The 57,671-nt window shown below is 70.2% G+C and carries 42 protein-coding genes, 1 tRNA gene and 3 pseudogenes (1 of these 46 running past the window's edge); 27 read left to right on the plus strand and 19 right to left on the minus strand.

Features of this window, described 5'->3' with window-relative positions; all coding sequences use genetic code 11:
• Positions 1-112: 112 nt before the first annotated feature.
• Positions 113-520 carry an IS200/IS605 family transposase gene (gene tnpA / locus AB0G14_RS22625; RefSeq protein ID WP_357700488.1) on the plus strand — a complete coding sequence of 136 codons (408 nt, stop codon included), beginning with the start codon at positions 113-115 and terminating at the stop codon, positions 518-520.
• Between the two features lie 98 nt (positions 521-618).
• Here the strand turns inward: tnpA and AB0G14_RS22630 are convergent, their stop codons facing one another.
• Complete coding sequence (locus AB0G14_RS22630; RefSeq protein WP_357700393.1) at positions 619-1,497, minus strand: low temperature requirement protein A; 879 nt, start codon at positions 1,495-1,497, stop codon at positions 619-621.
• A gap of 148 nt (positions 1,498-1,645) precedes the next feature.
• On the opposite strand from AB0G14_RS22630, the gene AB0G14_RS22635 reads away from it, so the two are divergent.
• The 4 genes and pseudogenes from AB0G14_RS22635 to AB0G14_RS22650 form a co-directional block, all read left to right on the plus strand.
• Entirely contained in the window at positions 1,646-2,620 is a 975-nt protein-coding gene (locus tag AB0G14_RS22635) for an LLM class F420-dependent oxidoreductase (RefSeq protein WP_357700490.1), read from the plus strand.
• On the plus strand, positions 2,617-3,408 hold the full coding sequence (locus AB0G14_RS22640) for an SDR family oxidoreductase (RefSeq protein ID WP_357700396.1): 792 nt from the start codon (positions 2,617-2,619) through the stop codon (positions 3,406-3,408). The genes AB0G14_RS22635 and AB0G14_RS22640 overlap by 4 nt, the downstream gene beginning before the upstream one ends.
• 324 nt (positions 3,409-3,732) lie before the next feature.
• Entirely contained in the window at positions 3,733-4,260 is a 528-nt protein-coding gene (locus AB0G14_RS22645; protein WP_357700398.1) for a hypothetical protein, read from the plus strand.
• Between the two features lie 111 nt (positions 4,261-4,371).
• Positions 4,372-4,749, plus strand: a pseudogene (locus AB0G14_RS22650) (transposase); the annotation flags it as partial.
• 64 nt (positions 4,750-4,813) lie between these two features.
• Here AB0G14_RS22650 and AB0G14_RS22655 read toward each other — a convergent pair.
• Both AB0G14_RS22655 and AB0G14_RS22660 read right to left on the minus strand, forming a co-directional pair.
• Positions 4,814-6,385 (minus strand): ISL3 family transposase, encoded by a 1,572-nt coding sequence (locus tag AB0G14_RS22655; protein ID WP_357700400.1) that lies wholly within the window; start codon positions 6,383-6,385, stop codon positions 4,814-4,816.
• A gap of 212 nt (positions 6,386-6,597) precedes the next feature.
• Entirely contained in the window at positions 6,598-7,779 is a 1,182-nt protein-coding gene (locus tag AB0G14_RS22660) for an MFS transporter (RefSeq protein WP_357700403.1), read from the minus strand.
• Between the two features lie 119 nt (positions 7,780-7,898).
• Between AB0G14_RS22660 and AB0G14_RS22665 the strand changes: the two genes are divergently transcribed.
• On the plus strand, positions 7,899-8,348 hold the full coding sequence (locus tag AB0G14_RS22665; RefSeq protein WP_357700405.1) for a helix-turn-helix domain-containing protein: 450 nt from the start codon (positions 7,899-7,901) through the stop codon (positions 8,346-8,348).
• A 250-nt stretch (positions 8,349-8,598) separates the two neighbouring features.
• Here the strand turns inward: AB0G14_RS22665 and AB0G14_RS22670 are convergent, their stop codons facing one another.
• Positions 8,599-9,834 carry a LuxR C-terminal-related transcriptional regulator gene (locus AB0G14_RS22670; RefSeq protein ID WP_357700408.1) on the minus strand — a complete coding sequence of 412 codons (1,236 nt, stop codon included), beginning with the start codon at positions 9,832-9,834 and terminating at the stop codon, positions 8,599-8,601.
• A 117-nt stretch (positions 9,835-9,951) separates the two neighbouring features.
• Between AB0G14_RS22670 and AB0G14_RS22675 the strand changes: the two genes are divergently transcribed.
• Both AB0G14_RS22675 and AB0G14_RS22680 read left to right on the plus strand, forming a co-directional pair.
• Positions 9,952-11,037, plus strand: a complete 1,086-nt coding sequence (locus AB0G14_RS22675) for an S-(hydroxymethyl)mycothiol dehydrogenase (RefSeq protein WP_357700492.1) — start codon at positions 9,952-9,954, stop codon at positions 11,035-11,037.
• Positions 11,034-11,666, plus strand: a complete 633-nt coding sequence (locus AB0G14_RS22680) for an MBL fold metallo-hydrolase (protein ID WP_357700410.1) — start codon at positions 11,034-11,036, stop codon at positions 11,664-11,666. Before AB0G14_RS22675 ends, AB0G14_RS22680 begins: the two co-directional genes overlap by 4 nt.
• A gap of 25 nt (positions 11,667-11,691) precedes the next feature.
• Here the strand turns inward: AB0G14_RS22680 and AB0G14_RS22685 are convergent, their stop codons facing one another.
• Positions 11,692-11,838 carry a hypothetical protein gene (locus AB0G14_RS22685; protein WP_357700413.1) on the minus strand — a complete coding sequence of 49 codons (147 nt, stop codon included), beginning with the start codon at positions 11,836-11,838 and terminating at the stop codon, positions 11,692-11,694.
• A 334-nt stretch (positions 11,839-12,172) separates the two neighbouring features.
• Between AB0G14_RS22685 and AB0G14_RS22690 the strand changes: the two genes are divergently transcribed.
• The 4 genes from AB0G14_RS22690 to AB0G14_RS22705 all read left to right on the plus strand — a co-directional run bounded on the left by AB0G14_RS22690 (position 12,173) and on the right by AB0G14_RS22705 (position 14,633).
• Positions 12,173-12,718 carry a hypothetical protein gene (locus AB0G14_RS22690; RefSeq protein WP_357700416.1) on the plus strand — a complete coding sequence of 182 codons (546 nt, stop codon included), beginning with the start codon at positions 12,173-12,175 and terminating at the stop codon, positions 12,716-12,718.
• Entirely contained in the window at positions 12,691-13,044 is a 354-nt protein-coding gene (locus tag AB0G14_RS22695; RefSeq protein ID WP_357700419.1) for a hypothetical protein, read from the plus strand. The genes AB0G14_RS22690 and AB0G14_RS22695 overlap by 28 nt, the downstream gene beginning before the upstream one ends.
• Before the next feature lie 482 nt (positions 13,045-13,526).
• Positions 13,527-13,649 carry a hypothetical protein gene (locus AB0G14_RS22700; protein WP_357700422.1) on the plus strand — a complete coding sequence of 41 codons (123 nt, stop codon included), beginning with the start codon at positions 13,527-13,529 and terminating at the stop codon, positions 13,647-13,649.
• A 90-nt stretch (positions 13,650-13,739) separates the two neighbouring features.
• Positions 13,740-14,633 (plus strand): T6SS immunity protein Tdi1 domain-containing protein, encoded by an 894-nt coding sequence (locus AB0G14_RS22705; protein WP_357700424.1) that lies wholly within the window; start codon positions 13,740-13,742, stop codon positions 14,631-14,633.
• Positions 14,634-14,781: 148 nt separating this feature from the next.
• On the opposite strand, the gene AB0G14_RS22710 is transcribed toward AB0G14_RS22705, so the two are convergent.
• Entirely contained in the window at positions 14,782-15,183 is a 402-nt protein-coding gene (locus AB0G14_RS22710; protein ID WP_357700426.1) for a hypothetical protein, read from the minus strand.
• Between AB0G14_RS22710 and AB0G14_RS22715 the strand changes: the two genes are divergently transcribed.
• Complete coding sequence (locus tag AB0G14_RS22715; RefSeq protein ID WP_357700428.1) at positions 15,153-15,497, plus strand: hypothetical protein; 345 nt, start codon at positions 15,153-15,155, stop codon at positions 15,495-15,497. The genes AB0G14_RS22710 and AB0G14_RS22715 overlap by 31 nt on opposite strands.
• A gap of 80 nt (positions 15,498-15,577) precedes the next feature.
• On the opposite strand, the gene AB0G14_RS22720 is transcribed toward AB0G14_RS22715, so the two are convergent.
• The 5 genes from AB0G14_RS22720 to AB0G14_RS22740 form a co-directional block, all read right to left on the minus strand.
• Positions 15,578-17,935, minus strand: coding sequence for a transglutaminaseTgpA domain-containing protein (locus AB0G14_RS22720; protein ID WP_357700494.1), 2,358 nt, complete (start codon positions 17,933-17,935; stop codon positions 15,578-15,580).
• Between the two features lie 146 nt (positions 17,936-18,081).
• A complete protein-coding gene (locus AB0G14_RS22725) occupies positions 18,082-19,254 on the minus strand; it encodes a DUF58 domain-containing protein (RefSeq protein WP_357700430.1) in 1,173 nt (390 codons plus the stop codon).
• 12 nt (positions 19,255-19,266) lie between these two features.
• The gene (locus tag AB0G14_RS22730; protein WP_357700432.1) at positions 19,267-20,262 is read right to left on the minus strand and encodes a MoxR family ATPase; all 996 of its coding nucleotides are present in this window, start codon (positions 20,260-20,262) and stop codon (positions 19,267-19,269) included.
• 24 nt (positions 20,263-20,286) lie between these two features.
• Positions 20,287-22,854, minus strand: a complete 2,568-nt coding sequence (locus AB0G14_RS22735; protein ID WP_357700496.1) for a fibronectin type III domain-containing protein — start codon at positions 22,852-22,854, stop codon at positions 20,287-20,289.
• A 212-nt stretch (positions 22,855-23,066) separates the two neighbouring features.
• Entirely contained in the window at positions 23,067-26,021 is a 2,955-nt protein-coding gene (locus tag AB0G14_RS22740; RefSeq protein ID WP_357700434.1) for a tetratricopeptide repeat protein, read from the minus strand.
• Between the two features lie 222 nt (positions 26,022-26,243).
• On the opposite strand from AB0G14_RS22740, the gene AB0G14_RS22745 reads away from it, so the two are divergent.
• Positions 26,244-26,327 (plus strand) — tRNA-Leu (locus tag AB0G14_RS22745).
• A gap of 2 nt (positions 26,328-26,329) precedes the next feature.
• Here AB0G14_RS22745 and AB0G14_RS22750 read toward each other — a convergent pair.
• Positions 26,330-27,847, minus strand: a complete 1,518-nt coding sequence (locus AB0G14_RS22750) for a recombinase family protein (protein ID WP_357700436.1) — start codon at positions 27,845-27,847, stop codon at positions 26,330-26,332.
• A gap of 230 nt (positions 27,848-28,077) precedes the next feature.
• Between AB0G14_RS22750 and AB0G14_RS22755 the strand changes: the two genes are divergently transcribed.
• From AB0G14_RS22755 to AB0G14_RS22775, 5 genes are all read left to right on the plus strand, one after another.
• Positions 28,078-28,758 carry a hypothetical protein gene (locus tag AB0G14_RS22755; protein WP_357700438.1) on the plus strand — a complete coding sequence of 227 codons (681 nt, stop codon included), beginning with the start codon at positions 28,078-28,080 and terminating at the stop codon, positions 28,756-28,758.
• On the plus strand, positions 28,758-30,836 hold the full coding sequence (locus tag AB0G14_RS22760; RefSeq protein ID WP_357700440.1) for a DEAD/DEAH box helicase family protein: 2,079 nt from the start codon (positions 28,758-28,760) through the stop codon (positions 30,834-30,836). The genes AB0G14_RS22755 and AB0G14_RS22760 overlap by 1 nt, the downstream gene beginning before the upstream one ends.
• Positions 30,829-33,411 carry a DUF2510 domain-containing protein gene (locus tag AB0G14_RS22765; protein ID WP_357700442.1) on the plus strand — a complete coding sequence of 861 codons (2,583 nt, stop codon included), beginning with the start codon at positions 30,829-30,831 and terminating at the stop codon, positions 33,409-33,411. The genes AB0G14_RS22760 and AB0G14_RS22765 overlap by 8 nt, the downstream gene beginning before the upstream one ends.
• A 163-nt stretch (positions 33,412-33,574) precedes the next feature.
• Complete coding sequence (locus tag AB0G14_RS22770) at positions 33,575-36,004, plus strand: hypothetical protein (protein WP_357700444.1); 2,430 nt, start codon at positions 33,575-33,577, stop codon at positions 36,002-36,004.
• Positions 36,005-36,271: 267 nt separating this feature from the next.
• Positions 36,272-37,450 (plus strand): hypothetical protein, encoded by a 1,179-nt coding sequence (locus AB0G14_RS22775; RefSeq protein WP_357700446.1) that lies wholly within the window; start codon positions 36,272-36,274, stop codon positions 37,448-37,450.
• A gap of 497 nt (positions 37,451-37,947) precedes the next feature.
• Here AB0G14_RS22775 and AB0G14_RS22780 read toward each other — a convergent pair whose 3' ends face one another.
• From AB0G14_RS22780 to AB0G14_RS22805, 6 genes are all read right to left on the minus strand, one after another.
• Positions 37,948-38,295: a hypothetical protein gene (locus AB0G14_RS22780; RefSeq protein ID WP_357700448.1), complete on the minus strand. Its 348-nt coding sequence runs from the start codon at positions 38,293-38,295 to the stop codon at positions 37,948-37,950.
• Positions 38,292-38,567, minus strand: coding sequence for a hypothetical protein (locus AB0G14_RS22785; RefSeq protein ID WP_357700450.1), 276 nt, complete (start codon positions 38,565-38,567; stop codon positions 38,292-38,294). Before AB0G14_RS22785 ends, AB0G14_RS22780 begins: the two co-directional genes overlap by 4 nt.
• Positions 38,568-38,926: 359 nt before the next feature.
• Positions 38,927-40,105 (minus strand): TIGR02679 family protein, encoded by a 1,179-nt coding sequence (locus tag AB0G14_RS22790; protein ID WP_357700452.1) that lies wholly within the window; start codon positions 40,103-40,105, stop codon positions 38,927-38,929.
• Between the two features lie 74 nt (positions 40,106-40,179).
• Positions 40,180-44,277 carry a TIGR02680 family protein gene (locus AB0G14_RS22795; protein ID WP_357700454.1) on the minus strand — a complete coding sequence of 1,366 codons (4,098 nt, stop codon included), beginning with the start codon at positions 44,275-44,277 and terminating at the stop codon, positions 40,180-40,182.
• Positions 44,274-45,494, minus strand: a complete 1,221-nt coding sequence (locus AB0G14_RS22800) for a TIGR02678 family protein (protein ID WP_357700456.1) — start codon at positions 45,492-45,494, stop codon at positions 44,274-44,276. The genes AB0G14_RS22795 and AB0G14_RS22800 overlap by 4 nt, the downstream gene beginning before the upstream one ends.
• Entirely contained in the window at positions 45,487-46,989 is a 1,503-nt protein-coding gene (locus tag AB0G14_RS22805; protein ID WP_357700458.1) for a TIGR02677 family protein, read from the minus strand. The genes AB0G14_RS22800 and AB0G14_RS22805 overlap by 8 nt, the downstream gene beginning before the upstream one ends.
• A gap of 733 nt (positions 46,990-47,722) precedes the next feature.
• Here AB0G14_RS22805 and AB0G14_RS22810 point away from each other — a divergent pair.
• The 8 genes and pseudogenes from AB0G14_RS22810 to AB0G14_RS22845 form a co-directional block, all read left to right on the plus strand.
• Complete coding sequence (locus AB0G14_RS22810; RefSeq protein WP_357700460.1) at positions 47,723-50,860, plus strand: DEAD/DEAH box helicase family protein; 3,138 nt, start codon at positions 47,723-47,725, stop codon at positions 50,858-50,860.
• Positions 50,861-50,877: 17 nt separating this feature from the next.
• Positions 50,878-51,333: pseudogene (locus AB0G14_RS22815) on the plus strand (transposase family protein); the annotation flags it as partial.
• Between the two features lie 713 nt (positions 51,334-52,046).
• Positions 52,047-52,748 (plus strand): Crp/Fnr family transcriptional regulator, encoded by a 702-nt coding sequence (locus tag AB0G14_RS22820; RefSeq protein WP_357700462.1) that lies wholly within the window; start codon positions 52,047-52,049, stop codon positions 52,746-52,748.
• A 35-nt stretch (positions 52,749-52,783) separates the two neighbouring features.
• A complete protein-coding gene (locus AB0G14_RS22825; RefSeq protein ID WP_357700464.1) occupies positions 52,784-53,569 on the plus strand; it encodes a hypothetical protein in 786 nt (261 codons plus the stop codon).
• Positions 53,566-55,599, plus strand: coding sequence for a hypothetical protein (locus AB0G14_RS22830; RefSeq protein WP_357700466.1), 2,034 nt, complete (start codon positions 53,566-53,568; stop codon positions 55,597-55,599). The genes AB0G14_RS22825 and AB0G14_RS22830 overlap by 4 nt, the downstream gene beginning before the upstream one ends.
• Positions 55,596-56,270: a hypothetical protein gene (locus tag AB0G14_RS22835; RefSeq protein WP_357700468.1), complete on the plus strand. Its 675-nt coding sequence runs from the start codon at positions 55,596-55,598 to the stop codon at positions 56,268-56,270. The genes AB0G14_RS22830 and AB0G14_RS22835 overlap by 4 nt, the downstream gene beginning before the upstream one ends.
• Positions 56,267-56,725 carry a Pycsar system effector family protein gene (locus AB0G14_RS22840; RefSeq protein WP_357700470.1) on the plus strand — a complete coding sequence of 153 codons (459 nt, stop codon included), beginning with the start codon at positions 56,267-56,269 and terminating at the stop codon, positions 56,723-56,725. The genes AB0G14_RS22835 and AB0G14_RS22840 overlap by 4 nt, the downstream gene beginning before the upstream one ends.
• A gap of 168 nt (positions 56,726-56,893) precedes the next feature.
• Positions 56,894-56,995 (plus strand): annotated as a pseudogene (locus AB0G14_RS22845) (IS481 family transposase); the annotation flags it as partial.
• Between the two features lie 71 nt (positions 56,996-57,066).
• Here the strand turns inward: AB0G14_RS22845 and AB0G14_RS22850 are convergent.
• Positions 57,067-57,671 carry the 3' portion of a hypothetical protein gene (locus AB0G14_RS22850; RefSeq protein WP_357700472.1) on the minus strand. 523 nt of this gene lie beyond the right edge of the window, so 605 of the gene's 1,128 nt are visible here — the last part of the coding sequence; its start codon lies beyond the right edge, outside the window; it ends in the stop codon at positions 57,067-57,069.

Genomic DNA, 57,671 nt, shown 5'->3' on the forward strand with positions numbered 1-57,671 from the left:
CTCACAAACACATGATCGACAGGCGGCTGCGTCCACGTTGCACACCCCCACCGCATCCCACCAGGTCAGACGGCCAATGGCGGCTGCCGTACTAGCGTTGACCTACGACGATATCGGCAGCGTTCGCACTGGCAGACACAGCGCTTTCGCCCTGCACACCCACTTGGTCTTCGTAACCAAACTCCGACACAAGGTATTCACCGACCGACACCTGACCCGCATGGAAGAGATCACGCGGGGTGTCTGCGCCGACTTCGAATGCGAGCCGGTCGAGTTCAACGGTGAGGCCGAACATGTGCACCTGCTGGTCAACGTCCCGCCCAAGATCGCCCTCACCCGGCTGGTCAACAGCCTCAAGGGCGTATCCTCCCGCCGGATGCGTCAAGAGTTCCCCGACCTTGCCCGCCACTACTACCGAGCCAACAAGCTCTGGTCAGCCTCGTGCTTCGCGGGCTCCATCGGCGGCGCACCCCAGACAGCCCTTCGCCAATACATCGAGCAGCAGAACAGGCCGGGCTAGAAACGCTCGTGCCTAGCCGACCCTCCCACGCGGGCCTCCACCCCCGCCCAAAAGGGCGGAGCACTGGCCCGCATCTTGGTAGCCGATCGCGGTGGCGGTCAGCCCGACCACCATGACCAGGTGGGTGTCGGCCGCGGACCGGCCGATGCTGGCCGGGTGACGGCCTCGGCGAGGATCTGCCCGGCCCGTTGCACGTAGATCCGCCACAGCACGATCGAGGTGGCCAGTGCCAGGGCGAAGGCGATCGTGTGCCCGCCGCCGTACGGGCCCTCGCTGTAGGCGAGGCCGGCGACCAGGATCGTCTCGCCGAGCGCGACGAGGAAGAACTGCTGGTACCGCTCGGCGAGGTGCTCACCAGCGATGTCCCACCGGGAGACGGTCGAGCGGCCCAGCCCCGGCACCGGCCAGCCGAACCGGGCGGCCAGGTACTCGGCGGCGAGCGCGGTGGTCCACAGCAGCACCCGCGGATTGGTCGGCACGAACGCGCCGATGATCCAGAGCGTGCCGGTCGCGCTGTAGACGAGCAACATCCGCAGGTTCAGCCGTCGGTACGGGTGCGAGCTCAGGGCGAGCAGCAGGATCAGCGGGCGGGAGAGCTGCGCGGCCACGTACGCCACGGCGAACATCAGCCCGGTCACGGTGAACGCCCGGGTGATCGCCACCCCCATCACCATGCTGGCCACCAGGGCGGTGATGACGACAGCCTGCAACCAGGCGTGGTGCGGGTCGTACCGGCTGGTCGTCCACGAGGTGCCCTGCCACACCGCCCAGAGCGCGAGGAGGAGCAGCAGCGTCTTGGCGCCGCCGGTGACCGCGCCCCAGCCCCGGGCGCCCCCGGTCTCCAGCGCCAGGTCCTCGAACGAGCGGACCGAGATGCGGGTGAGCGCGAAGACGTACACCAGGTCGAAGAAGAGTTCGAGGAACGTCGGACGGTCGCCGGCCGGGGGCAGCCGGCGTCCCGCCTCGTGGGTGGCCACGGTCAGCTCGCCCCGCCGTCATGCGCGCCCATCCCGCAGTCGTAACACCGCCGACCGCCCGCCCGCCCGGCTACCGGGAAACCGGGGCGGGATCTTGATCCGGCCGGCCGCCGGCGGGCACGATCGACCGATGACGACCCGATGGGGCATGACGGTGCCGCTGGACGGCATCCCGCTCGCCGACCACGCCGCGGTCTACGCGGCCCTCGACCGGGCCGGTTACACCGACGTGTGGTCCTCCGAGGTCGCCGGGGCGGACGCGTTCACCCCGCTGGCGCTCGCCGCCGCCTGGCAGCCGCGGCTGCGCCTGGGCACCGCGATCACGCCGGTCTTCACCCGGGGGCCCGGCCTGCTGGCGATGAGCGCCGCCGCGCTCGCCGAGGCCGCGCCCGGCCGGTTCGCGCTCGGCATCGGCGCGTCCTCGCCGGTCATCGTGCGGAACTGGAACGCCGTGCCGTTCGACGAGCCGTTCCGGCGCACCCGGGACGTGCTGCGCTTCCTGCGCGCGGCGCTGTCCGGCGCGACCGTCGACGAGGCGTACGACACCTTCGCCGTGCGCCGGTTCCGCCTGGAACGGCCGCCGGCCGTGCCGCCGCCGCTGCTGCTCGCCGCGCTGCGCCCGGGAATGCTGAGACTGGCCGGCGCGGAGGCCGACGGCGTCATCCTGAACTGGCTCGCCGCCGGTGACGTGCCACGGGCGCTCGCCGAGGTGGGCGAGCGGCACCCGGGATTCGAGGTGGTCGCCCGGATCTTCGTCTGCCCCACCGAGGATGCCGCGCACGCCCGCGCCCTGGGCCGCCGGCTGATCACCAGCTACCTGACCGTTCCCGCGTACGCCGAGTTCCACCGCTGGCTGGGCCGGGAGGAGGCGCTCGGGCCGATGTGGCGGGCCTGGGCCGCCGGGGACCGGCGCGGCGCCGGCGCGGCCGTGCCCGACGAGGTGGTCGACGCCCTGGTGCTGCACGGCTCGCCGGAACACTGCCGCGAGCAGGTCCGCCGCTACGCCGACGCCGGGATCGACGTGCCGGTGCTGGCCCTGCTGCCCACCCCCGAGGTGGCCGCCGGTGGCACGGCGGCGCTGGCTGAGCTGATCACGCGGCTGGGTCGGGGTGAGCCGCGATGAACCTCACCGACCGGGTGGTAGTGATCACCGGCGGGGCCGGCGGCATCGGCTCCGCCCTGGCGCGACGGTTCGCCACCGAGGGCGCCGCCGCCGTGGTGGTGGCCGACCTCGACGCCGACGCGGCCCGCGCGGTCGCCGACGGCGTCGGCCCGGTCGCCCACGCCGCCGCCCTGGACGTCACCGACGAGGAGCAGGTCCGCGCGCTGGTCGCCGACACCGAGCGGCGGTATGGGCGGATCGACCTGTTCTGCGCGAACGCGGGCGTGACCACGAGCGGGGGAGTGGAGGTCGACGACGCCGGCTGGGACCACGCGTGGCGGGTGAACGTGCTCTCCCACGTCTACGCGGCCCGGGCGGTGCTCCCGGCGATGCTGACCCGGGGCGGCGGCTACCTGCTGCACACCTGCTCGGCGGCGGGCGTGCTGACCGCGGTCGGCGACGCGGCGTACACGACGACGAAGCACGCCGCCGTCGGCTTCGCCGAGTGGCTCTCCGTCACCTACCGGGACCAGGGCCTGCGGGTCAGCGCGCTGTGCCCGCAGGGCGTGGACACGCCGATGCTGGCCGAGGGGCTGGCCGCCGGGCACCTCGGGGCCCGGGTCATCGCCGCCTCCGGCGCGGTGCTCAGCCCGGACCAGGTCGCCGACTCGGTGATCGCCGGCCTCGCCGAGGAGCGCTTCCTCATCCTGCCGCACCCGGAGGTCGCCGCGTACGCCCTCCGCCGTGCGGAGGACCCGGACGGCTGGCAGGCCGGCCTGCGCAAACTCGTCCGCCGCCTCCGGGCGTAGTGAGTCATGGTGGGTAGCCGCGTCGGCGGTAGAGGCTGGTGCGGGCTTGGTGTCGGCGTCGGCGGCGCCAACGCGGCAACCGATCCGACTCCGCCACCCACGCATCGGCCTCCGGCACGGTGGCGGCGGGCGTCGCGCATTACAGGCATCCACAACTGCCGTTGCGGCATCAACCCGTCACCGACCCGGACGGGGTCCGTCTCCGGGGAGACGAGGTGCGGTCCGAAGAGGAGCTTCTGCCCGTAGCGCTTCGTTAGGCTAACGACCAGGGGATTAGCTGGATCCGTGTGTCCGTCACACCCCGCCGGGGAGTCAGGTGAACTGGTGAGTCTGCGCGAGCTGGAGGAAGCCCTCCCAGCATTGCTGGGCATCCGGTCGGCCGGGCGTCGACTCATCGACTGGGAGTTCATCCGGCGCGAGACGGGTGTCGTGCTGCCCTCGGACTTCGTTGCCCTCGCGGAGGCCTACCCGCCGTTCACGGTGGACGACTTCCTGGGTCTGCACATCCCGTCGGCCGGAGAGGAGCAGTACTTCGTCCGTGGCCTACAGGAGGGCCTGCGTAACCTGTCGGAGTTGCGTGACGCCGGGATGTCACACGGTCATGCCCCATACCCTGAGCCTGGCGGGCTTCTCCCCTGGGGCGATTCCGCCGAAGGTGACGTCTTCTACTGGCGCACAGCAGGCGCGGAAGCAGAGTCGTGGACCGTGCTGGTCGCCGGCCATAACGATGACTGGTGTGAGTACGACGGGAGTTTGACCTCCTATCTGGCCGCGAAGGTGCGCGGAACGGGTCCCCCAGACGGTCTGCCGCCGGATTTCCCGAGCCCGACGCCGGTCGTCGAGGTTGGCTGATACGTCGCCCCGTCTGGCACGGTGGCCAAAGTGGATCAAGACTGTAGATGATCAAGCGTCGTGGGGCGCGGAGACCTGACGGATCACCAGTGGGCGCGGCCGGAGCCGCTGCTGTCTATCGGCCGGGTCCTGGCCGGCGCGAACCGCCACGACTCACCACTGCTGGCACCCACCCTCGACCGGCTCGACGACCTGGGCCCACTGCCCGAGACCATCACCGTGCACCTCGACGCCGGATACGACTCCGCGGGCACCCGCACGCTGCTGGCCGAACGCGGCCTGACCGGCAAGATCGCCCACAAGGGCGACAAGGCACCCTCCAAGCCAGCCGACGGTGGCACGTCGAGCGCACCAACGCCTGGCACAACGCGTTCAACCGGCTCCAACGCTCTCTTCGACCTCGCCGACACGGTCATCACCGTCCGCAGCCTCATACGCCGTGCGTGGACCCTCTACTGGTGGGACAGCCGTCCCACCAGTCGCCCATAACCGCTGTCAACGCCGCCTGAATCCTGGCTCTGGCACACATTCTGTGATTGATCTTGGTGGCGGCTCACGGGTTGGTCAGGACGCGTTTGCGTAAGAGGTCGAGGTTCGCGCGGCCATACATCTGTCGCTTGATCGTCTTGATGCGGTTGACGTGGCCCTCGACCGGGCCTGAGCTCCAGGGCTGAGCGAGGCCGGCGACGACGGCATCGCGGTCGCTGACCAGACCGGCGGCGAAGCCGCGAATTTCGGAGTATCCGGCGTTGCGGGCGCGGTCGATCCAGGCGTCGAGGTGCTGTCCGGTGCCCTGGTGGCGGACCAGGGCGGCGAACCCGCGGGCGAGATCGGCAACGGTGTCGAGGTCGGGGCAGCGGCTGCGGGCGTCGGCGAGGTCGGTGCGGTCGTCGTCGGTGAGTTTGTGGCCGGGTCGCATGATCCAGGCGGTGATCCGCCGGGCCGACGGCACCCGGACTGCGGTCGCAGGGGTGGGTCGGGTGCGGTTCGTGGCGAGCCAGTCCCGCAGCACGCGCAGGCTGCCTTGGTAGCCGCGGGCCAAGATCTCGGCGTGCAGGTCCGCTGTCTGGTGGATGCCGTCGGTCAGTCGCTGACGCAGGTGGGTGTGAAACGGTGCGAGGACGCTGGGCCGGCTGCTGGCGTTCGGGCCGATCAACGCCTCGGCGGTCGCGGCGTGAGCGTATTTGCGGGCGGTTCTGACGTTCATGTCGAGGCGGCGGGCGGTCGCGCTGATCGACAGTCCTTCGGCCCGCAGGGCGTGCACGGCCGCGTGGCGTTGGCGGGTGTTCGCCGCCCGGCGGCCCGTCCTGACCGGCTCGTCCATGATCGGCCCAGCCAGGGCGGGCGTCGGTTCGGTGTGTTCCCGTAGGCATCGGCGGTGCCCACGGACGACTTTTTCGACGGCATCGCTGAGGTTCTTGAGCAGGTGCCACCGGTCGGCGACTTGAATCGCGTCAGGTGCTCCCTTGCGGGCGCCGTCGGCATAGCTGCCACCGCGGTCCCGGCAGATGATCTGGACGCCAGGATGGTCGCGCAGCCATGCGGCGAGGGTGTCGGCGGTGCGGTCGGGCAGGACGTCGATCGGCCGGCGGGTGTGCATGTCGAGCAGCACGGTGGCGTATCGGTGCCCCCGCCGTCGGGCGAAGTCGTCCACGCCCAGCACTGTCGGCGTCACCGGCGGCGGGTCAGGCATCCGCCGGATCATCCGGATCAACGTCATCCGGGACACCGACACCGCCAACCGATGCGCCAACCTGCTGCCCGATCGACCGCCCAAGGCCACCGCGACCGCTTCCAGGTCACCCGCCGCCAGGACCGTGTGGCGGGCATGCCTACGGGTCAGCCCAGGAACCTGCTCGACGAACGTCCGCCGCCGGCACCCGACGTTCCAGCAGGCGAATCGGCGGACCGTCAACGCGACCAGCACCTCATGGCCACCCAACCTGACATCAGCCAACCGCCGCACATAGCGACCATGCACCGTGGTTGACCAGGTGCCGCAAGCGCCGCACGGCGCCCGCACCGTCTGTGTCGCCGCGTCGATCCTGACCCCGACGCCGCGGACCACCACCGCGTCCAACCGCAGACCAACCAGATGAGGCAGCAACGCCGAAATGATCTCCACTCCGGCACCCAACCCGAACCTTCAGCGAGCACGACTCACAGAATGTGTGCCAGAGCCAGTTTTCAGGCGGAGCCGACAACCGCCCATCCCGCGCGAGCCCTTATCTACCGACCCACCGCCAAAGATCCACGAGACACGCCCTAAACGGGCACGGGAAACGACTGCAAGGCCGGCCAAGGGTGCTCAGCGCTATGCGCTCGCGTCATCGAGGGTCAGCGGGACGTAGCCGATACGGACGCACTTGGTTGTTGCGCTATCGGTAGGGCGGCGAAACGTCGGGTCGACGTGGCGACGAGAAGTCCGAGTGCGGCGTAGGCCGCGCCGAGCAGGCTGACGGCCGACCATCCCGTGGCGCTGTAGGCCCAGGTGGTGGTGATGGCACCGAGCGCGGAGCCGAGGGAGTAGAAGGCCATGTAGGCGCCGATAACGCTGCTGCTCTGGTCGGGACGGGCGGTGGTGAGCAGGTGCTGGCTGCTGACGTGAACGGCTTGCACTGCGAAATCCAGGACGATGACACCGACGATCAACAGCCACAGCGATGACCCCGCTTGAGCGATCAGCAGCCACGAGGCTGTGAGCAGGGCCAGCGACCAGCCGGTGACCGAGGGCGCCAGGCCCTGGTCGGCCCATCGGCCGGCCCGGGCCGCGCCCAGCGCCCCGGTGAGACCGGCGAGTCCGAACAATCCGATCTCGGTAGTGCCGAAGTGCCACGGCGCGTCACCGAGTGGGAGCGCCAGTCCGCTCCACAGCGTGCCGAAGGAGGCGAACAGGAAGAACGCGACCAGTCCGCGACTGAGGAAGAGTCGGTCGCCGACGACCAGACGACCCAGCGATGACAGCAACTGCCCGTACCGGGCTCGGGGGCGGCGGATGTCGACCTCAAGGGTGAGCCGGGTGGCGAGGGCCAGCATCGCGCACAGCCCGGCGAGTACGAGGTAGACCATGCGCCAGTCAGTCAGCTCGCCCAGCGTGCCCGCGACCACCCGCACCCCGAGGATCCCGATGACCACGCCCGAGGTGACCGCTGCGATGTTGCGGCCGCGCTCGCCGGTCGGTGAGACGACAGCGACGTAGGCCACCGTGATCTGGACAACCACGGCGAACAGTCCGGCCAGAGCCAGGCCCGCGATCGCGATGCCACCGCTGGGTGCGGCGGCGGTCACCCCCGCACCTACTGCTGTGAGCAGCAAGAGCACCGTGATGAGTCTGCGGCGATCGAACAGGTCACCCAGCGGGACCAACATCAGCAGCCCCGCGAGATAGCCGATCTGGCCGGCGGCGACCAGCCACCCCAGGACTCCTTCCCCCAGGCCGAGATCCTCGCCCGCGGCCCCGAGGACCGGCTGGATGCCGTAGATGGTCGACACCGCCACCGCGCACACCAGCGCGAGCACGGCCCGCTGCCTCCCGGTCAATCCTGACGACATGTCACCCTCCAGTAAGTTGCATAATGCAACTCATTTGAGGCTAGGGCATACTGGTTTCAGAATGCAACTCATCACGGAGGGGGCCAGTGGACGTCAAACTCGCTGCGGGAACGGCTTGGACCGACCCGACCTGCCCGGTCGCACGGACCGTCGACCTGATAGGCGACCGGTGGAGCCTGCTGATCATCCGCGACGCGATAGACGGGGCGACGACCTTTACTGAGTTCCATCAGCGGCTGGGGATCGCCCGCAACATCCTCACCGACCGGCTCCGCAAACTCGTCGAGCACGGCATCCTTGACAAGAGCGCCACCGACGGCAGACGACACACGTACCGGCTCACCGAAGCCGGGCAGGACCTCTTCACGGCCGTCGTCGCCCTCCGCCAATGGGGTGAGCGCCACGCCTTCGCCCCAGGCGAGCCGCACTCCAATCTCGTTGACGGCCAAGGGCGAGAGCTTGGCGAACTCCACCCGCTCGACCAGGACGGCGCGCCGCTTTCCGCCGAGGCGTCGCACGTTCGAAAAACCGGCTGAGAGCCGCGCAAGAACCCGTCCCATCGGGCCCTGCAATCGATGCCCCTCTACCAGCCTCGAGCCTGCGGCCGACTCGCCCACCGGAAACTGCAATGCGTCGCTCCGGACCTACTCAAGGACCAACGCCTTGCGGCCGAAAGCAGGTCCTCAAAGCCTTCACGATCCCAACGCGATCCCGCCCAACCGCGACCGAGAGGCGCGGCCATCACCGACAGCGACGATCAACTTGCTGAGAATGACTTGGTGATCACTAGATGCCCGCGTCGAGCGCCAGCGCCGTCGCCTCGCCGCGGGAGCTGACTTCCAACTTCTTCAGCAGACCGGCGACGTGGAACTTCACGGTGCTTTCGGTGATGCCGAGTTCGATGCCGATGGCCTTGTTGCGCTTTCCTTGGGTGACAAGGCGAAGTACCTCGAGTTCCCGCCGGTTCAGGCTGCTCAGCTTGCTTCCGTCGGAACGATCGGGAGCTGGAGCGAGTGGAAGGCTGATGGTGGCGCGGCTGCCCCAGTCGGGCACGGCGTCGAGCTCGACGGTGGCGCCTAGCGTACGGGCACGGCCGTCGAGCTCGCGGCGCAGGGCGTGGGTGTCAAGGCGGCCGGCGCCCTGGTCGCGCACATCGACCCGCAGCGACGTGCCGTCGCAGTCCCAGGCGACACGCAACCGTGCGAGTCCCGGCTGGGCGGTGAAGGCCAGCACGACCGTACGGGTCATGGCGTGCGCCGCGCGGGCGATCTCGCCGGGCACTGGGCGTACGTCCTTGGGCGGTGGCACGAAATCCAACTGCGCGTCGTGGTGGCGCAGCACCTGGCGGATCTCCTTGCGCAGCTTGGCGAACACGGCCGGCGCTGGTTCCTCGGACGAGGCCAGGTCGGACTCCTGAGCGGTGCGCAACGCCACGAGTGCGGCGGACGCCGAGTCGGTGGCGGCGAGACGGGCGCGGCGATCGTCGAGGCCGGTGGAACGCAGCGTCGTGAGAATGGTGACGAGCGCGGTCTCGTGGGCCGCGGCCATCTCCGCGATCGTGCGTGCCCGCTCGGTCGACGCCGCGCGCGATTCAGCGAGGTAGTCCGGACTGGCCTGGGCAACCTGCTGCCGGATCGACGTCGCGACGATACCGAAAACCTCCGCCAGGACCTCAGGCTGAGGAAAGCGCCTGGCCGCGCTGCGAGCGACGAGGACGAGCAGCGTATCCACCGGATCCCGCACCACCCACACCGCGCGGGCCTCCCCGGCTATCGTCGCCGTGGTGCAGAGCGGCCGACCGGGTTCGATGCGCGTCTTGAGGTCCTCCAGCTCCGCGAGAGTGACCTTGTTGATCGTTTCGATCGCCCCGGCCACCTTGCGAGGGCGGCCGGTGCACTCGCGGGTGAAGATGATCAGTGCGGTATGCGGCCAGCGGTCGGCCAGGAACCGGGAGAACCGTCCGGCGATCTCGTGCAGCGGCCCCTCGATCACCTCACGCAGCCCGGCAAGTTCCGTTCCCACTCGAACACCCTAGCCGAAAGACCAGGTTTCTCTCGTCCGCCGGCCAGGTCGCGTACAGGGAAAGCGCAGCTAATGTCGCTGTCGCATCTACCGCCGATCGAAAGAGGAACCATCTCCATGCCACAGCAGGTGCGCGGTGTCATCGCCCGTTCCAAGGGTGCGCCGGTCGAGCTGACGGACATTGTCATCCCCGACCCCGGTCCCGGTGAGGTCGTGGTCGCGGTGGCCGCCTGCGGGGTGTGTCACACGGATCTGACCTACCGCGATGGCGGGATCAACGACGAGTTCCCGTTCTTGCTGGGCCACGAGGCCGCGGGCACCGTCGAGAGCGTCGGCGAAGGCGTCGAGTCGGTGCGACCCGGTGACTTCGTCATCCTGAACTGGCGAGCGGTCTGCGGTCAGTGCCGGGCCTGCAAGCGGGGCCGCCCGCAGTACTGCTTCAGCACGTTCAACGCGACCCAGAAGATGACCCTGACCGACGGCACGCAGCTCACCCCCGCCTTGGGCATCGGCGCATTTGCGGACAAGACGCTCGTGCACGCCGGTCAATGCACGAAAGTTGACCCGTCCGTCGACCCGGCCGTCGCGGGCCTGCTCGGCTGCGGGGTCATGGCCGGCATCGGCGCGGCGATCAACACCGGTGCGGTGGGACGCGGGGACTCCGTGGCCGTCATCGGCTGTGGGGGAGTGGGTGACGCCGCCGTCGCCGGCGCTCGTCTGGCCGGCGCCTCGACGATCATCGCCGTGGACCGCGACGCACGCAAGCTCGAGTGGGCCCGAGACCTCGGAGCCACCCACACCGTCGACGCCTCAGCCACCGACGCCGTCGCCGCGATCGCGGAGCTGACCGGCGGGTTCGGTGCCGACGTCGTGATCGACGCGGTCGGACGGCCGGAGACCTGGAAGCAGGCGTTCTACGCCCGCGACCTTGCGGGCACCGTCGTGCTCGTCGGCGTGCCCACCCCGGACATGCGCCTGGAGATGCCGCTGCTCGACATCTTCTCCCGCGGCGGCGCGCTGAGGTCTTCCTGGTACGGCGACTGTCTGCCTGAGCGGGACTTCCCCATGCTGATCGACCTGTACCTGCAAGGCAGGCTGCCGCTGGACAAGTTCGTCACCGAACGCATCGCGATCGACGACGTCGAGAAGGCGTTTCACACCATGCACACCGGCGAGGTGCTGCGCTCGGTCGTGGTGCTATGAGTGGCACGCTGCGGATCGACCGTGTGGTCACCTCCGGGGTGTTCCAGCTTGACGGCGGCACGTGGGAGGTGGACAACAACGTCTGGCTCGTCGGCGACGACGACGAGGTCGTCATCGTCGATGCCGCTCACGACGCCGAGTCGATCACCGAGGCCGTGGGCTCCCGTGCCGTCGTCGCCGTCGTGTGCACACACGGGCACAACGACCATGTCACCGCCGCGCCGCGTCTCGCCAAGGAGTGCTACGCGCCGGTCCTGCTGCACCCCGGCGACGAGGAGCTGTGGCGGCAGAGCCACCCGGACGAGAAGTTCTGGCCGGCGATCGACGAGCAGCGGATCGCCGTGGCGGGCACGGAACTGCGGGTGATCCACACCCCTGGGCACTCGCCCGGGTCGATCTGCCTGCACCTGCCCGAAGCAGGTGTCCTGTTCACCGGCGACACCCTGTTCTCCGGCGGCCCCGGCGCCACCGGCCGCTCGTTCTCGGACTTCCCGACGATCATCTCCTCGATCCGGGAAAGGCTGCTCACCATGCCTGGCGACACCCGGGTCCACACCGGTCACGGTGACGGCACCACGATTGCCGCCGAAGCCCCGCACTTGGACGAGTGGATCGCCCGCGGTCATTGACTCGGGTACGTCAACCCCACCAAGGCTAGAGGGTCACCAGGAAGCCCTCGACCCGGTCCGCGCCGGCCAGCACGCCCAGCTCGGTGGCGGCTACCCCGGTGCCCCGGTCGCCACACAAAATAACTGCCTGAAACAGATGGAAAGCGATGGCCTTCACGTCAGTGGCGGCCATCGCTCAACACCAGTCACCTGGAGGCGAGATCGGTGACGGGATTCGGTGCGGGATTCTGAGCCGGCGATGCCGGCCTCTAAAACTGCCGGAGGTTGGTGACAGGCCGAGTGTCGTCCGTTTGGACGAAGCGGTAGGGGCTCACTCTCGCCGGCGGTGATGGTGCTGCCGAGAGCGGGGTGGGCGGGTTGGCCGAGCCCGTACGGGCACGGCGGTTGACGCGCCGCAAGCCGGCCCGCAGGGAGCGACCTGCGGCGCGAGGTGCCGGCCCGCGCTCCCCGACGCCGACACGGCCGGGGGCATCGACTGGCCGGCTCTCGATCTCCAGAATGGAGTGATGACAGCCGACGCGACCCCGCGACGACATCCGCTCCTGCCCGTCCTCGCCGGTTCCCGAGCCGTCCTCGTCGGCCGGGACACCCCCGACCCCGACGCCGACCATGGCTTCGGCCACGGCTACGAGTCGGCGGTGGAGGCGACCAGGGCGTTGGCCCGCACCCTTGTCTCCCCGAACATCGGTACGCCCTTCCTCGAAGCGCACACCGAACAGCTCGTGCGCGGGGAGTCCCCCGACGCGGTGATCGACGCCGTGCGCCGGGCCGCCGCGGCGGCGTCGGACACGTTGCTGTTCTCCTACGCCGCGACCGGCCCGGAACACTGGGAGACCCCGAGGGCGCGGAGCAGCAGACCGAGGATCCGGGCGGCCGGCGGTCCGTGCTCAGGAGGGTCGCCGACCTGCTGCGGGACAGTGCGGCCACCCGACTCGTCGTCCTGCTGGACTGCGGTTCCGCGCAGATCGCCGCGCGGCACTTCACCCGGCCGGACCCGCCGGCCGGTCACCGGCACGGCGCACAGTTGTCGCTGCTGGGCGCTGGCCGGGTGATGCTGTTCGGGAGCGAGATCGACCCATTCACGAGCACCCTCACCAGAGCGCTTCAGGCAGGGGTCGACGGCGGTCCCGAGGCCTTGGATCTGGTGGCGCTCGGCAACGCGGTGCGGGCCAAGTTCACCGAGCTGCGGTACCAGGTCGAGAACGAGTACATTCCGGGAGCGAAACAACTACTCCTCCACGGCGGCCACGAGGTGGCACTCGGCATCAATCGCGCCTTTCCGCCCGATGACCGCGACGTCGCCCTGCGGTATCCGCCCCGCTATCCCGGCGCCTTCTTCGCCCACCCCGACGCCGTGAGTGAATTCGAAGGCTACTGACCCGACGACGTCGGGCCCGGGCGCCCCACCATGTCGGATCGGCGCGGGGGGACAGTGGCCGCCGAGGCCCCATGGGCCGGCTAGTGGGCCGCCGAGGGGCTGAGGCGGCACGAGACCGATCCGAGCCTGTGGTATTCCGCCGACGGCCTGCCCTACGGCTACGACGTCCAGGTTCCGGACCTCGAAACCGACCCGGAGGAGCTACGGCTCGTCGAGCGGGCCACCGGGATGACGGTGCGCTGTGACATCGTGCTCCACGTCTTTGTCAGCGACCTCGCCGCTCGACCCGCCCTGGCCCGGATCGCGCACCGGCTGGCGCGACGGGCCGAGGGCCTGGTCCTCGTCGAGTTCCCCGGACCACCCTCGGCGGACCTGCTCCGCCGACTGAGCGACGCGGGCCAGTGCGTCCGGGCCGGCGACACGGTGTATCTCGACGCGGCGGCGACGGGCGCGTGGATCGCCCATCCCGACTTCCACGTGGTATGTACGTCGCCAAGGAGTTCAACCGGGTCCAGGACGGTCAGGCGTACGTCGACGAGCAGAACGTGCTCGAGTTTCTGAAGGAAGTCCCGCACGAGGTGCGCCTGGTCTGCGGGCCACGCTAGGTCGTGACACCGGGTGGGTGTTCGCGGCGCCGCCTCGTGCGTCATCATCGTGCGAGGTGATCAACCGAACGTCACGGTCAGAGAGGCGCTATGAGCCACTTTCAGCACGGCCACCGGGTGGTGGGGAGCATCTCGGCCGAGGTCGTCGAGCGTTTCGGTGAGATCGTTTCCCCCGGCGTCGAGGAGGCCTGGAAGAATGAGGGCGCCCTGGTCACTCAGGACGGTTTCGTGCGCCTCATCGATCCGGCGCTGCTGCTGCCGGTGATGGAGATGATCCTCCCGTCGCATCCCGGTGCGATCCCGCTCTTCACGACCGCCTGGGGCGACCTCGTGGTGCAGTACGACGACACCTACGTGCTCGTCCTGTACCGATACGGCTTCTACGTCGAACACTCCGGCTTCGTGTCAGACTTGATCTTCGATCACCTGGAGGATCGCCACGCGCAGCAGACGAGGCTTCAACGTCAGTGCTATGACGACGCGGTAGCGACGTTGGGTGAACCGGCGATCGACGAGTGCTTCGGGTTCAAGCTGCCGCTGGCGCTCGGCGGGTCGGAGGTTGCGGACAATGTGGTGCGGCGCAAACTGAAGGAGCATCTGTTGTTCCTGGTACAGACCGGCGGCGCGCCGTTGGACCTCGACGAGGTCGACCCGCCTCAGGACGAGCCGCTACCGAGGGGCCGGGTGGCCGCGGGCACCGGAGCGCTGACCGATGAGGAGAAGGAGTGGGCGGTGCTCGGCGAGCAGCAGCTCGACGCGCTACAGCCGGGCCTGGAGTTTGGCATCGAACGCCTGCCTGGTGAACAGGCGGTGTACGTCTGGCAGATGGGCTTCGGCGGTGCTCAGCTGATCATCAGTCGCGACGGGGCGTTGCTGTTCGGTACGTCGGCGTTGGAGCGGGACCAGATGATCGCAGCATGGCGCACCGGCAAACGCACCCCGGCTGCGGACCTGACCGCGGCGGCGGCACAACGCCGCCAATAGCGATAGCCGGCGTCCACCAGACTCGGCGGTTATTTATAGGTGACCGCAGCGGCCGCGGCAGGGTGCGGTGACAGTGTTCTGAGCAGGTGGTGCGATGGTGGCTGGGCAGAAGGCACCCCGCTGCCCACGGAGGGGCGCCGCCCGGTCGTCAGCGAACCGCGCGGCGGCCACGCGCCCTGGACGCCTGGCCGTACGCCGACAGCACCAGCGCGGTAACGCCCCAGAGGACGACCGCCCAACTTGTCGGTGGAGTCCAGGCCGACAGCCAGCCCGCACTGTCCGCCGCGCTCAGCGGAGCACGCGGCTGCACCGATATCGCCGCGACGGCGAAGCTGGCCGCCGCAAGGCCGCACAGCACCGGCACCACCGCGCGGCGGAACACGACTGCGGTGAGCAGAGCCGTTACCAGCCACAGCGATGCTCCGGACAGGACAGCGGCGGTGGTGGTGGCGCGGTCGGTCGGAGAGGGCTGCTCACCGAAGAATGCCGCGGAGGCGATGAGGCCCGCGTACAGGGACCATGCGGCGCCGGGCAGCGCCAGGATCAGCATCAACCAGGGCTACGTCCAGTGGCCTGGTTCGCGGGGAGGGGGAGGCGCTCGGCAACGAGTACGGTCGCGTCGATGCCGCCCGTGCGCTCTGGCGGCTCGGCACGGCCGTCGCCGACCCGTACGGCGACAAGGGCGCGGTGGCCCTGCTGGTGGAGATGGGCGCGGTCGACGCGGTGCCGGGGCTGGTCGAGTTGGCCGACCGTGACGAGCGGGTGGTGACGTACGGCTCGTACGACGAGACCGTGTGGTCGGACGACCGTCTGCGACGTGATCTGTACACGGCCATCGCCGCCCTGCGATCGTCGGTGCGGTGACGCCGGATGGCCGCCAGGCCGGCGTTGATCCGTTCCTGGTGGGCCGCCCGGACCGCGCCGGCGGCGGCCCGGGCAGGGGTTCAGCGGGGCCAGCGGAGGGGACCGGGGCGGATCGACCAGAGGATGCGGCGCCACCAGGGGCGGGCGGCGCGTAGCGCCGTGACGTAGTCGTTGGCAGTCGTGACGGCCCGGGCGGCCTGCTCCGCAGTGGCCGTGCCCGGGGCGAAGGCCACCTGGTTGAGCAGGCCGGCCAACTCCTGCACCCGTGCGTCGAGGTTACCGGGGCCCGTCGTGCCCGGCGGGTCGTCTGCCGGGGCGGGACCGGCGGTGGCGGCCGGACCGCTCGCGGGCCCGGAACTCCCGGCGCGGGCGTCGGTGACGGCCCGGCGGGCGTGGGCGGCGACCTCGGTGGCGGCCAGGTCCCCGCCGACCGGGCGGCCGGCCAGCCGCAGCGCGTCGGTGACCTCCCGCCAGGCGCCGGCGATGCGCTGGCCGGGGTCGCCCCGTTCCAGCCGCGCCCGGGTCTGCGCCCGGCGCATCACCATCAGGACGACCAGCGCGGCCACGACCAGCAGCAGGGTGCCGCCCGTACCGCCGGCGACGAGCAGCGCCGTGGACGGCCCGCCGGTGTCGGTCGGCCCGCCGGGTGCGGCCACCGGCTCCGGCGGGGCGGTCGGCTCGACGGTCGGCTCCGGCACCTCCGACGGGGGCGGCTCGTCGGGTGTCGGGCGGAAGTCCTCCTCCACCGGGCGCGGTTCCTCGTCGGGTCGGGGCAGCGGGTCGAACGGCACCCAGCCGAGCCCGTCGAAGAGGACCTCCGGCCAGGCGTACGCGTCGCCGGCCCGGACGGGGCCGTCGCCGGTGGAGCGGAAGCCGACCACCACCCGGGTCGGCAGCCCGGCCAGTCGACCCAGTACGGCGAACGCTGCCGCGAACTGCTCGGAGGTGCCGCGCTGGCCGCCGGCGTCGCGCGGTCCGAAGAGGAAGAAGTTCAGGTTCGGGTAGGCGTGCCCGCTCGGCGCGTCCGCGACGAGGCGGTAGTGCTCGGCGAGGAACTGTTCCACGGCGGTGGCCCGCGCGTACGGGGCGCCGTTGGACTCGGCGAGCTGGGTGGCGAGCCGGCGCAGCGGCTCGGGCACCCCGTCGGCGACCCGCAGCACCCGGGCCACCTCGTCGCCGGCGGGCACGTCCGCCGTGCTGAGCAGGTTTCCGTCCGGCGTCTCCACGGCCGAGGTCACGGTGTAGCGCAGGCCCGGTGTCAGCCCCTCCGGCCGGATCAGCGTCCCGGTTGTCGGGTCGTACGCCACCCGCGCCCCGGTGACCTCGCGCGGCGTGGCGGCGGCGGGCAGCAGCCGGCCGCTGAGTTCGGCGACGGTGATCTCCTGTCGTACCGTCTGCACGGTGCTGTCCGGCGCCGGTGCCGTTGCCGGCAGGATCCGTCCGGCGTTGCGGTACGTCGCGCCGACCCGCCAGGTCACGCCGTCGTAGTCGCTGAGCACGGCCAGCCGGATCGGTGCCGGCCGGCCGCCGGTGTCCGGCCCGGTGCCGGAGTCGGGGGCGGGTGCCCCGGTCGGCGCGGGCGCGTCCGGGGAGTCGGTGTGGACGTCGAGCAGCTTCTGTCCGGGGTTGAGCGCCCACCCGGAGATGCGGATGAGGGGGCTCTCGTCGAGTGCCTCCACCTGCGGCGGCTCGACGTACCGGCGTGGGTCCACCGGCCGGCCGTCGACCTGGCCGGCGAGCGCCGGGCCGAGCAGGGCGGCCAGGCCGACGACCACCGCCAGCCCGGCGGCGGAGGCGGCGGCGAGCCGGGTCCGCATGGCGGCGCGGATCGCGGGCGCCAGCCCGGCGGTCGGGTCGCCGTCGGCCGTCGCCGGGCTGCCCGACGGTACGGCCAGGCCGAGTACCGCCACGGCCACGACGGCCAGGGTGGGCCCGATCGCCGGGTCGGCGTTCGGGCCGACCACGTAGAGCGCGGCGGCGTAGAGCAGCACCGGCGGCAGGTAGCCGAGCAGTACCCGGCCGGCCCGCAGCGCCACCTCCGCCGCGGCGAGCCCGGCCAGCCAGGCGGCGACCAGCGGCACCAGCACCGTGTCCGGGGTCGGCTCGACCGGGATCATCGCCGTGAGTAGCCGGGGGATGCCGTTCGTGGCGGCGTCCGTGGTTACCTCGGCGAGACCGCCGGGCAGCTCGGCCCGGGTCGCGGTCAGCCGCAGCGACCAGGCCGTCCAGCCGGCCATCGCGGTCACCGAGACCGGCGCGACCAGCCACGACGGCAGCCGACGGGCCGCCACGCTGACCAGCACCGAACCGATTGCGGCGCCGAGCACCAGCCGGGTCAGCAGCGGGCCGGCGTAGACCCGGCCGAGCACCGCGCCGGCCAGGCCGATCATCGCGATCAGCGCCAGCGGCACCGGCACGGCTCGCAGCGCCCGCAGCATGGCCCGCCCCGGTCCGGCGGTCCCGCTGCCGCCGGCGCCGTCGCGGTCCGGCCCGGCGCTGCCCGCGGCCTGGCCGTTGCTGCCCGTGGTCTGGCCGCCGCTGTCGGCCGGCGGCGCCGTGCCGGCGCGGACTCCGCCGGTAGCCCTCACCACCTGCGCACCCCGTCCCACTCGGCGGCGAACGCGGCGCCGTCCGGGGCGTCGATCACCACCAGGCCGGCCGTGTCCGACGGCGCCGGCTCCGCCGCCCCGAAGATCCCCACCACCACCGACGGGTACGCGGCCCGCAGCGCGCCCACCGCGCCCAGGTCGCCCCGGCCGCCCGGACCGGTGAGGAAGACGAACGTGTCGCCGAGCCGTTCCCGCCGCAGCCGGGCGGTGGCGGGCTGGAGGACGTCGTCGGCGGCGAGTTGTGCCGCCGCGAGCCGGTCCAGCGGCCCGCCGCCGTGCCCCGTCCCGTCGCCCGTGGTGTCCGACCCGGACGGTTCCGGGGCGACCGTCAGCAGCACCACCGGCAGGTCCTCGCGGACCGCGGCGGTCACCACCGAGGCGGCGGCCTCGCACGCCGACTCGAACGACTCGGCCACCCCGTCGACCCGCTGCGGGTGGGCGACCGCCCGGTTGTCCAGCAGCACCACGATCCGGGGCAGGCTGGTGTCGACGTTCTCCCGCACCATCAGCTCGCCGACGCGTGCGCTGGTGCGCCAGTGCACCCGGCGCAGCTCGTCGCCGACCACGTACTCGCGCAGCGAGTCGAAGGTGATCGACCCGTGCGGCACCTTGTCCACCCGGCCGTCCAGGCTGCGTCCCGCCCCGGTGGGCACCGCGTGCAGCGGATGGATGCGCGGGTGCACCCAGACCGGCACCGTGCCGCCGTACGGGCGGGCCAGCGCCACCAGGCCCAGCGGGTCGCGCCGGGTCACCCGCAGCGGCCCGACCGGCACCACGCCGCGGCGGGAGGTCGGCACGTCGTAGCGGACCGTGGTGTCGCGGCCCGGTCGCAGCCGCAGCAGCGGCACCGGGATCGACCGGTTCCCGCACCGGTCCTCGGCCACCAGGCTCGCCGCCGGCAGCCGGCCGGCGTTGCGTACGGTCAGCGTCATCGCGGCCGGCTCGCCCCGCGCCACCCGGTCGGGGTCCGCGCTGCGGGTCACCTCCAGCCGGGGCCGCCAGGCCGCGGTCGCCAGGGCGTAGCCCACGGCGGTGCCGGCCGCCGCGCCGAGCAGCGTCAGCTCGGGGTACGCGAAGCGGAAGCCGGCGCCGAGCAGCACGACGGCGGCGACGAGCAGCCCGACGCCTCGGGCGGTGAGCGCGGACACCGGCGTTGCCGGTCAGCCCTGGACCGGGGCGGGCTGGCCCGATGGAAGCGGCACCGGCACCGAGGCGACCGCCTGGCGCAGCACCTCGGCGGCGGTCACTCCGCGCACCTGCGCGTCCGGGGTGAGCAGCAGCCGGTGCGCGAAGACCGGCTCGGTCAGCGCCTTGAGGTCCTCCGGCATGATCCAGCCGCGCCCGTCGATCAGCGCGTACGCGCACGCCGCCCTGGTCAGGGCGATCACGCCCCGGGGGCTGACCCCGACGCGCACCTGCGGGTGGGCGCGGGTGGCCGCGGCCAGCCGCACCGCGTACGTGTAGAGCGGCTCGGCGATGTGGACCCGGCGGGCCATGCGGACCATCTCCCCGACGGTGGCCGTGTCGGTGACCGCGGTGAGCGCCTCGGGGGAGCGGACCGTCGCGCCGCGCAGCACCTCCACCTCGACCGCCTCGTCGGGGTAGCCGACGGAGAGCTTGACCAGGAACCGGTCGAGCTGGGCCTCGGGCAGCCGGTAGGTGCCGTCCATCTCCACCGGGTTCTGGGTGGCCACCACCAGGAACGGTTGCGGCACCGGGTGCCGGACGCCGTCGACGGTGACGGTGCGTTCCTCCATCACCTCCAGCAGCGCCGACTGCGTCTTCGGCGAGGCCCGGTTGATCTCGTCGGCGATGACGATGTTGGCGAACACCGGTCCCGGGTGGAACTCGAAGCCCCGGGTGGCCTGGTTGAAGATGGTCACCCCGGACACGTCCGAGGGAAGCAGGTCGGGGGTGAACTGGATGCGCCGCCACTGCCCCTTGACGGTGGCGGCGATGGCGCGGGCCAGGGTGGTCTTGCCGACCCCAGGCACGTCCTCCAGCAGCACGTGCCCCTGGGCGAAGAGCGCGGTGAGCGCCAACCGGACCACCTGTGGCTTACCCAGCACGACCGCGTTGACGTTCTCGGCCAGCCGGGCGGCGAGGGCGGCGAAGCCCTGCACCTCCGGCTGGGTGAGCGGCTCGTGGGTGTTCACGGGTGGTGCTCCTTGCCTGGTGGGTCAGCAGGTGGGCAGGACGTTGATGTTGTCGCCGCCCTCGAGGTTGAGCCAGGCCCAGGGGATGTAGTTGCGCCCCTTGTAGTCGACCTGCACCCACCAGGTGCTCTGCTTCTGGTTGTTGTAGATCCAGGAGTCGACGTTCTCGCCTGACTTCTTGCAGTACGCCTTGAGCCGGGTGCCGGGCTCCGCCCAGCCGACCTGCCGGTTGTTGTCCTGCCGGGGGACAGAGAAGATCTCGTTGCCGTTGCGGCCGTCGACGTCGGAGTTGCAGTACGTCTGCTGGTCGCCGTCGGGGCCGTTGTTGCAGGTGGCGATCCCGTAGAGGGCGGCGGTGGTCTGGGCGCGACTGGCGGTGCCCTTGCCGGCGGCGTTGCTCGCGGTCACCGTGAAGGTGTACGCCGTGCCCGGGGTCAGGCCCGTCATCGTGATGCCGGAGCAGTTCCCGGTCTTCGTCGGCTCGCCGTTCGTGCTCAGCGAGCAGGTGGCCTTGCCGCCGCCGGCGTCGACGGTGAACGTGACCGTCGCCGAGGTGGCGGTCGCCGACGAGCCGGTCACGGTGATGCGAGGCTCGGCCACCGTGCGGGCGGTGGCGGTGGCCTCCGGGCCGGGACCGGCCTCGTTGACCGCCTTCACCTTCACGGTGACGTTCTGGCCGTTGCCCAGCCCGTCCACGGTGGCCCGGGTGTCGGTCACCTCGCTGGTGCGCCCACCCACGTCCACCAGGTACTTCGTCACCGGGCGGCCGTTCGCCCCGGCCGGCGACCACTGCACCGCGACCGTGCCCGGCCGGTCGGCGACCGTGGTCGCCCGCAGGTCGGCGGGCCGGTCCGGCGCCGCGTACGGTACGACGGTGTTGCTCACCGGGGAGGCCGCCGAGCCGGCGCCCCGGTCGTTGACGGCGACGACGGTGAACGCGTACTGCGTGCCGTACTCCAGCTCACCGGCCGGTACCACCAGCTCCGTCTTGCGGGACTCACCGGCCGGCGCGTTGGTGCCCGCCGAGGTGGCCGTGACCACGTACTTCGCGATGGTGTTGCCCTGACCGTTGGCCGCCGGCCAGCGCACCAGCACCGTGCCGTCCGGCCGTTCCTGGCCGGTGACGCTGGCCGGCGGGTCGGGCACCGCGGCGGTCGGGGTCACCGGGTTGCTGGTCCGCGCCGGGCCGTCGCCCTTGGCGTTGACCGCGTGCACCGAGAACCGGTACGTCTCGCCGTTGGTCAGGCCCTTGATCTCCACGGCCCGCTGGTTGGCGCCCACCTGCACCCGCTGGCCGGCGCCCTCCACCACGTACCGGGTGATCTCCGCGCCGTTGATCGGGGCCGGCCGCCAGCTCACCCGGGCCTGCGCGTTGCCGGCGGCGGCGGTCACGCTGCGCGGCGCGCCCGGCTTGCCGACCTTGGGCTTCTTCGGCGGGGGCGGCGGCAGGGGAGCAGGCGGCGGGTCGCCGCCGAGCACGTCGTTGGCGTACTTGTCGACCTCGCGGACCTGGTGCTTGTCGTCCACCACCCGGGCGGTCGCCGAGTCGGGGGCGTTGACGAAGAGGTGGTTCTCCCGCACCTCCAGCTCCAGCGGCCCCGTCCCCTTGCCGCGGATGGTGTCGACCAGTTGGCCGTTCGCATCGAAGGCGTAGATCGTGCCCGACGCCTCGTCGGCGCAGTAGAACCGGCCGGCCCACGCCACCGCCGGGCTGAGCCGGTCGCCCGTGCCCGGCACGGTGAACGTGCGCACCTCGCCGCCAGCACCGACCACGTGCACCCGCCGCTCGCCGGGCACCGTGACCGGCACCGCCGGCCCGCTGGTCCGCGCGGGCAGCGTGCCCGGGGCGCTCATCGTCAGCGACGTCGGACGGACCTGGCCCCGCTGCACGGTGACCAGCGCGCCGGCGGTGCGGTCGAGCACCGCGACGCCGTCGTCCAGGGTGGAGACCACCAGCTCGTGACTGGCCTCCGCGATGTCGTACGTCTCGATCTGCTTCGGGCTGAGGCCGGCCCCGGCGGCGGCCGAGGCGGGCGCGGAGGGCAGCGCGGCGGCGGTGATCGCCGAGACGGTGCCCTCGCTGGGCACCGCGATCCAGAGCCGGCCCTCGCCGTCGAAGGACCCGCCGGTGATGCCCGGCGGGTAGCGCACGGGCTCGCCGACCGGCGTCAGGGACCGCGGGTCGAGCTGCCGGACGATGCCCTGCACGGCGTCGACGACGAACGCCGCGTCCTCGTGCAGGGCGACGCTGACCCCGAGGCCCGGGGTGGTACGGGTGGTCGCGGTGATCTGCAGGGTGGCCAGGTCCAGCGAGCTGACCTGGCCGGTGTTCAGGTCCCGCAGGATCAGCAGCCGGTCGGTCTGGGTGACCTGCATCGGGTGCCGGCGGGCGGCCGGGATCTCGACCCGGGTGTCGACCCGCGCGGTGACCCCGTTGACCCGGGCCATCTCGCTGCGGGCGGTGCTCCACAGCCAGGAACTCGCGTCGTAGCTCGCCACCGCGTTGTCCGCCGCGCCGAGACCGAGGACGGTCAGCCCCATCGCGGCCAGCAGCGCCCCCACCGTTCCGATGGTGACCAGACCGCCCCGCATCCGGCGGGAGCGGGCACGCGGACCGCCGGCGTTCGCGGCGTCGTCGATGGTGGCCACTACCGGCTGCCTCCCGTGTCGTCCTGGCAGGTGGCGCGCCCTGACCGGCGACCCTCCCCTGAGCCGGGTGCCATCATATGGCCCGGCCGGGGGCGGGGGAACCCGCGCTGTCCCGCTGTGGACACCGAGCGTGCGCGCCGCGCCGGGGGTCAGCCTCAGGTCGCCGGCGTGTCGCCCTCCCGCTCGGTGCAGACCTGCCCCGACGTGGCGAACGAGTCCGTCGAGTAGACCGCCAGCACGGTGAAGCAGTAGTCCACCCGCGAGTTGAGCCCGTTGACCGTGTAGCTGGTCTGGCCGGGGTCCACCGTGGCCATCACGCCCAGCTTCTGCCCGGCCCGGCCGCCGGCCACCATGAACGGCACGCCGCCGCGCGCCGGGTCCGTCCAGCTCAGGGTGATCGTCGCCGAGTCGTCCCGCAGCGCCAGGTCACCCGGCGGCGGGCCGGCCGCGTTCGGCGAGGCCGTCGCGGTCGTCGACGCGGCCGGTGTGGCGGGCCCCGCGGGCGGCGCCGCCTCCCGGCTGAGCACCAGCACGCCCACCCCGACGAGCGCCGCCAGGGCCAGGACCGCGACGACCACGGCGACGACCACCGCCGTCCGGCTCCGGCCGCGCTCCTCGGGCCCCGCGACCATCGGGTACGCCGCCGGCGGCGGGAAGGCCAGCACCTGGTGGGCCGGCCCGGGCACGGTGGACGGCGACGGCACCTCCTTCATGGGGAACGTCTCGTCGATGTCGAGGTACGCCGGCGCCTGCTCTCCGGTCCCCTGCCCCCGGCCCGGCTTCCGCTCCAGCGCGGGTTCCTGGTCCGGCTCGTCCTCGACGTCCTGGTCGCGGTCGCTCCCGGTGGCCGCCGGCTCGGTCAGCGCCTGCGGGGGAGCCGTGCTGCTCCACGGCGGCGCGGTCATGCTCCACGGCGGCGCCGGCGCCCCGCTCACGGGAGGCGAGGGCTGCGGCGGTGCGCTGACGGGCGGGTACCCGGGAGGCGCGCTGACCGGCGGTCCGCTGATCGGTGGCGCGCTGACCGGGGGCGCGGGCGGCACGGCGACCTGTGGCGCAGGTGGTGCGCTCACCGGTGGTGCGCTGATCGGTGGCGCGCTGACCGGGGGCGCGGGCGGCACGGCGACCTGTGGCGCAGGTGGTGCGCTCACCGGTGGTGCGCTGACCGGTGCCGTCGGCGCAGGCGGGTGCGGGGCCGTGGCGGCGACTTCGGACGTCCCGGGTGAGGCGGGGGCGGCCTCCGACGTACCGGGTGGCGCGGTGGTGGCCGGCGTGGCCGCAGCGGCCTCGGCCTGCTTCGCGTTGGCGGTGCGGGCGGCCTCCTCGGCGAGCAGGGGCTCGATCTGCCGTACCTGGATCGTGGGGTTGTCCCACCTGGGCCCGCGCGTCGACTGTTCCGGCGCCTCCGGCCCGGCCGACGCCGCGTCGTCCGGCACGGCCGGACGCGGTGCCTCGGCGTCGGGCGCCGGGCGTGCGGCGGCCGGGGCCGACGTCTGGGCGGTGGGGACCGACGGCGGGGTGGGGGGTGTCGGCGTCCTGTCGCCGGACGTCGGTGCCGCGGTCGGCCGACCGCCGGATGCCGGGGACGCGGCCGGTTCGGCGGTGGGTTCCGGTGCCGTGGAGGGCGTGGCGTCGGCCGTCACCCCGTGGGCCGTCCGCTGCCGCGGTGGCACGGCGGGGCCCGGCCGCGACGGCGCGCCGGCGGGCGGCGTGGGCGGCACCGACACGGCGGCGGGGGCGGGAGGCGCCGCGTGTCGCGGGCCCGACGCCGCGGTCGTCGCCGCAGGCGGGGGAGACGAGAGGGCGTGCGCCACGTGCGGCGGGACCGGCGGCGGTGGCGGGATCGTCCTGGCGGACGGCGAGGTGCCCTCGGCCGCCGGTGCGGCGGGATGAGGCGGGCTCTGCGGCGCGGGCGCCGACGGACCATGCGCCACGGACGGCTGCGCGGGGGCAGGGGCAGGGGCCCACGGAGACTGCGGCGGCGCTGCTGTACCGCTGGCGTGGTGCGGCGGTACCGCCGGAGGCGGCGGGATCTGTTGCGCCGGAACGGCGTGCGGAGTGGCCTGTCCGGTCGCGGCGGCGTGCGGCGGTACGGGCGGAGCCGGCACCCGGGCGGCGTGCGGCGGGTTCGGCACGACGGGCGGGGCCGGGGGAGCCCATCCGCTGTGCGGCGGGCTGGGCACCACCGGCGGGGGCGGAACCGGGGCGGCGCCGGTGTGCGGCGGGACGGGCACCGCCGGGGGAGGCGGCACCGGGGTGGCGTGCGGCGGCGCGGGCACCACCGGCGGGGGCGGCACACGGCCGGCATGCGGCGGACCCGGGTAGGGCTGGGCCGGCGGCTGGTACGGCACCGGCGCGGCGCCGGTGTGTGGCGGGTACGGCGGCGCGGGCGGCGGGGTGGCGGTGGCCCGAGCCGGACCCGGCGGAGCCGGAACGGTGGGCGGCGGCGGGATCGGCCGGTGGTACGGCGAAGCGGGCGGCGCCGTGGCTGGGCCAGCGGTCACCTGCGACGCGGGCGGAGGCTGCACCGTCGGGGGCTGTGCGGCCGGAAACCGGGGTGGCTGGGGGATCGCGGTCGGCTCGTGGGGCCGCCACGCGGTGGAGAGGGCGGCCAGCGAGATGGTCGGCTCCGACAGGGCCGACAGGTCCGGCCGCGGGCCCGGCGCGGCCTGCTGAGGGGCGGGAGCGGCATCGCCGAGATACTGCCGGGCCGTGCGTACGGCCGGGTGGTCGACACCGAGCACGGCGGGGCCCAGGGAGGCGACGAGGCGGTAGTTGCGGCGGGCCTCGTGCCGGTTGCCCAACTCATGCGCCACCGAGGCCAACTCGAAGGAGAGCGCCAGCATCAGCGGGTCGGCGGGCGGCCAGCGTCGCTCGCCGGCGGCGTACGCCTCCTCCAGTGTCCGACGGGCAGTGCCCGGGTCGTCCGCCTCCCGGTGCAGGCGGGCCAGCAGGTGCGCGGTGCTCAGCACATCCGGGTGATCCTCGCCGTACGGCGGCCGGGCGGATCCGACGGCGTCGGCGAGCAACCGGCGGGCGGCGGTGAGATCGCCCGCGGCGCGCAGGGCGAGGGCCCGGTGCTGGACGGCGGCCAGGGGAGAGGGATGGGACACGTGGTCATGCTGCCGGGTCGGACCCGCCGGACGCTACCCGGGCCCGCCGGTCGGCGTCGGTCGTCCCGCGTCGTGGACCGGCCCGACCTGCACGGACGCACCGGCCGGAAGCCGATGTGCATGATCCACCCGGGGCGTGTACAGTAACTCCTCGTGCGGCCCGCCAGAGCGGCCTGCGGGTGATGAGATCCCCCAGGTCGGCGCGGTAGGCTGGACGAGTAAGTCCGGGTGGCGGAATGGCAGACGCGCTAGCTTGAGGTGCTAGTGCCCGTATAGGGCGTGGGGGTTCAAGTCCCCCCTCGGACACATTATTTCCCCACGAAGCGTGATTTCTCTTCACGTTTCGTGGGGAACCCGTCCCGTTGGGTGGGGATTTTCGCTGTCTGGGTCAGGACGCTCGTCGGGGCGGTGAGCGGGAAGACCGCCGTGTCAGTTTCGACGGTCCAGGTGTCGTGGTCGCACACGATGATCATGTCGTGGAGCCGTAGGTAGCCAGCGACGTTGTCTGGATCCTGGTCGCGCATCGCCGGGTGGTGCCGACGCAGGCAACTGTCGTGTCGAATTCTGTCCAGGAGATGGTCTTCTCGGACGTAGAGGGTCTTCTGTCGCCTCGATGAGGTAGGTCGGGCGCTGGTGTTGCCGTGTCGGCATCGGTAGCCGGCGCGGTCGTGGACCCAGTGAGAGTCCATGATTCGGCCGCACACCCCGCAGCAGATCACTCCGGCCAACACGTAGTAGCGGGGGATGCCGTCGGCTGGGGTCGGCGCGGTATGGATCGCCTGGACGGCGACGAAGTGTTCTTCGCTGACCAGCGGAGTATGCGCGATCTCGCGGGAAATGACCCAGTCAGTGGAGGCGCTCCACCGCTGGATCTCGTGGTGTCGATCGAACGTTCCCTTGTCAGGGACGGCATCACGGTCGGTGCGTTGACGGTTCCAGACCTGCCGGCCGGTGTAACGAGGGTTGGCCAGGATCGCCGCGACAGTGGTGAGCATCCACTGGCGGCCGCTGCGGTGGGGGTTACGCGCTGGGTCGGCGCCGGATGGGCAGGGGACGCCGGTGTCGTTGAGGGCGCGGGCGATGCTGGCCACGCTCCGGCCGGCAAGCCGCTGCTCGAATATCCACCGAACATGGGGTGCGCTGGCGGGGTCGGGTTCCAGGCGGTGCAGGCGGCGTCCCCAGGCGGCGTGGGCGCGGTTCGGGTGAGGGCCGGCGTCGGAGAGCCGGTAGCCGTAAGGCGGACGGCCGCCGAGATGCCGGCCCTGCAACTCTGCCTGAGCGCGCATGGCTGCGGTCGTGCGATGCCGGGCTCGGGACACCTCCCGCTGGGAGTGCACGCCGAGCAAGTCCAGCAACGCCACCTGCCGCGGGTTGTCGAAGTCCACCGGACCGTAGGTCTCCGGCAACCACAGCTGCACGCCATGCCTGAGCAAGGTGGGAGTCAACTGTTCAAGCTGCTGGCCGTGGAAGGCGCGCTCGTACTCCCCGACGACGATCGCGTCGAACCCGCGCGCCGGATCCGTCACCGCGGCGAGCAGCCGTGCCGCCTGCGGCCGGTCCGGCCAGGGCACCCGGCGGGAGACGCCCTCGTCGAAGAACTCCACCACGATCCAGCCATGACCGGCGACCAAGTCCTCGGCGTAGTCGCGCTGCCACCGGCACGACGACGCCCGATCCTGGAAGTCGATGGTGGACATCCGTCCATAGAACGCGAAGCGCAGTCCATCCGGGGGCCGGGTGAACCGTTGTGGCCGCAGCTTCCGCTGCGCGGCAGCCCAGGACGAAAGAGTGCTCCGTCCCGGTTCAGCCGTCGTCCTCGTCGCCATAGGACCTCCACGATCGGCACATCTACCCCGTCATGGTTCCCACGTCCAGAGTAGGAGGAACGCTCGTTTCGCGCATCTCTGTCACCCTTTCGGGTGGTATAGCCTGCCTCCGGCCGGTCGGCTGACGAACAGCGATCTAGGCACGGTCTGACGGCCAGCCCAGCTGTTGGATGAGGGGGCTTCGCCGGGGCGGGGCAGCGTGACAACATAGCCGACCGTCGGTACGTTACGTGCTGGTTCAGCAACGCGGCGCCGCGTTCGGGCGCCGTTGCAAGGAAGGGCGTCAGATGAACTCACAGGTGCCACTGTGGTTCCCACGCTTCGCAGATGTGCCAGGCGTCCACTATTCCCCGCCATCGGGGCTGGATGTGTCCAAGCTCAGGCAGCGCAAGGTGCGCCCGACCGTGAACCGCTGGCCGGACATGCCGCCATCGCTGAGTTGGCCGCTGCCGAACGGAACCACCAGTCAGGCCCCTGCTGGTGCTCACCGTCTCGATGATTCCCGTAAGGCGACAACGAACCGACTGTTGCGCACCCTCGCCGAAGCTCTCGCCTTACCCGGTGAACCCGCTGACTATCACTTCGCAATCCAGGAGGTCATTTCTCTCCTGTGGTCACGTCGCGCCGAAGGGCCGCAGGCATTCGTCGAGCTGGAACGACTGTGCCAGCTGGACCTTCAGCTGATCCAGGCTTGCCCCGACGCGGTCACCTATGAGCACCGTGAGGGAGGGCTCCGGTTCGTCAGCATCACAGCATTTCGGACGCTTCTTGACCTCTATCTCACCGAGGGGGCGCTCGGCGACGCAGCTCGGGTGCTTGAGCTCGCGGATCGGTTCGACAATGGCGACACTCCATCGGCCCGGCGGGCACGGGAGCGGTGTGCTGCGTTCGCTGCGGAGGACAAGAGCTGATGATCCCCGCTCAGGCGGGCAAGGTCACGTCGCTGGCGGACGTGCTGCCTAGCGACTCGTTCCTCGAGTGGGCGTTCCTGCGGTGGGTACTCACGCCGGCCGCATCGCAGGCGATCGTCGCTCGCCTCCGCCCGCAGGCCGAGGTCACCGTCGACGGACGCACCTATCGCTTGGACTACGAGATCCGCGGGGATGAGCTGACTGTCGCTGTCGAGCTCGACGGCTTCACCGTGCATGGCACCCGTGCGGCATTCACATACGACCGGCTCCGGCAGAACGACCTGATGGCCACCGGCCGTGCCGTCGTCCGATTCTCTTACGATGCGATCCGCAGCGGCACCGCCCGCTGCGTCGCTCAGCTTCAAGCGCTACTCACCCGCGACCCCGCACTTGCTCTCCTCGTCTCTCCCGATCCCCATGTGGAGGCGCCCGACATGGCCCCCGACCCGATCTGGGCGTTGGCACCGTCCCCGCGTGCCGCATCGCCGACGTCCTCCGGGTACTTCGTCGGCGTCCGTTCCGCCATCGAGGTCCGCACGCTGCGGGAGTGTCAGAAGCAAGCGTTCGCCGCGCTCGGCAACTACTACGGCTCCGGTGGCACGAAGGCCGCCTGCGTGATGAGTGTCGGTGCCGGCAAGACCGTCCTCGGCGTGGTCGCGGCCCTAGCGTTCAGCCGGCGGCGCGCGCTGGTCGTCACGCCGGGCAATGTCATCCGGGGCACGTTCGACCGCGCCTTCGACCACCAGGCGCCCGGCAACGCTCTCTACGGACTCCCCGGCGGCCCGCTTATCCCCGGCCGCCGCCCGCCGGTAGTGCGGGTACTTGACCGGGACACCGGCGGCATCCGGCGCGTCACGCGAGAGCAGTTGCTCGCCGCCGACGTGATCGTGACCAACTTCCACTCCCTGGGCACGGGCGGCGACCCCGACGACCTGCTGGCCAAGCTTACCCCCGGTGACGTGGACATGATTGTCGTCGACGAGGCGCACATCGCCGCCGCAGAGTCCTACCAGCGACTGTTCTCACACTTCGCTGGTGCCCGGTCGCTGCTGATGAGCGCCTGCTTTACACGTCTGGACGGTAAACCGATCGATGCCGACGTCGTCTACCGCTACCGGCTGATCGACTCCATCGCCGACGGCAACGCAAAGAACCTGCGGGTGCTGCCTTTCGTCCCCGACACCGCAGTGACCACCTACGAGCTGGTGTGGCCGGGCGGGCGCCGGGAGGAGATCGTCGGCCGGGACGCGCTGCTCGCCGTCCTCGGAGACGAACGCAAGCTGTCGCGGATTACCGCGCGGTCCACCGAACCCATCCGCCAGGTCATGCGGGCGGTGGCCAGCGCGCTGGACGCTCAGCGGGAGCTGCTGTTCCCGGTCAAGCCGAGGGTGTTGTTCGCGGCGATGGGTCAGGCGCACGCCGAGCAGATTTCCCGCATTGCCAATGAGCACGGCATCGCCTGCGACGTGTTGCACCACTCGATGACCGACGCCCAGATCAAGCGGGTTCGTGAGCGGTTCGAGTCCGATGCCGGCGACCTGGACGCGGTCGTGCAGTTGAGGATGCTCGGCCAGGGCTACGATTTCCCGCCGATCTGCGTTGTCGTCCCGATGCGCCCGTACGGCAGCTTCAGCGAGTTCTACCAGTTCATCGGCCGCGGGATCCGGGTGCTGCTCCACCCGGCGCTGATCGGCCGGGTCGGCCCGGAGCAGCAGTTCCTCGACGTCGTGCTGCACGCTGAACTTGGTCTCGACGAGCATCTGGACACCCTTTACGCCGAGAACGACATGGACCCGGTCACTGGTGATGCGAAGCTTGACGCCCTCCCGGGCGGCACCCGGCCGCCGTTGCCCGGCACTACCGGCGGTGACGAGGCCGCCCGGATGGACGCCTTCGTGCTGTTCGAGCGAGGCGAGATCGCCAGCCGCGTGGTGTACGACGCCGACCGGGTCGAGACTCGCCGCGCGGAACGTGAACGGGAGGCGCTGGCTGCCCGGTACGCCGCCTACGCGGCCAGCACCGCCGACCCGGTGACGTTTGAGCAGTACGTCGAGGTGATGCGAGGCATGCGTGACTGACAGCCTGGGGCGCCGACTGGCCGCGACCACCGACGCGGAGGAGTGGCTGGCCGTCGAGGACGAGGCCGGTGCCGGCAAGCGGTTCGCCGCGGTGGACGAGCTGCTGGCGGCGGTCACCGCTGCGGCGTTCGCAGGCAAGCCGCCCGTGCGGGTGACCGCCGCCGGAGCCACCACGGCACTTACGCTTCGGCACGTTCCCGCCTCGGCCCGTGCGGCGCTCAAGGGGGGGTTCGATCTCGCCACGCAACAGACCGTGGGCGCGTGGTGGCTGCCGGAGTCCGCGCCGATCAAGCCGGGAACGGTCAACCTCCCCGCTTACTACGCTATCGAGCCGCGGTGGGCGATGAACACCGCGGCGACCGACGCCGTACGCGTCGAGTTCAGCGGCAGTCCGGACGCGCTGGCCAGCTGGGCGCTGCTTATCCCGTTCGCCAACACCCTCTACGCACCACTGATCCTGCGCGGCCCCGACGCCGGCGCGCACGAGCCCGCCGCCCGGGACGCGGCCTGGGCTACGGTCGATGTCTCCTACACCGCGCTCGGCCTCACGAGCGAGCATGTGCACTCCGCACTGGCTCGGATGCGTCCGGGCAACGGCTGGTCACAGCTCCCGACCGCGGAGCAGACCGCGACGAAGGTAGCGCTGCTCGACGCGCTCCGCGACGTCGCTGGCCGGCAGACAGTGCGCCGCTGGCGCGCCGAGGTGCTCCGGCCGCTGGTTCGCCGGTACTACGCGAAGGCGAACAAGGACGCGCCTACCGCACGCGCGGTGCTGACAAAGGCGCTGCAACCAGCGGCCGCCGCCTACTTCGGCGGCAACTGGCTGGCGCTGCTGGACTACCTCGGCGAGGCGGTAGCCGCGGGCGAGGAGATCACCACCGCTCTGCCCGAGCCGCGACTGTACGTGCAGGCCTCAGCGAAGGTCGAGCAGGTCGCCGCCGAGAAGAACCTGCCAGTCGAGGAGGTCGCGAAGATCCTCGCCAGCTACCTCGGCACCGACGAAATCCGTTCGCCCATCCAGCGCCGCCTCGACGTCCTCCGCCGCTACTGGTCCGCGATCGACACCGTCCACGCGCGGCAGGCCTCCGGCATGCCGGCACCACCGGACCTGGCGTTGGGCCGCGGCTTCGGCGAGGACGTGCCGTTCACCCGCCCCGATCTCGAGCGAGTTCTGCCCCCGGCAGCGCTCGCCGACATCGACGCCCTGTGGGGCGGCGCGTGTGTTCCGCGCTACCCCGACCGCATTGTCTCGATGCTGTTTCCACACGCGGCGATGGTCGCCGCGTTCGGCCCCGCTCTAACCTTCTGGAACAACATCGCGCTCACCTGCTGGTACTTCTGCCAAGGGCCGTACTCCCGCACCGACATCGACGGCGCAGCCGAGTACTACAGCCGCGACGTAAAGGCCCTCGCCGCCGCCGACACACCGGTCGACACGCAACTGTTCGCTGACCTCCGCGCCGCGCAGCGGCGGCTGGGACCCCCGCAGGAACTGTGGGCAGACCGCCGCGTCCTCGAAGCAGGCCCCGGCGTCACCATCACGATGTCGATGGGCGGGGCCGTTCGCCGCGACGGATTCGAGATCCTCCGCGACATCGTCACCACGCACCGCCGCGCATGGGCCGCCCAGAACCTGGAGACTGCGCTGAACCGCGCCTGGGAGGAGCCGCTGCGCGAGCTCGCCCGCCAGGTGAACCTTGCCGTCGCCCGCCGCGGCAAGCTCCCTACCATCAAGCAGTTCGCCACCCTCGGGGCACCGGTCGCCAATGCGTGGTTCGGCGGGGACCTCGCCGCGCTCTACGCTGCCGTCGGCGAAAGGGCACCGGTCGAGCAGACTCGCGTGCAGCTGATGCCCTACGACCGGGCGGCGTTCCAAAATCAGGTCTTCACCGCCCTCGGTGGCCGGCACGTCCCCAACAGCCGCGCGGCTGAGGACTTCGAGGCTTACCACCTCTCGTTTGGCTTCCGCAGGCTGGCCGCCGAGGCCCCCCGATTCGTCCAGCTCGAGGAGGCGCTCGACCGGCTGCCGACTCCGGAGGAGTTCGGCGCTGCCCGGCTCACCTGGCCCGACACCGTCACCTTCGACCGATTCGCCGCTGTCGTCCGGCAGGTCCGTGCAGGACTCGACACCGTCCGTCCGACCGCGACCACTGCAGGGCGAGCCCCGGAAAAGGTCGGCGGCATGGAGTCGGCGAACACTTCGGTGCGGCCACCGGTTTCGGCTTCGCCGCCCGCGCAGACGGCTCCGCTTGGGAGGTTCCAGGCGTTCACCGGCCACGCAGCACCGCCCCGACCCGCCCCGGAGCAACGGCCAACCCCGGCGCCTGCGGCTCCTGTGGCGCAACCTGCCCAAGCCCCACCGAGACAACCGTCCGCACCGCCACCTGCGGCCCCGTCGGCCGCCAACACTGCGGCTTCCGAACGACGCTCAGGCGTGCTGGGGCGGCTGCTCGGCCGCCGGCAGGTTTCTGCCGCGGCCGCCCCGGGCGCCGGCTGGTACCCGGACCCTCAGGTGCCGGGGCAGCTGCGCTGGTGGGACGGCGCAGCCTGGACGGAGCACATCCACCGACCGTAACGCCGTTCGCCAATGTGTGACAGGGTGGGATCAACTACGCCGGTTGGCACGCCGGCAGGATCCCGTGCTGCAAGGTCACCAGGAGTATTCGTGGCGTCAAATTGAGGGCTCGTTGCCGACCCGGGGGGCAAGCAGCGAGCGCAACTGGACGTACGATCTTGGTGTGTCAGGCGTGAAGCGCAGGAAGGCGGAGAAGCGCCGTAGGCTTCGTCGCGCGAAGCAGGTCGGGGCCTCAGGTCGCGACCTTCCTCGCCCGATTCGACTTGCCTTGGAGGGGCTTGAACGGTTCGGGCAGTACGCCGAGCTGGGCGATCTGGACGCCGCCGCAGCGCTTGCCGGTGCGCGGCTCACTGATGCGGTACAGCGCATCGCGCGGCTGACCGCGCAGTGCGATGCCTTTGACGTTCTCGAGTACGTCCGGCTTCACAACGCAATGGCTAACCCGGAAACCTTCCAAGAGACCGAACACGAAGGTAGTGCCGCAGTGATCGAGCTCGTGGCGCTGATCATGGCGGCGCGCGGTAGCCGTGCTGCCTCCGCAGCAGGCGACGGGGACCAGCCGGTGATGAGGCCGGAGCAGATTGTCGAGGACATTCAGATCGCCGCCATGGAGGCCTTTGACGTGGGCTCCATGCTGATCATGTTCGGTTCCGCGCTGGACGCTGATCCGTTGCGACGCCTGAGCTTCGGCGCACGGCTGCGCGAGGTGGCGGTGCGTAACGTCGCATACGGTCACATGGTTGAGGACACCTTGACGGCGCTGTTCGACCAGCCAGCCGTGCAAGACGCCTGCCGCAGGGTCATGGGCTGCACGGTCAGGCAGATCCGGGACGTGTTCTCGGCCTTGCAGGCCCTGCACGACGAGGCCTGGCACGGCCGCTTCGGTGCGTTGCGCGAGTTCAGGCAGTTGGCCGACTCTGACACTGCGACGGCTGGTGACCTGCCACCTGAGGTGGTCGCGCAGGCTCGGCACCTGTGGGCTCAGGTCTGGGACAATCCCGCTGCCTGCTCGACCTTCACCGAAGAGGCCATCGCCAGCAGTGCTGGCGTCGATGTGGAGACTGTCCGCACCGTGCTCGACCTGTTTACAACGCCGCTGGTGCAGCGGCCGTCGGCCGAGGTGGCGCTGGAGTTCTTTCAGGGCCGGTCTCCGCTGCGGGTACGCCCAATCTTGCGAGATCCCGACGGTAGCTTCGTCGTCGTGCACGGCGGGCTGCTGATTCCGGCGATTCGCGAGCGGGTGGAGGAGGCGCTGCGTTTCGATCAGCGCGCCTGGGACGTCTACAGCAAGCACCGCGGCCAGTACGTCGAGCAGGCAGCAGCTGATCTCATCGTGGCGCATCTGCCCGGGTGCGTCTCGCACCTTGGGCTGGAGTATTTCGTCCCGGCCACAGGCGTCGAAACCGAACCGGCACGATACACCAAGGTAGTCGAGGGCGACGGTCTGCTCATCTGCGACGACGTCGCGATCATCATCGAAAGCAAGGCGGTGGCCCTACGCGCGCAGTCGCGGACTGGGGATCCGCTGCGGCTGCGGCAGGACCTGCGTCGCATCGTCACCGAGGCCGCGAACCAGAGCGAGCGGCTCCGCCGGCGCATACTCGACGACGGCGGGTTGCGCCTACGCGACCAGAACTGGTTGGATCTCAGTGGTGTGCGCGAAGTGCACGCCATCGCGGTCAGCCTCGAGGACCTGTCCGGCATCGCCACCGTGACGAGCGACCTCGTCGCCGCCGGCCTGCTGACCGACAGTGCCCTGCCGTGGACTGTCTCGCTGCATGACCTGCGCATTATCAGCGAACTCATCGATCGGCCCGCGGAGTTGCTGTTGTACCTGCGCCGGCGCACCGAGCCGGACATCACACGACGGTTCCACGCTGTCGACGAACTCGACTTCTATCTGCACTTCCTCGCCGCGAAGCTGTACGCCGAACCCGATCCCGATGTCGTGCATCGCGAGCTCCCACAGCTTGGCGCGCCCCGGGTCAGGGACCGGCGCAAGTACCGCAAGCAGCAGCTGGAGCTCCTGACGAGCCGGACGGACGCTCTCGACGCCTGGTACATGCACCGGCTCGGATACCGCCGGACCCCGGCTGACAAGCCCCGCCTAATGGCGGATCGGGGCCTGTTGCAGCTCGTTGACGACCTCGCCGCTCGGGCAGAACCGGGATGGCTGGCGATGTCGGCCACTCTTCTGAGCGGAGACACCCCTACGCAACGACGGTGGGCCGGTCTGGGTGAGCGTCTCGCCGGCCAGACCCGCGCAGACGGGCGTCCCCATAGCGCCGCCATGCCTGGCGGAACACGACGCGGCGACAGCTTCGTGCTCGTATGGATGACGCATCCGCCCTACGGCGCCCTTGCAGCCGCCCACGCGGAGCTGGCGCGGTACGCCAGCGCGAAGAAGCACCAGTGGCAGCTCGACCGGTCCTTCGGCCTGCTCTACAACGGCGACACCGGTGCGCTAGTCGCCACCGCCTACGACAACCGCTTGCCCGGTCCCGACCCGCAACTGGACGCCGTGGTCACCAACATGGGACTGATGGGCATCGAGGCGCTTCGGACGATTCGGCCAGTGCCGACGCAGCGCTGACTACGCCCGGCAAACCGGTGACCCTGGGGCCGAGTGCTGCGGGACTTGCCGATCGACAGAGACCACCAACCTGCCGTTTCCTGCTACAGCAGCAACGGGTGCCGGCGAAATTATCGGTGCATCGGTGACCGGCTCTGCCGAACGCGACGTTCTCCCAGCCCGCCGCACATCTGGCAGGGGCTGTTCGCGGGTAAAGCCTGGGGCGACTCGCCGGTGGGGGAGTTGCACGAGGGGTGCGCGACTTCAAGACCCACGTAAAATCGCGGCGTGACGGACTCGACGCCCCATTGGCTCCCCGAGCGCCATCTCGGCGTCGCAGCGACGCTGTCGCACGCGGATGAGCTGATTGGACAGGTCGGCGATCTGCTCTTCGCCTACCAGACACAGGCCCAAGGCGTGCTCGGCCTGCGCGAGGTTCCAGCGGGGTCGATCAGTCGAACAGTCGTGGACAGCGTGGCTCCGATCCCACGCAAGGTGCCACTTTTGGTCGCCGACGCGTTGGTGGCACTGCGGGCCGTGCTTGAGCACGCGTTGTTCGCCGAGGTCGAGTTCTTGGACGGTGCGCCGCTCGACGAGAAGGCGGCCAGGCTCGTGGAGGTGCCCGCGTCGGACACATACGAAAAGTTTGAGAAGTGGACGAAGAAGCAACTCCGTGACCGTCCGCCATCGCTTCGAGCTGGTAGCGAACTCGTGCGGAGGATCGAACGCCTGCAGCCCTTCCATCGTCAGAGCGATCCTCAGGCGCACCCTCTGGCTCGACTGGTGCTCCACACGAACCATGCGAAGCACAGGACGCCCGCGATCACCGCGGTCCGCTTGGCTGCCATGTACCAGGACAACCAGATGCCGCGCTCGGTACGCGACCTGCCACCGCGACCCGAAGAGCCGCTACGCGTCGGTGACGTCATCGCGGAGACCCCGATCGGCACCACCGTCCCCGTCACCCTGTTTCCGACGATCGGGATCAATCGACCGGGCACGAGCCGGTGGCCCGTGCTGATGCAGGAGCTCGATGAGATCTCTCATTGGGTCCGCACCCAGGCGGTGCCGCGCCTCGTCACGGGCACGGAGCCGCCCGCGCCAGCGCTTCCGACGCGCTATGAGATCGCCGTTGGTCACCAGGACGAACGCCACGCGATGTCGATAGGTTCGACGATGTCGGCCGCGGATCGCCACACACAGCGCCTGGGCACGGCAGTCCTCCGGACAGACCTGCTCGATCTGATCGGCCAGATGGACGGATCCCCAAGCAACCAGCAGATCGCAGCGTGGCTGGCCCGGCTGACCGACGAGGAGGTGCTCGATCGGATGTCGAGGCTGAAGGTGACCCATACCCACAACCCCGGAGTCATGCTGCATAACGTCGAAGTGCTGAAAGGGCTACGTGACGAGGCTCTGGCATTCCCCATGCTGACGCCCGGTCTTGCCGATAAGCGGTGCACCTGATCAGCGGTCCCCGCGCATTCGTTGCTGAGCGCACTGCGACTGAGCAGACATCCAGCGATCTACCAGGAGTACGGTAACTTCGTCGCCACACTAGGCAGCCGGCGTGGCATCCGGCCCACACGTTTGTGAGCCACTTGGACGCCCACAAGTTCAACTCCGACGTGGAGGACGTCCGCTGAGCGCTACGACCCGAAAGTCTTGACGGTTCGTCCAACCCAGGCCGCAATGCGCTGCTCACGGTATTCCAGGCGATGCTGATTCCCCACACATCGCCAGCGCGGGCGGATCTAGCGCCACCGACTACCGTGTTCAAGATTCGCTTCCTGGCGCTGTACCAGATCCTCGGCAGTCTCTGCATCCCGCGCGACGACCGCCTCTGGAAGCCCACCAGCCGTTCCATTCGGTTCATGAATAAGCTGGTCGGCTCGCCGGAAGCCCAGCTGGTCCTGGCACCCACCGCCAAGCCGTTCCGCAACACCCGACGGTGGTCTCCGTGCTCACGCGGCGCGACGGACCGGGCGAAGCAAAGTGAGCGCGCGCAGGGCGTCGGCGCGGGAGATCGGCTGATCGTCGTCGGACTGCATGGTCAGCACAATCTCGATCGCCTGACGGATCCAGGCGGTTTTGGTGACGCCGGCGTCCTTGGCAGCCGTGGTGACCGCGTCATCGAGATCGGTTGGCATGCGCAGGGACCGCACGACCATGACCTCGGCGCCTTCTGGCGGCAGGGAGGCAAGTAGTTCCGCTTCCTGCTCCGCGGTCGACGGTGCCGGGTCGAAGGTGAGGTCGTTCATCAGTGCGGTGGCCTCTTCCGGGGTGCGCGGCAGGTGCTGGTTGTCGCTCATCGCGTCTGCTCCCATCGGGTGAACTCGCCACGTTCGGTGTCGCTCATGTCTCGTGCGCCGATGATCTTCCAGGTGAAGCCGTCGACGTGGTGCACAGCCACGATCAGGGGCCGACCGTCGCGGGTGCGCGCCCACACGGTCAGCACCCGTAACCCGGCGGCATCAGCGCCGGGACGCGGCCACCGCTGCTTAGCCTCCAAGACTTGGCGGACTTCATAGGGTTGGATGCCCGCCAGGGCCTGCAACGCCCACTCTTCCCACTCGTACGGCACTATGCGAGTGTAATACAGGCGTATTCTAGCAGCTAGGCGTGTCGCTTCGAACAAAGTCCAAGGCCGCCGGAGGGGGAGTCCGCTCGCCTGACAACCACGACGCGCCTGTCCTAGGACGCTCTACAAGCTGTTTCGGAGACCGCGCCCGCCCGCCTGTGTGATGGCTATCCGTACCTTTGAGCCGACCGGGGTGGGCTTCGCCACGACGATCGGCCGCGCTGTTGTGGGCCGTGGTCGGGCCACAACGGCGCTCGCAGGTGAGATGGACCAGGGGGACTGCCGGGCGGCACAAGATCTGGACGGCCGCCCTGGGCCCAGACTAGGGCAGACCAGGTTTTCGGCGAAGTCGGGCAGGCCAGCTACCTCGTGCGACTGAGGTCGCCCAGGAGGCTCTCGATCACCGCTTCCTCGTGGATCGCGGTGGCGGTCTGCGCCATCGCCCCGGAGAGGGCCGGATCCCACGGAGTCTCCCTCGCGCGCCCACTAAGCGGTTGCCGTGGCGTCCCCCGTTCGGTGGCCTGCGCGACGGCACGGCGATAGTCGGCAGCCATGAGTTGCCAGGGTTCGGCGTTGTATCGCCGCATGATGCGGTCGGCGATGGCGATGCCAGGCCAGTCGAAGTCTCCGTGGTAGAGCAGACGCACGTCCGGCGATTCCATGACAGCGTCGAGGAGTGCGATGGAAACCGTTGTGGGGTTGCCCATCGTGCAGACGATCGCCGCAGCAGCACCCGCATCGGCCGCAGCTTCCAGGACCCGTGGGTTCTCACATACATAAACGGTCTGCGGGGCCAGACGCAGGGGAGCGAGACGGCGGATTTCCCGTAGCGTCAGGTGGGTCTCGGCGCCTGCGTCGGCGCGGAAGCGCAGCCAGTCATCGCCGAGGGGGCGCAGCCCATAGGTGAGGACGGTCGTCGCAACAGTGTCGCTGGTTACCCCGGCGGCATCCCAGAGGCCGCGGCGTTCCGCAGCGCCTAGCGGGTAATCGGAGGCACCGGTGAGGGCGAGAGCGAGCCCTCGCAGGACGAGGCGGGTCAGCGGGCTGTCATCGTCGAGCCCGTGGGCGCTGCCGGTGACTACTTGAGCCAGTTCGCCGCGGGACCAGGTTCGCCCGTGCTCGCCGACGGTCAGCCCAAGCGTGGTGGTCGCCTGGCTGATGATGCGGCGTACCTCCTCGGAAGGCAGGCGCGCCGGTAGGCCGTGACGCCACAAGTGGTCCAGCCACTCGGACGTCCAGGGGCAGTTGCTCAAGCCGGCGGCGACCAGGGCGGCGTTCGCCTGGTCCCGCAGCCATGCTCGCCGCGCCGTCTCTGCGGAGGCGTCGGCTCGTCGGTCCGGTACCAGACCGACGATCGCTTCCACCACGCCGAGCAGTCCGGTTCCCGCAGCGCTTTCCCACAGCTGCCGGTCGAGGTCGGCCAATTTGATCGTGTGCGTCGACCCGATAGCCTGACCGAGGAACTGGCCGACGGCTTCGCGTTCCTCGTCGTTCAGCCCTGTCAATGTCAGACGTCCACCGACCATACGGCCGTTACGCACCAGGCGGGCGTGTACGGCAGCCCACAATGGTCGTAACCCATTTGACTTTAGGTATTCGAGTGCGCCGACCGGGATCATGAGGTGAGGACCGTCCGGCGGCGACCGTCCCAGCGGAAGTGCAGCGTGGCGACGCCGGGTTGGGCGGGATCGCGGAGGCACTCGTAGATGCCCAACGAGGGCACTTCGGGGAAGCAGCCCCAGAGCCGCTCGCTGGTCAGGACGGCATCCAGGTCGAGGTCGACCAGCAGGCCGAGCAGCCGACCATGGGTGGGTTCGTCGACCTTGGCGAACGCGTCGTCGAGCAGGATCAGCCGTGGGGCTTTCGGGTAGGCATCGCCGACCGAGGTGAAGTGGGAGGCGGCGGCGGCGAACAACACCAGGTACGACACCACCCGCTGCTCCCCTTGCGACATCGCGGTACGCGCCGACAGAATTCGCTCCCGGTTCGGGTTTGCCTGGTCGGTGACCTTGACGGTAAAGCCGAACCAGCTGCGGTAGTCGAGTGCCGCGCGCAGATGCACCGCGTACCCGGCGGAGGGGTCTGCGCGTCGGGCATCCTCGACCCGGCGGGCGAGAGCCGCGCGGAGCCGGTCGTTGTTCTCTCGGGTCCGCAGCTCGAGCGGGGTCCTGAGCAGGGCGACGGCCGTACGGGTGTCCGCGTCCGCGCCGTCCTTCAAAGTCCACACCAGTCGGGCGCCGAGCCCGTGCGAGGTCCGTACTCCGGCGAGCGTGGCGTTCATGGCCGACACGAGGCTCTCGGCAGAACGGATCTGCCGGGACAGCGCATCCCCCAACTCGCCGAGCAGGAAGCGCTCGAACGCGTGCCGTTCCCGTTCGGCGACGGCAGAACGCTTCTGCTGTAGCTCCGTGCCGAGTCGTGCGGTTGCCACGGCGGCGGGGTGCTGCCCGATGTCGTCGGCGATCTCGACGACCTTAACGCCGTCCCGATCCTCCCAGACGAGGTCGAAACCGCCAGGCAGCCTGCTTCGAACGTCGTTGTAGCGCTGGTGCAGGGCATTCTCGCTCAGGTCCTGCTGGGGCCGGCCGAGCGCTTCGCGGAGCAGGCCGGCGAGTTCGTCGAGCTGCCGGATCCTCTCCGGCGGGGCCCCGGTGCCTGGCTCGAATGACACGTCGGTGGACAGCGCGAGCGCGGGACCGACGCCGGGCAGGGTGAGGACACGTGGCAGCGCGATGCCGGCGTCCAGGGCAACCTGCTCCTGATGAGTCAGCAGTTGCCGGGTGTGGTCGCGCACCTGTTCGGCCCGGACCCGGCGGTCCCGCGCCTGTTCGTAGCCGCGACGGGCCGATGGCAGCTCCGTCTCGGCCGCGTGCAGGCGTGCCTCGGCTGCGCTTTCCTGCCGGTGGATTTCCGCCGGCTCGGCGTCGAGCGACCGTTCGAGAACGGCGAACGCTTCTTCCGCAGCGAGGTGTACCTCGGCTGCGGCTCGGGCCTCGTCGGCGGTAACGGCGGCACGGTCAACGGCCTCAACGTGCCGGACGATCAGTGACTCGTACGGCTTGAGCTCGTTGATGAACTGTCCGATTTCCCGGGTGTAGCGAGGCAGCTCCGCACCGAGCTGTCGCAGGCGTTGGTCGATGTTGCTCAGACTGCCGCGATCCGCGGGTAGGAGATGGGCCTCCGCCGCGGCCTGCGCGCGGGCCCTGCGGTCGTCGGCGACGCTGCGGAGCTCGCGTGCTCTTCGCCGGGCGTCGGCCACTTGGCGAGCGAGCCGGTGCGCCGTAGATTCCGCTTCGTCATGACGGGCCCAGGCGCGGCCCAGCTCAGCGCCATCGGGTAGAGCGCGAAGCGCCGTGGAGAGCGCGCCGCGTTCGCGGTCGTTCACGGTGAGCTGCTCGTCGATGCCGGCAAGTTCGTGCGTCAGGTCGTTCAGCTGCTTTTGCAGGTCGGCGAGCCGGCGTCGCCGCAACGCCTCGCGGTTGGCCGCGCCGACGTATTCGGCCGCCGGTTTCGTCCAGGCACCGTGGGCCACGCCGAGTCGCCATCGGCCGTCTTCGGCGATCCAGCTGCTCGCGTTCGAGGTCGGCCCGAGGCCGATGCTGTGCAGCAGGTGCGCCGCGTGTTCAGCCCCGGGCACGACGACCAGCGCCTCCTGGAGGGTGGGTGCGGCTGCTGGCGGACCAGGTCGGAGAATCACCTCACCGCTTACCGGGTCCAGCACCGTGCCGCCCTCGGCGAGCAGCCCGTCGAGCAGCCCGCTCGACTCCAGAGCTGCCTCGATCCCGGCCCGCTGCCGTTGGTCGAGGTGATCGCCGAAGTCAATCAACCGGTATAGCGGGACGCCCGGTCGCGACGGGGAGCCGGGCCGAAACCGCGACCGGGGTGGCTCCGGGTCGGTCATGGCGTTCCACCGGTTGTGCTCGCCGCGTACCTCGTCCAGGTTGGCCTGGACCTGTGCCTGCTGGGACCGCAAGGTGTCGCGGCGCGCCTCGGCCGCGCCGCGCAGCGGTTCCGCAGCGAGCTCAGCCGCTGCGCGCACCTCGGCTTGCGTGCCCGCCGGCAGCGGGTCATCGCCGAGCAGAGCCTCCCGCACCGGCGCGAGAGCCGCGCTGGCCAGGGCCGGCAGCGACATCCACTCTCTTACGGCGTGCACGAAGGCGCTGCTGGCCGCGGCGAGGCCGGTCGTGACCTCGCTCAGGCGGTCCTGAGCGCCGCTCTGCTGTCCGTCGAGCAGGTCGCGGTCGGCCTCCCCGCGGACGGCCGCGGCGACGGCCGCGTCGGCCTCGTCGAGCCGCCGGTGTACGTCGGCGACGGCCGTCCGCCGTGCCCGCGCCGCCTCCTCGGCCGCTGCGATGCGCGCACGGTGCTCGCCGAACTCCTGACCTGCCAGGCTGTGGTGAACAACTCGCGTCGAGGGGTCAGCCGGAGCTCCGAGATAGCGCAACTCCGGCACGGCACCGAGATGTCCGGTGTCCAGGCCCGATTCGGCGGCGAGGTCGCGAAGGCGCCGATGACTGTCGCGCAGTTCGCTGACGGTGCCCGTCAGCCGGTCGGTCTCCGCGACAAGGCGCGACACGACATCGGTGAAAGTCTGTCGGTCGGCGTCGGCTGCGCGCGCCGCGGACCGGGCCGCCGACTCGAGCGCCCGTACCGCGAGACGGCGCTGCCCCAACTCCTGAACGGCCCGATACGCGGCGCTGTCGCGGAGAGCTCCGAGCTCGGCCCGAGCCTGCCGCTCCGCGTGCTCGCAGCGTTCGACTGCGGCCACGGCGGCTTGCTCCGCGCCGAGGGCCGCCGCGACCTCCCGCTCGGCTTGGCCTGCCTGCCGACGCTGTGCTCGTAGCTGGGACAGAGCCTCGTCCACCGCCTGTACGCGGCGGCGCAGCTCGCCGCGCAGATATCCTCGGTAGGCCGCCATGAGGTCGACTAGCGCGGCATGGGTGGCTTCGAGTCTGCCCAGGTCGGCGCGAACGGTCTCCAGGTCGTCGAGATTGTGCGCGACCGAATCGAGTACGTCGTCGTCGACTGATGGCAGTGCCTCGCTCAGTTCGGTGGTGAGCTGGCCCGCCTCGATCCGGTCGCCGATGGTGGGACGGCGCAGCCGGTACAGCAGGTGGACGAGATTGCGGTATCGGCCCGGATCACCGATCCCGAAGAGTTCACGACCCACCCGGGCACGGTAGTCACGGGCGCTGCTCATCAGAGCCGCCTCGCCCAGGCTCTCGCGGAGTCGCTCGACGGGCACGGGTTGCCGGTCCACTGCCAGGTCGACGTCAACGCCGACGCGCAGGGGGGTCATGAAATAGGTGAGCCGTGCCTCCGTGGTCGAGGACGACCACCGAACGACCGCCCCCAGCGTCAAAAACTGCGCCAAGTCATGTTCGTCGGTGCGCCGGAGCTCCAGCCAGACAAATCCCTGCCGATTCACCCCGCTGGCACCCTCACTCATCAGCCAGCGGAAGGTGGTGCGGCCAGCACCGGTGGCATCCAGACGCTTGGCGTCGCCGTCCAACAAGAACGGCAGCAGCAATTCCAAGGCCTTCGACTTTCCGGCGCCGTTCTTACCGCGCAGCAGCAGGCGGCCGCCCTCGAACTGGAACACCTGATCGTCGTACTGCCAGATGTTGCAGATCCCCGCCCGATGTAGGCGATACCTGTACGGGTGCGCCGGCAGGGTCTCCATCCGGCTTGCCACGACGGCCGCTGTGCTCATGACCGTACCGCCTCGCTCGCAGCGTAGCGGGCTGCGGCCGCGAGCAGAACCAGCGTGCCTTCGGGCGCATCGCCGCGGGCGGCGCGAGCGTCGACCGCCCGTTCGGCGGCGACGGTTTCGTCGGACTCGGCGTCGGCGACCGTCGGCGCCGATCGCGCCAGTAGTCCCATACTGGTCAGCAACCCGATGACCGCCTCTCGCAGCAGGAGTGGATCGTCGACGTACCGGCCCGCCCACCGCCGGCTGTGGCGGTCGGCCAGGTCAGCCAAAACCCGGTCCAGAGCGCCTTCAGGTATGGGCACCCCGACCACCAGCCGTCCCGAGGCTGGGCGCACCTGCTCGACCAGCGCACCGATCGTCAGCAGCGCGGCTTGGGCGACGGTACCGACCCCGGGAAACAGCACATCGGTGAGATCCTCGTCGGGGTCGAGCAGGGCTGCCCCCTCGGCGCGCAGCTCCGCCTGCAGGCCGGTGTATTCCAGGAACGACCGCTCGTCGCGGCGTTGCTCCCGGCGTAGCCAGGCACGCTCCGAGGCGGGCAGCTCGTCGAGGTATGTCACCGGTTCCTCAGTCAGCCGCCGGCGCACCGCGTGGCGCGCGCCACCTGGACCGGGCTCGGCGGCACAGCGGACGAACTCCGCCGCTGTGGCAGCCCGTCCCGGGGGCGTCGCCATCAAGTGGGCGACGATGTCGCGATTGACGGTGAGCAGGGCTTCGGCCTGGTCGTCGTCGGCGTAGCCGGCGACCGTGCCCTGCTCCTCGCGCAGCGCGTTCCATGAGACCAGTTGCCGGAGCGCGGCGCTAAGCGCGCGTCGTTCGGTAGGCCGTTGGGCGTCACCGAGTTCGATCCGGGCCTCGACCGCCGCCGCCCGTACATCAGCGATGAGCTGGGACAGCAACACCTGTTCCGGGCATGTGAGCAGCACCGCCGCGGCGAGCGTTACGTAGGCATACATTCGGGGGGTGAACGGCCCGGTCGCGCGCAGCAACGGACGTCCTCTCCCCGGACCCAACCCGGGCTTGAAGAGCCGGGCGAAGTCCGCCTCCACGACGAGTCGGTAACCGAGGAAGTTGCCGAACCAACTCTTCAACCATTCGGCGTGGCGGCGGACCAGGGGAAAGTCGTCGCTGGCGGTGAGCAACAGCGGCGAGGCCAGCAAGGCGCGTATGGCCCTGCGGCGCTCGGTCGCCAGCGCGATGTCGTGGTCGTCAGCCACCACTGTCCTCCAGGCGAGTGATCGCGATATCGATGTCCTGGGCGGTGAAGTTCCCGGCTGCCGAGCGTAGGGTCAGCACATTCCGCGGCTTGCTCATGAGCTCGCAGCGCAACCCTAGATCGACGACCATGGTGACGGCGTTGCCCAGCAGGGGATCACCGGCGCCCAAGGCCTGCGCCATCAATTCGAGCAGGAGATGGACGGCCGGGGCGGAGAGGTTTACCGCACCAAGGTCCGCCGCGGCGGACAGCAGCTCCGCCGCGGCGGCGACCCGCAGCTCATGAAGGACGGCCGCCTGGTCGATCAGAGCCTGTTGTAGGGCGCTGCGATCGGCAATTCCGGAAGCGCGACCGCGCGGCGTGCGCTCTCCGCGGTCGCGCAGAGCGACGGGAACCTGCACCGCCGGGGTCGGCCACCAGCTCGCCGTCGCGGGTACCACGCCCTGCTGATCGGCCGCGATGCCGAGGTGCCGGGCGCCGTAGAGCCCGAACGCCGACGTGTACAGATCAGCCGCCGATTCCTCGTCGGCGGTGTCCAGCCAGGCTGCCAGCCGCAGCAGCTCACGACGCCTTGAGGCACCGTGTCCGGTGGAGCGGATCATCCGTTTCGCGTTGGCGAGCAGGGACTGCAGGGCCCGCATGGTGGCGTCTCGCAGTTGAGTCACCTCGCTGCGGCGACCGTCGGCGTCACTGAACCACGCTCGCAGCGCAGTCCAGTCGGCGAGTTCATGCCCGCGGCTGCGTTGCACCGTGACGCCGAGGTCGGCGGCGGCTCCGGCAAGCCCTCCGTCTCTTAAGACTTGTACCAGGCCGGGCAAGTGCGGCCAGAGGCGGTGCAGATGACGTTCGATACGTGGTGCGAGGAGAACGATCTCCTCGGTGATCGACTCGACGTAGTCCAGAAGAAGGTCCTTGAAGCCGACGTACTCCGCACTGTTGAGGTCGTACCGCGCCAGAACCTGTCCGAGGAAGGCGTAGAAGTCGCGTACTGAGTCCCGAAACGCCCAGAACTGGGCGAAGATCGCGGCGACCGTTTCGCGGGCGGTGCCGGTATCGAGCCCGCCCGGCTGTTCGACGCGATTCGTCAGGTCGCCCAACCCGTTGCTGATCAAACCCAGCAGCTCACGGCTGATTTCTCGGGCGGCGTCCGCACTCGACAGCACGTCGTCCGCCTGCCGTTGCACCCGTTCGCCCAGCGGTGAAAGCTGATATCGGGACCGGGCGCGTTGGTACTCCTCGATGCTCTTCACCCGTACGGTGTGTGAGCTCGGAAGCAGATTGCCCCACCCGACAAGCTGGTTCAAGCGGCTCACCGCGGTGTCGAGGTGAAGGTCAACCTCCTGGGCGGCGAGTTCCTCGACCACCTGCTGGGCGGAGAGATCCGTCATCAGGGACGCCGTGAACAGACGCATGATGGCGAGGTAGGTGGCGCGCTCAGGTGCCGTCAGGTAGGTGAAGGCCTCAAGGCGGCCCAGGTCGTCCGCCAGCTCACCCACGCGGACAGAATAGGCGACAGTCAGTAGTGGCCGCATTGCCGGAACCGCTGGAAAATGCGGTCCAGCGGTGGACGGACAACTTGGACTGGCGTGCCGGTAGCGGCCGAGGCGCCACCCTCAGTGGGGCGCGCGCGCCTGCAGCAGCGTGGCGCGGGCATCGGCGACGACCCCAGATCGTCATCACCGGACCTCGCTGCAAGCGTGTTCGGCGCAGGAAGGTCGGGAGGCGCCCGCTCGACACGCCTCGGCGATTCATGCTGGCGCGGCGGGTGCACCAGGTGGACGATTTCCGCGTGCTGATCATCCCCTTCCCCAGCTTCAACCCCGAATCGCTCAGTTCCGCGGTCAGGAACCTACGTGACTCTCTCGCGAACGTGTACGTCGCCGGCACCGACCGAACAGTTGGGCGGGCCTACACAATTCTGGAATGGGTGAACCAGGCCTGCCGGCACCTGCGCAGGCAGATCCGGCCGCGTCGTCCGGTCTCCGGTCTGCAAGCGGGCTCACCATGCCAGGTCAAGCGAGGTCTCTTGCTCACCGTGGGCGTGTCTGCACCAGCAAGTGTGAAGGCAACCAACCTTCGCGCCCCCGATTCCTGGCGGCCGACCGACGACGGTGTGGGACACCCGCGCGGGGCGCGGTGTCGGCCGCGCCACTCCGGTGACGGGGGTCGACGGGGGTGGTGGCCGGGTTGGTAGTTCACACCGCGAATGTCTGGGCGCGCTCACGGGAGGTGGAGCGCAACCCCGTTCGTCAGCTCCTGGTTCCGGGCGGGAAGCTGGAGGTCCTCGATGACGCCGGGCATGGCCTCTGGGTAGCAAACAACTTCGGGCGATGGCCGGCGACGCGTGCTCCTCGCATCAACGATGACGCGGCGCTGACCGCTCAGCTGCCCACGCTTCGGTCCACCGGCGTACGGGTGTCCTGGCTAGGCAGCCGGTCTCTCGTGTCTCCTCAGGCGGTGGTCGATTCCTACGACGAGGCGATCGGCTTCCGATCCCATACCCAACCGCACAGTCTGCGGCGGCCTCAGATCGGGGCGCTGCATTCCGTCCTCGGCTACTGGGCGTCCGGACTGTCCGAGCCGGGCATCATCGTCATGCCCACCGGTACCGGGAAGACCGAGACCATGCTTGCGCTTCTCGTCGCCGCCCGGGCAGCGCGACTGCTTGTCATTGTCCCCACGAAGGCCCTGCGCGACCAGATCGGCAAGAAGTTCGAGACGTTGGGGATCCTGCACGAGTGCAGGATCGTCGACCCGAAGGCGATGCGGCCGGCTGTCGGGCGTATCGAGCACGGCTTCCACTCGGCCGACAACGCGGTGGCGTTCACCTCCGCGTGCAACGTCGTAATCGCGACCCCGCAGGTGCTGGGAGCATGCACTCCAGAGGCTCGCGACGCGCTGCTTGCCCAGTTCAGTCACCTGATGGTCGATGAGGCGCACCATGCTCCCGCGCCCAGCTGGGCGGGAATCATCCAGGCCTTCGGGGACCGTCCCGTTCTGCTGTTCACGGCGACACCGTTCCGCGAGGACGGCAAGAAGTTGCCAGGACGCATCATCTTCCGGTTCCCCCTACGGGAGGCGCAACGGGACAGGTACTTCACGCAGATCGACTACCGGGCGGTGCTCAGCCTCGGCGGCACCGACCACCTCGTCGCCGACCTCGCGGTCGACCGCCTCCGCCGTGATCTCGCCGAAGGGTACGACCACCTCCTCATGGCACGGGGCGCGAATGTTCGCCGCGCTGAGGAGCTGGTCTCGATCTACGAGACGAAGGCGCCCGAGCTGGGCCCGCAAGTGCTGCACGACCGGCTGCCGGAAAAGCGCCGCAGGCAGGTTCTGGCGGCACTCGACGACCGCACCTGCCGGATCGTTGTCTGCGTGGACATGCTCGGCGAGGGCTTCGACCTGCCGGCGTTGAAGATCGCCGCGCTGCACGACGTCAAAAAAAGCCTCAGCCCGATGATCCAGTTCATCGGTCGGTTCTCGCGGACAACGGCCAGGTCTCGGATCGGCACCGCAGCGGCGTTCGTTGCCCGGGATCCGTCCGTCGCGCTTTCGCCGTTGCGGGATCTGCTGCGAGAGGACGCCGACTGGAACCTGCTGTTGCGGGACATCACCGAGCGCGCGACGGAAGCGGTCGAGGGAAACAGCGCGTTCGAGGCGTCCTTCGCCAGCGCCCCCGAGGACATCTCCGTGAGCCTGCTCGAACCGAAGATGAGCGCGATCGCCTACCGGTCGCCTGACGACAACTGGCAGCCCGAACGCGCGGTCGACCTGTACGGGGAGGAGCGGCTGGTCGATGGCCGGGTGTCCATCGGCGCTGAATCCTCCGTCGCCTGGTTCGTGCTCGAGAAGCGCGGCGACGTCCGCTGGGGCTCCATCCAAGCTCTCGAGCAGCTGACCTACGAGCTGATCGTCATGTACTTCGACGAGGGTCGCCGGCTGCTGTACATCCACGGCTCGGACAACAGCGGCGACTACCACGAACTCGCCGAGACGGTCCTCGGCGAAGGCTGCCAGCCGATCAAAGGCCCGCTGACGTTCCGCGTCCTGGCGCACCTTGACCGCCTCATCCCGACAAACGTCGGCCTTCTCGACGCCCGCGACCATTTCAATCGCTTCTCCATGCACGTCGGCAGTGACGTCCTTGAGGCGTTGGACACCGCCGATCGGCAAGGCAAGAGCCAGACCCACATCGCCACGTCCGGCTTCGACCAGGGGGAGAGAACAACGATCAGCGCGTCACTGTCCGGGCGGTTCTGGTCGGCGCGGACCGCGCCGAACCTGAAGTCATGGACCGAGTGGTGCGCCACGCAGGGCGCGAAACTGACCGACAACAGCATCAACCTGGAGGAGGTGCTCAGCGGCTTCATCATCCCTGAGGACCTCACCGAGCGTCCGCCCCACGTGCTTCTCGGCCTGGAGTGGCCGTGGGAAATTTTCACCGGGACTGGCCCCGGCGTCTCCGTCACGGTCGAAGGACGCAGCTACCCGATCACCGACGTCGGCTTCGAGGTGGACAGCTTCGAGCCCAGCGGTCCGTTCCTCTTCTCCCTCGTGACACCAGCATGGCGGATCCGCTATCGCGCGGACTTCGAGCCGACCGGTCTTCGGTACCGCCCCATCGACGGGGACGCCGAGGTGGCGTCCCGCCCGGCCCCCGTGCCTTTGTTGGAGTGGATCAACAAGAACAAGCCGACACTGTTTCTCGAGGGCGACCGGATGATCACCCCCGAGGACCGACTCCTGGTGCCGCGCTACGACCGGCCCCCGTTCAACCGCCAACGCCTGATCGCGCTCGACTGGGACGGCGTCGACATCCAGGTCGAGTCCCAGGGCATCGAACGCCGCCCCGACTCGATCCAGGCGTTTTTCTCCGCCTACCTACGCGGCGCTGACACCTTCGACATCCTCGTCGACGACGACCGAGCTGGAGAGGCAGGCGACCTGGTGGGGGTACGGATCAGCGGTACGGAGCTCGTCGTGACGCTGGTCCACTGCAAGTATTCGTCGCAGCCGACTGCTGGCGCGCGACTGGCCGACCTGTACGAGTTGTGCGGACAGGCGATGCGAGGCGCCAAATGGCGGCAGCACGGCGCGGACCCGCTGCTGCGCCACCTGGACAGGCGCGCCCAAAAGTATGCCCACCGCACCGGGTCCTCGCCCTACGAAGTCGGAGGCATCGACGAGCTGTACCGGATCAGGCAGCTAGCTCCGCAGTTGCGTCCGCGTTTCCGAACCGTGCTGGTCCAACCTGGCCTGTCGGCGCGGCAGTGCACGGAGGAGCAGCTGCGCCTGTTGGCCGGAGCAGAGTCGTACGTGCGGGCAGTGACGAAAGGATCGTTCGACGTCTACTGCAGCGCCTGACCGATGCCTCATGCAGCATGATCTCGGCGGCCCGCCAGGAGTGGATCTTTCCGTTCACCGGGCTGCAGCCCGCCCAGTTCCGCAGGCTGGTCAGACTGGTCGCCGAGCGCGGCGGTGCCACGATCGCTGACGGCCGACCCGGCCGACAGTGGTCTCTCGACCTCGCCGATCGGGTGCTGCTGGTAGCGGCGTACTGGCGCACGAACCTGACCATGCGACAGATCGGCCCGCTGTTCGGGGTGTCGCACTCCGCCGCGCACCGGGTCATCGACACCGTCGGCCCCCTGCTCGCCCTGGCGCCGGGACGCCGATGTCGGGTCGACCAGATCACCATCGTTGACGGCACTCTGGTGCCGACCCGGGACCACCGGCTGGCCGCCCCCAGCAAGAACTACCGCTACAGCGCGAACCTGCAGGTCGCCATCGACGCCCACACCCGCTTCGTCGTCGCCCTCGGCGACCCGCAACCCGGTGCTCCACCTCCGAATCGGGACATGCTTGGGGCAATCGATGCCGGGTGATACCGGGTAGCCGGGCGTCGTGCGGCCGGCGCTGCGGCAGCCTGCCGTGCCGGCAGCGGACCACAAACACGTGTTCCGCCGTTTGGGCCAGGGAGAACTCCAGCATCTGCAAACGGGGCGGGTCCGCGAGCTGGCGCAGGTCTTCCACGCAGGCCCCGGACAGTTCGAGGTGAGCCAAGGCCGGCAGGCGGTCTGGCTACTGCCCGACGACCGCGCAGCTCGCCGTCTTCCCGTCAACGGGCCGGCTCGAGCGGCCTCGCTTCGCGGCCTCGGTCGCCTACGACCTTCACTCGTTCGTTTAGGCTGGTGGTCCGCGATCGGCTCGGCCGGCATCTCACCGCGAGAATCAACCCAAACGAGTCTGTCCGGAAAGACGAGGCAACTCAACCGCCCGATGGCGTCCGTGGTGATCATGCCTTCCGTGCGCGTATGCCCGGCGTGCGGGCTGTACACGGCCGCGTCGCCCACGAAGGCGAGCCGGTCGTTGGCTAACGTATCCGGGCCACGGTGTCGGCCTGTAGTGACCTGCGGTCGTTGAGCGCCTTGGACGCGGTTCCCGTATATAGACTCCGGCCAGCGCGGCGAGTGGCGAATGATGACGATGCGGGACCGAGCCAAGCCCCGGCAACGCTACCCGTTGTGGCCGTCGGCGATACATTCTGTACATGCATGACCGTGGTGGATCCGGACTCGTCGCACATCTCCCACAGGACGAGTGGAACCGGGTGCAGGACACCGGAATCCCCGTACGCTTTGAACCCCGCGACGTGCTCCTGCGCCAGGGTGACACCACCCAGCACGTGCACGTAGTCCTGGCCGGCTGCGTCAAGATCGTACGATCGGAGAGCGACGGCAGCCGCGCCATCCTGACGCTGCGGGCCGCCGGCGACGTCGTCGGCGACCTGGCCGCCGTCGACCTGCAACCGCGCTCGGCCACGGTCACCGCCCTCACCACCACGGTCACCCGGCTGCTGACCGGCCCGCAGTTCCGGCGCTTCCTGACCCGGCCCGCGTTCGCCACGGGCTTCGCCACCTACACGGTGAGCCGGCTGCGCACCTCGGACGCCCAACGTACGGCGCTTGCCGTGTTGCCCGTGCGGGAGCGGCTGGCCCGGGCGCTGATTCAGCTGGACCGGGAGAGCCGGCGCGCCGACGGGCGGCCCGCGATCCGGCTGTCCCAGGCGGAACTCGCCGAACTGGTCGGCGCCTCGCGCAACGCGGTCGTCGCCGAGCTGGCGGCCCTGCGCGAGGCGGGCATTGTCGCCACCGGACGGCGCGAGGTCATCATCGTGGACCCGGTGGCACTGAGCGGCCGGTCACACGGTCTCCGCCCAGAATTGGGCAGAGAACCGCCTGTTCCGGGCTGACGCTGTGGGGGTCCCGCCCTCGAGAAAGGACTCCTGTGGAACACATCCCGTTCGCACGTTCGATCGACCTGCCGCCGTACCGGGCGATCCTGGCGGTGGACGCCAAGGGTTTCACCGCCGAACCGGGCAGCACCCACGAGGCGATCAGCAAGAACCTGCTCGACCTCGTGGGCGACGTTCTGAACGGCGCAGGGCTACGGGCCGAGTGGGAACGCCCGGCGTTCCTCGGCCCGACTGGAGACGGCTTCGCCGTCGGACTCCCGACGCGCGTCCTGCCCTACCTGGTGGACCCGTTCCCGCGACTGCTCCAGGAACGCCTCGCCGAGCACAACCGCCAGGCCCGAGCGCGCCTTCAGTTGCGGGTCAGCCTGCACGTCGGGCCGCTGCCCGCCGACCCGGAAAATCCGCACTGGACCGGCAACGGTGACCCGCGCAACGACACCCACCGCCTGCTCGATTCCGCGCCGGTGAAGGCCGTGCTCGCCGCGGCCAGCCCGCGCGTGACGTTCGTGGCCTGCATCTTCTCCGAACGCGTATTCGAGGACGTCATCGCCGCCGGGTACGCCGGAATGCAGCCCGACCGCTGCCTTGCAGTCACGGCGACGGTCGACGGCAAGGCGTTCAGCCAGCAGGCGTGGCTCTACCTCCCGGAGGTCTCCGGGAACCTGCTGGGCGTGTTGCCGGCCGCGCCGCCGCCACCGCCGCCGATGACCGAGAAGCCCGCTCGGCCACAGTTTTCCGGGCCGCGGGTGAAGCGGAACGACGGCCAAGTCGCCACCACGGTCGAGAGCATGACGCAGCACCGGGGCGCTGACCGATGACCACCGACGCGATTGAGGCCGTGGACCCGGACATCGACGATTCCTACGCCGACGACATCGACGACGGCCTCAGTGTTGACGAGAACAGCGGTCAGGTCGCCTCGCGTGTCGGCCGCGACATGGTGCAGAACGTCCATAACTGGCTCGGTCGCTACCAGGCCGCCCGGGAACTCTCCGACGCCTTCGTGCGGGAGACGATCGAGACCTTCGTGGAGCGTGTCTACGGCCCGGGCGGGCTGCGCAGGGAAGAGGCGGCCGGGATCCTGCGGGAGCGGCGTCACGTCCTGCTGGTCGCCGACCCCGGCACCGGGCGGCGGACCGCCGCGGTCGGTCTGCTCGGCGGCGTTCCCTCGCCTCGGCGGGAGATCCCGATCGACGACGACGAGCAGCGGCTCCTGCCCGTCGACGAGGTGCCGTGGTCGTCTTACGGTCGCTGCGCCTACCTGCTCACGGTGCCGCCTGGCGGCCGCAACGGGCGGTTGCGGGAGCTGCTCATCGCCTACCGAGAGGCCGTAGAGAAGCGGGACTCGTACCTCGTCGTCCTGGTCGACCAGAAGAGCCTCGAAAGGCCCGAGGACGTTCCGGGCTTCACCGTCCTCACGGTCACCGCTCCCGTACCCGAGGAACTGCTGAGCCGGCTCCTACAAGACCAGCTCGCCCGGCCGGACGTGGACACCCTGATCAAGACGCCACCGCTGCCGGCGATCCTGGAGGGCGCCACCCCGGCGCAGATCGCGAGGCTGTCCCGCCGGATCAGGGCCGCGGCGGGTGATCCGCAGGAACCGCTTGCCGAGATCGCCCGCAAGTCCGTCCAGGCCTACCAGAACTGGGACGAGGAACTGGTCGCCTGGTTCGAGACGTACCCGGATCCGCGGACCCGGCTCTTCCTCATCGCCCTGGCCTTCCTGCAAGGGGGACAAGCCACCAACGTTCTCCACGCCATGGAGAAGCTCGCCAAGAAACTGGAGGAACCGGCGAACGTGCGGGGCGGCATCGGCGCCCCGGGGATCCGTCAGCTCGCCAAAAGCGTCAACGCCCGGATTGACGGCGAGCACCGGATCTTCTTCACCCTGCCGTCCTACGACGTCGCGATCCTGCGCTACGTGCACGGCGACCAGTCCAAGGCCTTCCGTACGAACCTCTGGAGCTGGGCGTCCGACCTGCCGATACGCCGCGGCGGTGCCCCCAACGCCCGCGTCGCCGGACAGGTGGCCTCGGCCATGCTCGCCGTGACCCTGGCGCTTCCCGGGGCCGACGCGCCCGAAGTGCGCACGTTGATCGAACGGTGGTGGGCTTACCAGACCCTGCGACCGCTGGTCATCGACCTGATGACCGCGGTGGCGATGAGCCCCGAGGCCGGAGCGGCGATGCGCGGGCGGCTCAATCAGTGGGCCGCCCAGTCGGGACGCGTGCCGCTGCTCTGCGCGGTCGCCGCGGTCTGCGGCGGAGCGCTGGCAGACGCGTATCCGCAGGCGGTGCTGACCCGGCTGAACAACCTGGCCGCGCGGCGGATCGACGCCGTCACCGACGAGGTCGTAGAGGCCGTGCGGTCGCTCTGGGCCCGACCGCTGCACCGGCAGGCGACACTGCGCCAGGTCGTCGACTGGGCGGCCGGGCAGGACCAGCGGCACGACGCGGGGCTGCGCGCCTTGGCGGCGATCTCCGAAACCCCGGACCAGGCTGGGCTTCTCCTTGCCGAGCTGGCTGGCGATGCGGAACGGCAGACCCGACTGGTACACGCCTTCACGCTGCTGTTCAGCGGCGAAGGGCCGCAGAGCGAATTCCGCGAGGCGCTCTCCCGCTGGCTGGACGCGGCGGCCGAGGAACCCGTCTACGAGAACCTGATCACCGACCTGATGGTCCGTGCCGGAGGGACCGGTCAAGGCACCAGCAGCCGCTTCGCCCGAATGTCCGACCTACTGTACGACTGGCAGCCACTCGCCCGCGACGCCCAGACGCCGGCCGCCAGAGACCTGCGTGACCGGCTCAACGAGCGGCTCCACCGAGCGAACCCGCTGGGCACCGCATGAGTGAGAACTGGCGTGGCCGCCTGTCGCGCCTCTGGGCGAGACCCGAGGAACCCGCACAGCCAGTCACCTTTACCGCCGAGCTGCGCAGCTGCCACCCACACATCGCATTCGACGCGACCCTCCAGCTCTGGTGGCAGGGGAACGACGAAGCCGCCATCTGGACGACGCGACAAAGGGTCACAGAGTGGGCCGACCAGGCAACCTCCCAATACTGCGTCACCCAGGCCGGCAACGCCGAAAACGAGATCAACACCCGGAACCCCTACAGTGCCCGCATCCAACTAACAGTCAACCCGCAAGCCCGCATAGCCGCTGAAGCCATCCTGGAGATCGACCGGCAGTCCGCCCTCGAACGCCTGAAGCAGCAGGCCGAGCTGGAGCGGATCCGTTACCTGCGGGAGAGCGTCTACTCCCGTCCAGACGTCGCCCGCAGCTACTGGCTCTACCACCACCCTGACCGGCCGGAAGAGCTACTCACCATCAGGTTCGAGGAGATCGCCGAGAAGTTCGGGGAGGTCGGCGAGTCCCGGTTCCTGCTGATCGCCAAGCTGATCGGTGACTTCCTCGGGCGGCTCGAGGACGGCGAACGCCGATACCTGCTCGAACAGCTGGGGCAGTTCTTCTCCTCGTATAACCGACCCGACCTGGCGGAACGGCTGGAAGCCTCATGAGGGAAGCGGAACGAGCCTCCCTGCAACAGGCAAACGAGATGATCCGCTTCGCCGACGTGAAGGCTGCCGCCGTCCTGGCCGCCGCCGGGGTCCTGGCCGGGCAGCTGCCGTCGGCTCACGGATCCTGGGCCAAAGGCGTCCTGTTCGTCGCCGGCATCTGCATCGTGCTCAGCGCGTTGCTGGCGCTCGACACACTGGCGCCACGACGGCAGGTGGAGCCCGCGAGGTCGCTGCACTACTACGACCACGTCGCCCGTCGGTACGGCGATGATCGGGAAGCCTTCGTCGATGCCTGGGTGGAGGCGGCGGCCGACGAGGACGCGGTCGAGCGGGCGGTCGCCGGGCAGATCTGGGCTGCAAACATGGTGGCGTACCGCAAATTCACCCGGATTACCTGGTCCATCCGCGCCCTGGTGGTCGGCGTCGTGGCCCTCGCGGCCGTGGTCCTCACCTGAGATGCTCCTCCTGGTTCTGGCGATCGCGTTCGCTGCCCTAGCTGTATTGACCAGGCACGTTAGTTGAGGTTATGTGACGACATAACCTGACGGATCTTGGATGGCGAGGACCTCCTGTCGTGAAGTGGAGCTGCTGAAGGCGACCACATCACAGACCAGGAGGTCCTCGTGTCTCACGCTAACGCGGCGCTGACTCCGCGTGCCCGGCTGCGTCTGGCCAGGCTCGTGGTGGATGAGGGCTGGCCCATCGCGCGGACGGCTGAACGCTATGATCCGGCCGTCGATGCTGCTGGACGCGGGGCACTTCGGGGCCGCTCGCGCACGCGGCATGATCTTGCATCTCAGTTGTCTGACCTCTTGTGCCATAGCTCCCAGCGGTTGGCTCGGCCTCGTCGCACTTCTGCTTCCGGGTACTGCTCCTCCAGCTCCTGAAGGCGCTGCACGACTTCGGCGATAGGAAGGCCGGACGGCACGACAGCCAGCGGCTGTGGAATCGACTTCGATGGCGCGGCTGGCCCTTCCGCCGCACGCCGTTTGCTGGACGCTTCGAGCATCTGCATGACCTTGGCGTGGATCGCGCGCTGTCCCGGCCACGCCACGCACGGCCAGTCGTAGGGCGGGCTGACGTAGCCATGGCCGTGAGCTGGCGTGGTGCAGTCGGCGCACATGTCCGCGGCTTCCAGGCGTGGCACCGCCAGCAACTTGTCGAGGTGCCACTTCTTGACGTCACGTTGAGCGGGGAGCTTGGAGCGCTCGGCCTTGTCTTCTGTGTCCTTGATCTGCGCCTCCAACTCGGGGAGCTTGGCGCGGAGCTCGCGCACTTCCTGGATCCGGCGCTCGCGGTAGATGTACAGCGTCGAGTGGCGACGGTCGCGCGGTAGGTAGCCCTGCTGGTCGGGGACGTCCTCCGGATCGCCCACGATGGGAGTCAGGCGTTCGACCGCGG

The organism is Micromonospora sp. NPDC023814 (assembly GCF_040639595.1).
In the GTDB taxonomy this organism is placed as follows: domain Bacteria; phylum Actinomycetota; class Actinomycetes; order Mycobacteriales; family Micromonosporaceae; genus Micromonospora.

Bases quoted from the DNA above. Each gene is read 5' to 3' on its own strand.
- AB0G14_RS22635 (WP_357700490.1), top strand. From the start codon at position 1,646: ATGACGGTGCCGCTGGACGGCATCCCGCTCGCCGACCACGCCGCGGTC.
- AB0G14_RS22640 (WP_357700396.1), top strand. From the start codon at position 2,617: ATGAACCTCACCGACCGGGTGGTAGTGATCACCGGCGGGGCCGGCGGC.
- AB0G14_RS22675 (WP_357700492.1), top strand. From the start codon at position 9,952: ATGCCACAGCAGGTGCGCGGTGTCATCGCCCGTTCCAAGGGTGCGCCG.
- AB0G14_RS22680 (WP_357700410.1), top strand. From the start codon at position 11,034: ATGAGTGGCACGCTGCGGATCGACCGTGTGGTCACCTCCGGGGTGTTC.
- AB0G14_RS22685 (WP_357700413.1), bottom strand. From the start codon at position 11,838: ATGGCCGCCACTGACGTGAAGGCCATCGCTTTCCATCTGTTTCAGGCA.
- AB0G14_RS22690 (WP_357700416.1), top strand. From the start codon at position 12,173: ATGACAGCCGACGCGACCCCGCGACGACATCCGCTCCTGCCCGTCCTC.
- AB0G14_RS22700 (WP_357700422.1), top strand. From the start codon at position 13,527: ATGTACGTCGCCAAGGAGTTCAACCGGGTCCAGGACGGTCAGGCGTAC.
- AB0G14_RS22705 (WP_357700424.1), top strand. From the start codon at position 13,740: ATGAGCCACTTTCAGCACGGCCACCGGGTGGTGGGGAGCATCTCGGCC.
- AB0G14_RS22715 (WP_357700428.1), top strand. From the start codon at position 15,153: ATGCGGCGCCGGGCAGCGCCAGGATCAGCATCAACCAGGGCTACGTCC.
- AB0G14_RS22710 (WP_357700426.1), bottom strand. From the start codon at position 15,183: ATGCTGATCCTGGCGCTGCCCGGCGCCGCATGGTCCCTGTACGCGGGC.
- AB0G14_RS22720 (WP_357700494.1), bottom strand. From the start codon at position 17,935: ATGCTGCGGGCGCTGCGAGCCGTGCCGGTGCCGCTGGCGCTGATCGCG.
- AB0G14_RS22735 (WP_357700496.1), bottom strand. From the start codon at position 22,854: ATGCGGGGCGGTCTGGTCACCATCGGAACGGTGGGGGCGCTGCTGGCC.
- AB0G14_RS22750 (WP_357700436.1), bottom strand. From the start codon at position 27,847: ATGGCGACGAGGACGACGGCTGAACCGGGACGGAGCACTCTTTCGTCC.
- AB0G14_RS22760 (WP_357700440.1), top strand. From the start codon at position 28,758: ATGATCCCCGCTCAGGCGGGCAAGGTCACGTCGCTGGCGGACGTGCTG.
- AB0G14_RS22780 (WP_357700448.1), bottom strand. From the start codon at position 38,295: ATGAGCGACAACCAGCACCTGCCGCGCACCCCGGAAGAGGCCACCGCA.
- AB0G14_RS22795 (WP_357700454.1), bottom strand. From the start codon at position 44,277: ATGAGCACAGCGGCCGTCGTGGCAAGCCGGATGGAGACCCTGCCGGCG.
- AB0G14_RS22820 (WP_357700462.1), top strand. From the start codon at position 52,047: ATGCATGACCGTGGTGGATCCGGACTCGTCGCACATCTCCCACAGGAC.
- AB0G14_RS22830 (WP_357700466.1), top strand. From the start codon at position 53,566: ATGACCACCGACGCGATTGAGGCCGTGGACCCGGACATCGACGATTCC.
- AB0G14_RS22835 (WP_357700468.1), top strand. From the start codon at position 55,596: ATGAGTGAGAACTGGCGTGGCCGCCTGTCGCGCCTCTGGGCGAGACCC.
- AB0G14_RS22840 (WP_357700470.1), top strand. From the start codon at position 56,267: ATGAGGGAAGCGGAACGAGCCTCCCTGCAACAGGCAAACGAGATGATC.